The 55,313-nt window shown below is 64.0% G+C and carries 53 protein-coding genes and 1 tRNA gene (1 of these 54 only partly in view); 23 read left to right on the top strand and 31 right to left on the bottom strand.

From position 1 onward, the window contains the following. The first annotated feature begins 39 nt into the window (after window positions 1–39). Window positions 40–381: a hypothetical protein gene (locus tag AC1D0O_RS01365; RefSeq protein WP_477651757.1), complete on the top strand. Its 342-nt coding sequence runs from the start codon at window positions 40–42 to the stop codon at window positions 379–381. A 146-nt stretch (window positions 382–527) separates the two neighbouring features. Here AC1D0O_RS01365 and AC1D0O_RS01360 read toward each other — a convergent pair whose 3' ends face one another. After that, window positions 528–1,469, bottom strand: coding sequence for an LD-carboxypeptidase (locus tag AC1D0O_RS01360; protein ID WP_477651756.1), 942 nt, complete (start codon window positions 1,467–1,469; stop codon window positions 528–530). 68 nt (window positions 1,470–1,537) lie between these two features. Between AC1D0O_RS01360 and AC1D0O_RS01355 the strand changes: the two genes are divergently transcribed. Further along, complete coding sequence (locus AC1D0O_RS01355; protein ID WP_477651755.1) at window positions 1,538–2,146, top strand: trimeric intracellular cation channel family protein; 609 nt, start codon at window positions 1,538–1,540, stop codon at window positions 2,144–2,146. On the opposite strand, the gene tadA is transcribed toward AC1D0O_RS01355, so the two are convergent. Genes tadA through AC1D0O_RS01340 form a run of 3 tightly spaced genes read right to left on the bottom strand, consistent with a single transcriptional unit; the run spans window position 2,130 to window position 4,422 of the window. Further along, window positions 2,130–3,521, bottom strand: coding sequence for a tRNA adenosine(34) deaminase TadA (gene tadA, locus AC1D0O_RS01350; RefSeq protein WP_477651754.1), 1,392 nt, complete (start codon window positions 3,519–3,521; stop codon window positions 2,130–2,132). The two genes, AC1D0O_RS01355 and tadA, sit on opposite strands and share 17 nt — an antisense overlap. A 33-nt stretch (window positions 3,522–3,554) precedes the next feature. Further along, window positions 3,555–3,782 carry a hypothetical protein gene (locus AC1D0O_RS01345; RefSeq protein WP_477651753.1) on the bottom strand — a complete coding sequence of 76 codons (228 nt, stop codon included), beginning with the start codon at window positions 3,780–3,782 and terminating at the stop codon, window positions 3,555–3,557. A 1-nt stretch (window position 3,783) separates the two neighbouring features. Further along, a complete protein-coding gene (locus AC1D0O_RS01340; protein ID WP_477651752.1) occupies window positions 3,784–4,422 on the bottom strand; it encodes an FMN-binding negative transcriptional regulator in 639 nt (212 codons plus the stop codon). 156 nt (window positions 4,423–4,578) lie between these two features. Between AC1D0O_RS01340 and AC1D0O_RS01335 the strand changes: the two genes are divergently transcribed. Next, on the top strand, window positions 4,579–5,523 hold the full coding sequence (locus AC1D0O_RS01335) for a DUF72 domain-containing protein (protein ID WP_477651751.1): 945 nt from the start codon (window positions 4,579–4,581) through the stop codon (window positions 5,521–5,523). A 5-nt stretch (window positions 5,524–5,528) separates the two neighbouring features. Here AC1D0O_RS01335 and thpR read toward each other — a convergent pair whose 3' ends face one another. The 3 genes from thpR to guaB form a co-directional block, all read right to left on the bottom strand. Next, window positions 5,529–6,206, bottom strand: coding sequence for an RNA 2',3'-cyclic phosphodiesterase (gene thpR / locus AC1D0O_RS01330; RefSeq protein WP_477651750.1), 678 nt, complete (start codon window positions 6,204–6,206; stop codon window positions 5,529–5,531). Continuing rightward, the gene (gene guaA / locus AC1D0O_RS01325) at window positions 6,166–7,785 is read right to left on the bottom strand and encodes a glutamine-hydrolyzing GMP synthase (RefSeq protein WP_477651749.1); all 1,620 of its coding nucleotides are present in this window, start codon (window positions 7,783–7,785) and stop codon (window positions 6,166–6,168) included. Before guaA ends, thpR begins: the two co-directional genes overlap by 41 nt. A gap of 67 nt (window positions 7,786–7,852) precedes the next feature. Beyond that, on the bottom strand, window positions 7,853–9,322 hold the full coding sequence (gene guaB / locus AC1D0O_RS01320; protein WP_413330514.1) for an IMP dehydrogenase: 1,470 nt from the start codon (window positions 9,320–9,322) through the stop codon (window positions 7,853–7,855). A gap of 178 nt (window positions 9,323–9,500) precedes the next feature. Here guaB and AC1D0O_RS01315 point away from each other — a divergent pair, with 178 nt between their 5' ends. Beyond that, on the top strand, window positions 9,501–10,043 hold the full coding sequence (locus AC1D0O_RS01315; protein WP_477651748.1) for a DUF4124 domain-containing protein: 543 nt from the start codon (window positions 9,501–9,503) through the stop codon (window positions 10,041–10,043). Window positions 10,044–10,098: 55 nt separating this feature from the next. Here AC1D0O_RS01315 and AC1D0O_RS01310 read toward each other — a convergent pair whose 3' ends face one another. Further along, window positions 10,099–10,455, bottom strand: coding sequence for an RnfH family protein (locus AC1D0O_RS01310; protein ID WP_477651747.1), 357 nt, complete (start codon window positions 10,453–10,455; stop codon window positions 10,099–10,101). Then, window positions 10,442–10,888, bottom strand: a complete 447-nt coding sequence (locus tag AC1D0O_RS01305; RefSeq protein WP_477651746.1) for a type II toxin-antitoxin system RatA family toxin — start codon at window positions 10,886–10,888, stop codon at window positions 10,442–10,444. The genes AC1D0O_RS01310 and AC1D0O_RS01305 overlap by 14 nt, the downstream gene beginning before the upstream one ends. A gap of 67 nt (window positions 10,889–10,955) precedes the next feature. On the opposite strand from AC1D0O_RS01305, the gene smpB reads away from it, so the two are divergent. From smpB to AC1D0O_RS01285, 4 genes are all read left to right on the top strand, one after another. Further along, on the top strand, window positions 10,956–11,489 hold the full coding sequence (gene smpB / locus AC1D0O_RS01300) for an SsrA-binding protein SmpB (RefSeq protein WP_411880407.1): 534 nt from the start codon (window positions 10,956–10,958) through the stop codon (window positions 11,487–11,489). Between the two features lie 125 nt (window positions 11,490–11,614). Beyond that, entirely contained in the window at window positions 11,615–11,983 is a 369-nt protein-coding gene (locus AC1D0O_RS01295; RefSeq protein ID WP_477651745.1) for a COG4315 family predicted lipoprotein, read from the top strand. Window positions 11,984–12,037: 54 nt separating this feature from the next. After that, a complete protein-coding gene (locus tag AC1D0O_RS01290) occupies window positions 12,038–12,562 on the top strand; it encodes a sigma-70 family RNA polymerase sigma factor (protein ID WP_477651744.1) in 525 nt (174 codons plus the stop codon). Between the two features lie 13 nt (window positions 12,563–12,575). After that, window positions 12,576–13,430, top strand: coding sequence for an anti-sigma factor family protein (locus tag AC1D0O_RS01285; RefSeq protein ID WP_477651743.1), 855 nt, complete (start codon window positions 12,576–12,578; stop codon window positions 13,428–13,430). Window positions 13,431–13,442: 12 nt separating this feature from the next. On the opposite strand, the gene AC1D0O_RS01280 is transcribed toward AC1D0O_RS01285, so the two are convergent. The 12 genes from AC1D0O_RS01280 to AC1D0O_RS01225 form a co-directional block, all read right to left on the bottom strand. Further along, window positions 13,443–14,576 carry an enoyl-CoA hydratase/isomerase family protein gene (locus tag AC1D0O_RS01280; RefSeq protein ID WP_477651742.1) on the bottom strand — a complete coding sequence of 378 codons (1,134 nt, stop codon included), beginning with the start codon at window positions 14,574–14,576 and terminating at the stop codon, window positions 13,443–13,445. Continuing rightward, the gene (locus AC1D0O_RS01275; protein WP_477652238.1) at window positions 14,573–15,448 is read right to left on the bottom strand and encodes a DMT family transporter; all 876 of its coding nucleotides are present in this window, start codon (window positions 15,446–15,448) and stop codon (window positions 14,573–14,575) included. The genes AC1D0O_RS01280 and AC1D0O_RS01275 overlap by 4 nt, the downstream gene beginning before the upstream one ends. A 116-nt stretch (window positions 15,449–15,564) precedes the next feature. Further along, window positions 15,565–17,391 (bottom strand): translational GTPase TypA, encoded by a 1,827-nt coding sequence (gene typA / locus AC1D0O_RS01270; protein ID WP_477651741.1) that lies wholly within the window; start codon window positions 17,389–17,391, stop codon window positions 15,565–15,567. Between the two features lie 46 nt (window positions 17,392–17,437). Next, window positions 17,438–18,484, bottom strand: coding sequence for a tRNA pseudouridine(55) synthase TruB (gene truB, locus AC1D0O_RS01265; protein WP_477651740.1), 1,047 nt, complete (start codon window positions 18,482–18,484; stop codon window positions 17,438–17,440). Window positions 18,485–18,574: 90 nt separating this feature from the next. After that, window positions 18,575–18,943, bottom strand: coding sequence for a 30S ribosome-binding factor RbfA (gene rbfA / locus AC1D0O_RS01260; RefSeq protein ID WP_436154760.1), 369 nt, complete (start codon window positions 18,941–18,943; stop codon window positions 18,575–18,577). 69 nt (window positions 18,944–19,012) lie between these two features. Further along, a complete protein-coding gene (infB, locus tag AC1D0O_RS01255; protein WP_477651739.1) occupies window positions 19,013–21,916 on the bottom strand; it encodes a translation initiation factor IF-2 in 2,904 nt (967 codons plus the stop codon). 28 nt (window positions 21,917–21,944) lie between these two features. After that, entirely contained in the window at window positions 21,945–23,471 is a 1,527-nt protein-coding gene (gene nusA / locus AC1D0O_RS01250; RefSeq protein WP_436154762.1) for a transcription termination factor NusA, read from the bottom strand. A 33-nt stretch (window positions 23,472–23,504) separates the two neighbouring features. After that, entirely contained in the window at window positions 23,505–24,092 is a 588-nt protein-coding gene (gene rimP, locus AC1D0O_RS01245) for a ribosome maturation factor RimP (RefSeq protein ID WP_477651738.1), read from the bottom strand. 382 nt (window positions 24,093–24,474) lie between these two features. Beyond that, window positions 24,475–26,115 carry an ABC transporter ATP-binding protein gene (locus tag AC1D0O_RS01240; protein ID WP_477651737.1) on the bottom strand — a complete coding sequence of 547 codons (1,641 nt, stop codon included), beginning with the start codon at window positions 26,113–26,115 and terminating at the stop codon, window positions 24,475–24,477. Then, window positions 26,115–27,209, bottom strand: coding sequence for an ABC transporter permease (locus AC1D0O_RS01235; RefSeq protein ID WP_477651736.1), 1,095 nt, complete (start codon window positions 27,207–27,209; stop codon window positions 26,115–26,117). The genes AC1D0O_RS01240 and AC1D0O_RS01235 overlap by 1 nt, the downstream gene beginning before the upstream one ends. Next, entirely contained in the window at window positions 27,193–28,218 is a 1,026-nt protein-coding gene (locus AC1D0O_RS01230; RefSeq protein ID WP_477651735.1) for a microcin C ABC transporter permease YejB, read from the bottom strand. Before AC1D0O_RS01230 ends, AC1D0O_RS01235 begins: the two co-directional genes overlap by 17 nt. Before the next feature lie 5 nt (window positions 28,219–28,223). Further along, a complete protein-coding gene (locus AC1D0O_RS01225; protein WP_477651734.1) occupies window positions 28,224–30,041 on the bottom strand; it encodes an extracellular solute-binding protein in 1,818 nt (605 codons plus the stop codon). A 96-nt stretch (window positions 30,042–30,137) separates the two neighbouring features. Between AC1D0O_RS01225 and fabI the strand changes: the two genes are divergently transcribed. Continuing rightward, entirely contained in the window at window positions 30,138–30,947 is an 810-nt protein-coding gene (gene fabI / locus AC1D0O_RS01220; RefSeq protein WP_477651733.1) for an enoyl-ACP reductase FabI, read from the top strand. Between the two features lie 21 nt (window positions 30,948–30,968). Here fabI and AC1D0O_RS01215 read toward each other — a convergent pair whose 3' ends face one another. Both AC1D0O_RS01215 and AC1D0O_RS01210 read right to left on the bottom strand, forming a co-directional pair. Then, window positions 30,969–31,709, bottom strand: coding sequence for a GNAT family N-acetyltransferase (locus AC1D0O_RS01215; protein ID WP_477651732.1), 741 nt, complete (start codon window positions 31,707–31,709; stop codon window positions 30,969–30,971). Window positions 31,710–31,779: 70 nt separating this feature from the next. Further along, window positions 31,780–32,127, bottom strand: coding sequence for a GFA family protein (locus AC1D0O_RS01210; RefSeq protein ID WP_477651731.1), 348 nt, complete (start codon window positions 32,125–32,127; stop codon window positions 31,780–31,782). A 141-nt stretch (window positions 32,128–32,268) separates the two neighbouring features. On the opposite strand from AC1D0O_RS01210, the gene AC1D0O_RS01205 reads away from it, so the two are divergent. Next, on the top strand, window positions 32,269–33,213 hold the full coding sequence (locus AC1D0O_RS01205; protein WP_477651730.1) for a DNA ligase: 945 nt from the start codon (window positions 32,269–32,271) through the stop codon (window positions 33,211–33,213). A 41-nt stretch (window positions 33,214–33,254) separates the two neighbouring features. Here AC1D0O_RS01205 and AC1D0O_RS01200 read toward each other — a convergent pair whose 3' ends face one another. Then, on the bottom strand, window positions 33,255–35,543 hold the full coding sequence (locus AC1D0O_RS01200; RefSeq protein ID WP_477651729.1) for an Orn/Lys/Arg family decarboxylase: 2,289 nt from the start codon (window positions 35,541–35,543) through the stop codon (window positions 33,255–33,257). Window positions 35,544–35,742: 199 nt separating this feature from the next. Here AC1D0O_RS01200 and AC1D0O_RS01195 point away from each other — a divergent pair, with 199 nt between their 5' ends. The 4 genes from AC1D0O_RS01195 to AC1D0O_RS01180 all read left to right on the top strand — a co-directional run bounded on the left by AC1D0O_RS01195 (window position 35,743) and on the right by AC1D0O_RS01180 (window position 37,661). Continuing rightward, a complete protein-coding gene (locus AC1D0O_RS01195) occupies window positions 35,743–36,168 on the top strand; it encodes an NfeD family protein (RefSeq protein WP_477651728.1) in 426 nt (141 codons plus the stop codon). Between the two features lie 9 nt (window positions 36,169–36,177). After that, a complete protein-coding gene (locus AC1D0O_RS01190; RefSeq protein ID WP_477651727.1) occupies window positions 36,178–37,095 on the top strand; it encodes an SPFH domain-containing protein in 918 nt (305 codons plus the stop codon). A gap of 35 nt (window positions 37,096–37,130) precedes the next feature. Continuing rightward, window positions 37,131–37,505, top strand: a complete 375-nt coding sequence (locus AC1D0O_RS01185; RefSeq protein WP_477651726.1) for a DUF2237 family protein — start codon at window positions 37,131–37,133, stop codon at window positions 37,503–37,505. 66 nt (window positions 37,506–37,571) lie between these two features. Continuing rightward, window positions 37,572–37,661: transfer RNA gene (locus tag AC1D0O_RS01180), tRNA-Ser, on the top strand. Window positions 37,662–37,739: 78 nt separating this feature from the next. On the opposite strand, the gene AC1D0O_RS01175 is transcribed toward AC1D0O_RS01180, so the two are convergent. From AC1D0O_RS01175 to AC1D0O_RS01155, 5 genes are all read right to left on the bottom strand, one after another. Next, window positions 37,740–38,129 (bottom strand): hypothetical protein, encoded by a 390-nt coding sequence (locus tag AC1D0O_RS01175; RefSeq protein ID WP_477651725.1) that lies wholly within the window; start codon window positions 38,127–38,129, stop codon window positions 37,740–37,742. 332 nt (window positions 38,130–38,461) lie between these two features. Continuing rightward, the gene (locus tag AC1D0O_RS01170; protein WP_477651724.1) at window positions 38,462–39,592 is read right to left on the bottom strand and encodes a branched-chain amino acid ABC transporter substrate-binding protein; all 1,131 of its coding nucleotides are present in this window, start codon (window positions 39,590–39,592) and stop codon (window positions 38,462–38,464) included. A gap of 234 nt (window positions 39,593–39,826) precedes the next feature. Continuing rightward, complete coding sequence (locus AC1D0O_RS01165; RefSeq protein ID WP_477651723.1) at window positions 39,827–40,195, bottom strand: hypothetical protein; 369 nt, start codon at window positions 40,193–40,195, stop codon at window positions 39,827–39,829. Further along, a complete protein-coding gene (locus tag AC1D0O_RS01160) occupies window positions 40,192–40,629 on the bottom strand; it encodes a DNA polymerase III subunit chi (RefSeq protein WP_477651722.1) in 438 nt (145 codons plus the stop codon). The genes AC1D0O_RS01165 and AC1D0O_RS01160 overlap by 4 nt, the downstream gene beginning before the upstream one ends. Next, complete coding sequence (locus AC1D0O_RS01155) at window positions 40,626–42,152, bottom strand: leucyl aminopeptidase (protein WP_477651721.1); 1,527 nt, start codon at window positions 42,150–42,152, stop codon at window positions 40,626–40,628. The genes AC1D0O_RS01160 and AC1D0O_RS01155 overlap by 4 nt, the downstream gene beginning before the upstream one ends. A 69-nt stretch (window positions 42,153–42,221) precedes the next feature. Between AC1D0O_RS01155 and lptF the strand changes: the two genes are divergently transcribed. The 6 genes from lptF (at window position 42,222) to AC1D0O_RS01125 (ending at window position 47,394) form a co-directional block, all read left to right on the top strand. Beyond that, window positions 42,222–43,349, top strand: a complete 1,128-nt coding sequence (lptF, locus tag AC1D0O_RS01150; RefSeq protein WP_477651720.1) for an LPS export ABC transporter permease LptF — start codon at window positions 42,222–42,224, stop codon at window positions 43,347–43,349. After that, window positions 43,346–44,494 carry an LPS export ABC transporter permease LptG gene (gene lptG / locus AC1D0O_RS01145; RefSeq protein WP_477651719.1) on the top strand — a complete coding sequence of 383 codons (1,149 nt, stop codon included), beginning with the start codon at window positions 43,346–43,348 and terminating at the stop codon, window positions 44,492–44,494. Before lptF ends, lptG begins: the two co-directional genes overlap by 4 nt. A gap of 3 nt (window positions 44,495–44,497) precedes the next feature. Next, window positions 44,498–44,881: a sirohydrochlorin chelatase gene (locus AC1D0O_RS01140; RefSeq protein WP_477651718.1), complete on the top strand. Its 384-nt coding sequence runs from the start codon at window positions 44,498–44,500 to the stop codon at window positions 44,879–44,881. A 69-nt stretch (window positions 44,882–44,950) separates the two neighbouring features. Continuing rightward, the gene (locus AC1D0O_RS01135; RefSeq protein ID WP_477651717.1) at window positions 44,951–45,895 is read left to right on the top strand and encodes a CysB family HTH-type transcriptional regulator; all 945 of its coding nucleotides are present in this window, start codon (window positions 44,951–44,953) and stop codon (window positions 45,893–45,895) included. Between the two features lie 26 nt (window positions 45,896–45,921). Then, window positions 45,922–47,097 carry a pyridoxal phosphate-dependent aminotransferase gene (locus AC1D0O_RS01130; RefSeq protein ID WP_477651716.1) on the top strand — a complete coding sequence of 392 codons (1,176 nt, stop codon included), beginning with the start codon at window positions 45,922–45,924 and terminating at the stop codon, window positions 47,095–47,097. 138 nt (window positions 47,098–47,235) lie between these two features. Further along, a complete protein-coding gene (locus AC1D0O_RS01125) occupies window positions 47,236–47,394 on the top strand; it encodes a DUF3309 family protein (protein ID WP_411880438.1) in 159 nt (52 codons plus the stop codon). Window positions 47,395–47,484: 90 nt separating this feature from the next. Here AC1D0O_RS01125 and hrpA read toward each other — a convergent pair whose 3' ends face one another. Further along, window positions 47,485–51,363 (bottom strand): ATP-dependent RNA helicase HrpA, encoded by a 3,879-nt coding sequence (hrpA, locus tag AC1D0O_RS01120; protein ID WP_477651715.1) that lies wholly within the window; start codon window positions 51,361–51,363, stop codon window positions 47,485–47,487. 118 nt (window positions 51,364–51,481) lie between these two features. Then, window positions 51,482–52,702, bottom strand: coding sequence for a sensor domain-containing diguanylate cyclase (locus tag AC1D0O_RS01115; protein ID WP_477651714.1), 1,221 nt, complete (start codon window positions 52,700–52,702; stop codon window positions 51,482–51,484). Window positions 52,703–52,917: 215 nt separating this feature from the next. Here AC1D0O_RS01115 and argA point away from each other — a divergent pair, with 215 nt between their 5' ends. The 3 genes from argA to AC1D0O_RS01100 all read left to right on the top strand — a co-directional run. After that, window positions 52,918–54,267, top strand: coding sequence for an amino-acid N-acetyltransferase (argA, locus tag AC1D0O_RS01110; RefSeq protein ID WP_436154786.1), 1,350 nt, complete (start codon window positions 52,918–52,920; stop codon window positions 54,265–54,267). Window positions 54,268–54,462: 195 nt separating this feature from the next. Then, complete coding sequence (locus tag AC1D0O_RS01105; protein ID WP_477651713.1) at window positions 54,463–54,711, top strand: DUF1272 domain-containing protein; 249 nt, start codon at window positions 54,463–54,465, stop codon at window positions 54,709–54,711. Next, window positions 54,708–55,313: the 5' portion of a LysE family translocator gene (locus AC1D0O_RS01100; RefSeq protein WP_477651712.1), read on the top strand. It continues 27 nt past the right edge of the window; only the first 606 of its 633 coding nucleotides appear in the window; it begins with the start codon at window positions 54,708–54,710; its stop codon lies beyond the right edge, outside the window. Before AC1D0O_RS01105 ends, AC1D0O_RS01100 begins: the two co-directional genes overlap by 4 nt.

Below are 55,313 nucleotides of genomic sequence, written 5' to 3'. Positions count from 1 at the left end.
AATACCCACGGGATGCTCCGGTAGAAAGTTGTGAAACACATGCGCTGGTTAAAACCGAATATCAAAAGCAGCTTCATGGCGCTGCTGGGCTCCGGTGAGGTCACGCCTTCCATACTGGAAGACCGCACCGAGGACATCCGCCAGTTCATCCTCGACGAGCTCGGTGAATTCGGTGAAAAGCACTATCCCAAGATTACCCGCCGCGTGCGTTATGCCCAGGACATCCAGGGCCTGTGGTACACCCGCGGCGACGTCATGGCGGTGCTGGCGGCCATGCACGGTGAGACCATCGCCCGTGAAAAAGTCAGCCGCATCAGCGACAAATTCAAGGGCATGCTGCCCCGCGGCCTGAGTTCGCGGCCCAGCCCGCTCACCACCTAACTTTTTCCCTCGTTCTGCTCTTTTTCTTCTCCAGTTTCCTCTAGTTTCTTCCTGGCCTCCAAGGCAACTTTTTAAACCAGCTTCTAGCTGGTTTATTTTTGTCCGCTCGCAGCCCGCGCCGACGCCCGGCGCGCCAGCCTGTCCACTCAATGCGCCTCGTGCGCGCCGTGCAGGTGGCCCCAGAGCACGAAGGCATCGCGCCCCTCCACCGCCAGCGTGGTTTTCAGGCCCACGGGCAGCATCACCTTGGTCGGCACGTGGCCGAAAGGCAGGCCGGTCAGCACACGCGCCTTGACCTTGCTTTGCAGCCAGGCAATCACCGACGCCAGCTTGAAGCCCTTGTCGTGCGGCACCAGGGAATAGTTGGTGAACTGCCCGAAGATGATGGCTTTTTGCTGCGCCAGCACGCCGGCGTGCAGCAGCTGCGTGAGCATGCGTTCCACACGGTAGGGATGCTCGGCAACGTCCTCGATGAACAGGATCCCGCCTTTGACGACCGGCAGGTAGGGTGTGCCGACCAGCGAGGACAGCATGGCCAGGTTGCCGCCCCAGAGCACCGCGTCCTTGACCATGAAATCGGCCGCCGGCTTCGCATCCGCGGCCGGCTTGGGCAGTTGCCAGCCCGTGCCCTCGCCCTGGCCCGTGATCAGGTCGTCAAAACAGGCCTCGGTGATGTCGTCCGGCGCCTTGGCGCCGAAATCCTCGCCCAGCGCGGGGCCGGCCCAGGTCACGGCGCCGGTCTTGGCCATCACGGCCAGCTGGAAGGCCGTGAAGTCGCTCAGGCCGACAAAACGCGTACCGCCCGCGATGGCTTTGGCGACCGCTTTGTATTGAATACCCGGCAGGATGCGCGACAGGCCGTAGCCGCCGCGGGAAATCAGGGCCACGTCGGCGCCGCTGGCGGCCGCGCGGTGGATGCCGGCCAGCCGGGTGTCGTCGTCACCGGCAAAACGCTGGTGGCGCGCGAGTGCGTCGGGATCAATTTCAACTTCATGGCCCAGGGCGGTGAGGCGCTGCACGCCGCGCTTGAAAGCGGCCTTGTCGCGCACTGCGCTGGAGGGGGAGTAGATATAGATATGTTTTTTCACGGCTGCAAGTATCCCACTGTCGCCCCTCCTGCCCTGCCGCCTTTGGCTACAGGTATAAACGGGCCACCATGATGCTGTATGTGCTGGACCTCCTGGGCGTTGCCGTCTTTGCCGTGAGCGGCGCGCTGGCGGCCGGGCGCCTGCAGTTGGACCTGTTGGGCGTGCTGGTGCTGGCGGCTTTGACCGCCATAGGCGGCGGCACCCTGCGCGACCTGCTGATGAACCGGCACCCGGTGTTCTGGATGGCCAGGCCGGCCTACCTGCTGGTGATAGCCGCGGCGGCGCTGGGCACCATGCTCTATGTGCAGGTGCTGCCGATCCCATCGCAAGCGCTGCTGGTGGCCGATGCGCTCGGGCTGGCGCTGTTCGCGCTCTCAGGTGCGCAACTGGCCGAAGCCGCGCGGCTGTCACCGGTCATCGTGGTGGTGATGGGCACCATGACAGGCGTGGCGGGCGGCCTGATGCGCGACGTCTGCAGCAACCAGGTACCGCTGTTGCTGCGCCAGGACATCTACGCGAGCGCGGCGATCGCCGGGATCGCACTCTACCTGGCTTTGAAGGCGATGGGACTTAAGCCCTCATGGGCCTTTGGTATCGGGCTGGCGGCGGTGGTGGCGCTGCGGCTCAGCGCCATTTTCATGGGCTGGCATCTGCCGGTCTTCAAGCTGCCGGGCTGAAAAACGCCAAGGCTTGCCGCGCGACCGGCTCGCCGTGCTCCTGCACAAAATGCCCCGCTTGTTCAAGCATCACGGGCTCACCGCAACCGCGAATCACGGCCTTCAGCGCCTGCATGACAGGCGGGCCCAGCACCGGGTCCTGCGCGCCCACCACCATCAGTGTTTTGCCCGTCCAGCCGTTTTGCCAGAAGCTGCGCGCTTGCCGCGAGATGGCGGCGCCGTCGGCCCCGGGGCTGTCCGGCACTATGGGCGGGAAGGCGCGCAAGGCCGCGCGGTGGCCTTTGTCCGGGAAAGGGGCGCTGTAGGCCGCGCACTCGGCAGCGCTCATCTGCGGGTTGCCGCGCGCGAACAGCCGGGCCACGTCGAACTCCGGGTTTTTCGCGCACATCTCGCGCCAGGCCACAAAGCCTGTGGGCAGTGGCGCGTCACCGGTGCCCAGTGTCGTGTTCATGACCAGCAAACCCCGGTAGCGCTGCGGCGCCTCCATCGGCAGCGTGAGGCCCAGCAGGCCGCCCCAGTCCTGAACCACCAGCACCACGTTCTGCAGGTCCAGGCGTTCGACCAGTTCCAGCAGGATCTGCCGGTGGATGCTGAAGTTGTGAAAGCTCTCTTTTTTGGGTTTGTCGCTTTTGCCGAAGCCGACCAGGTCGGGCGCGACGACCCTGTGCCCGGCTTCCAGCAGCACCGGAATCATCTTGCGGTAGAGATAGCTCCAGGCGGGATTGCCGTGCAAGCACAGGTAGGTCTGGCCGCCCTCGCCTTCCTTGCCTTCATCCAGGTAATGCATGCGCAATCCGCCCAGCGCCGGCAGGTCGCTGACATAGCGGGGTTGCCAGGGATAGCCCGGTAAATCGTCGAAGGCGGCCTCGGGCGTACGCAGTGCATCGTCGCGCAATGGATGGGCAAGCCGCGACTCTTCGCGCTTGTCGGCCCGGCGCTGCCGGAAAAAGGCCTGCAGCAGCTCGCCGCATTCCCCCGCCAGCACACCGCCCTGCAAGGACGTTTGATGGTTCAGCCGGGATTCGGCAAACAGGTTGAGGACCGAGCCGGCCGCGCCGGTCTTGGGGTCGGCCGCGCCGAACACCACACGCTTGAGGCGGGCGTGCAGCATGGCGCCGCTGCACATGGCGCAGGGCTCCAGCGTGACGAAGAGTTCGCAGTCGTCGAGCCGGTAGTTGCCCAGCACCCGCGCCGCGGCGCGCAGGGCCACGATCTCGGCATGGGCCGTCGGGTCATGGCCGTCCACCGGCGCATTGCGGCCGCTGGCAATGACCTCGCCGCGCCGGACCACCACCGCGCCCACGGGTACTTCACCCGCGGCGGCCGCCTGGCGCGCCTCGGCCAGGGCCTGCTGCATGAAAATCTCGTCACTCATTCGGAATGGCAATGACAGTCGCTGCCGCCGGCCTTATTTCTCTTCGGGCATGGGACGCGCCTGCTGCAGGGCGCCCTCCACGGCCTGCTTGACCTGCTGCTGGGCTTGCTGGCTCTGCACCTGCGGCGGCGCGTCGGCGGAAACGGCGGGCATGCCGGGGGCCGCCGGGACGGTGACCTGGGTGCCCAGTTGTTTTTTGACCAGCAGGCCCACGATGGCCAACGCCACCAGCAGGCCCACGATGCTGAAAATACCGCGCATATCAAGCCTCCTTTGGGGTGTCGCTGCCCATCGCCATGCCCAGGCGGTCCATCCAGGCCGCCAGGGCCCGCTCGTCCTCATTGCCAGCGGCGTACATGGCGTGCATCGCGGTATGCGACTCGCGCCTGTGCTGGTTGATTTTGACCTTGCATTGGAAATCGGTCACCTGCAGCTCAAAGCCCACGATGCCGGCCAGCATCTTGTGGGCAAACTCCTCGCCCAGGTCGCGCCACTGCTGGGCATAAGGCGGCTCGTGGTCGCCTATGAGAGTTTTGAGCAGCTTGTCCTTGGCCACCGGGTCTTCGACCAGCGTGGACTGCACGGTGCAATGCACGGCCACGTAATTCCAGGTCGGCACCCGCGCCAGGTCGGGGTAGACCTTGGGCGACAGGTAGGCATGCGGCCCGAGGAAGGTCACGACGGCCTGGGGCCGTGCCTGCAGGTAGCGCCAGTGCGGATTGGGCTTGGCCACATGGCCCAGCAGCACCATCTGCTCGCCGCGTTCTTCCAGGTGCAGCGGCAGATGGGTCACATAAGGCAGGCCCGCGTCATCCACGCTGATCAGGCTGGCGAAGGGGTGTTCGGTGATCAGCGCGGCGGCCTGGGCGCTGTCGCCTTTGAATTGGGGTGGCAGGTACATGGCCTGAAGCATAGGCCAAAAACCGGAATTTCAGACCGTCCGCACCGCGCACCATGGTATTCGCGCGACAAGGAAAATCGGGTCCAGCCTACAGCGGAGCCGGCCCGACAGCGCACAAACTGGCCTCGCCGCAGGGCATTGAAGCGCAGCACAGGCATGAAACATCCCCGGATCCGCATCGGCATCTCAGGCTGGCAATACGCCGGCTGGCGCGGTGTGTTCTACCCGCCGGGGCTGGTGCAGGCGCATGAACTCGCGTTCGCCTCTCGCGCCATGCAGACCATCGAGATCAACGGCTCGCACTATTCGCTTCAGCGCCCCAGCAGCTACCAGCGGTGGCATGACGAAACGCCGGACGGTTTTGTCTTCAGCGTGAAGGCACCGCGCTACCTGACCCACATGCTGCGCCTCGAGGGCGACGGCGTGCCGGTCGCGCTGGCCAACTTCCTTGCCTCGGGGATTTTTAAGCTGCGCGGCAAGCTCGGCCCCCTGCTCTGGCAGTTTCCGCCCGGCATGCCCTTCAAGCCCGAGGTGTTCGAGGCCTTTTTGCGCTTGCTGCCGCGCGACACCGAGGCCGCCGCGCAGTTCGCGCGCCGCCACCACGACAGCCACGTTCACCACCCCTGCCTGGAAATCGACCGCAAGCGCCGGCTCAGGCATGCGATTGAAATCCGCCACCCGGGCTTTTGCGAAGAGTCCTTCGTCAAGATGCTGCGCCGCCACGGCGCCGCGCTGGTGGTGTCCGAGGCGGTGGCCGACTGGCCTTATGCCGAGGACCTGACGGCGGATTTTGTCTACCTGCGGCTGCACGGGCCTGACACGCTTTACGGCGGCCGCTACAGCGACAAGGCGTTGGACCGTTGGGCGGCGCGCATAGCCACCTGGGCTTCGGGCGGTGAACCGGAAGACGCACAACGCATCTCCGCCAGGCCTGCACGGGCGCGGGCCAGCCGCGAGGTGTTCTGTTATTTCGACAACGACCAGAAAGTGCGAGCGCCCTTCGACGCGCGCCGGCTTACCGAAAGGCTGATGCCCGAAGAAACGCTGTCGCTGGAGCCGCTGGAGCCGCTGGACCGGCAAGGCGGCATGTTCGACTCATGAGGGTGTTACGCCGGCCGCACTGGCAACGGCCAGCGCCCCAGGGTTTCATAGCGCGTTTCCTGCATGGCGCTGTGCAGCAACACAAATTCATGCGCTTCCCAGGTGACTGCGTTAACGGTGTGTTCGGACACTACTTGGGCGTCGTACAACAAAGTGACATGTGGGGTAAATGAACTGCGTGGGCCGCCCGGTACATCTTTTGCGGCGAGGGCGTCCCATAGGTTGATTCGAAACGCTTTCAACATCAGGTTGGCCTCACCGGAATCCCTGAGTACCAGCGGTCGTTTTTCAGCGTGGCGCCCGAAACTCACAACCCGATCCAGCTGCACTGAAAACCGGCTCGAGCGCGCTTGAAACCCGCTTGCGGCTTCGCATGCCGCCTTGACGGCGTCGTACGGCATGCTCTCGAAGTCACCCAGATGATCAAGAGTTAGGTGCAGGCGATTGGGCGCATGCAGTTTGCCGGTCAGCGCGAACTGGCCTTTCAAGCCAGTTCCGAGCTCAAGTATTTGCTCGATGGCTGCCTCGCTTGGGAAAAGCGCAAAAAATAGGCGACAGCGCCCCGTGCGGGGCGCCGCGGGTCTTTTTAACCTGGGAGGCGAAGGATCACCAAAAAGACTGGATTGCTCCACGAGGCTCGCCTCACTCCCACTCGATGGTCGCCGGCGGCTTGCTGCTGACATCGTAGGTGACGCGGTTGATGCCGCGCACTTCGTTGATGATGCGGCCTGAGACCTTTTTGAGCAGCGCGTAGGGCAGTTCGGCCCAGTCGGCCGTCATGAAGTCGCTGGTTTGCACGGCGCGCAGGGCCACCACGTAGTCGTAAGTGCGGCCGTCGCCCATCACGCCCACGCTTTTGACCGGCAGGAACACGGTGAAGGCCTGGCTGGTGAGTTCGTACCAGGTCTTGCCGGTGGCAGCGTCCTTGAAGTTGCGCAACTCCTCGATGAAGATCGCATCGGCGCGGCGCAACAGGTCGGCGTATTCCTTTTTGACTTCGCCGAGGATGCGCACGCCCAGGCCGGGGCCCGGGAAGGGATGGCGGTAGACCATGTCGTGCGGCAGGCCAAGCGCCACGCCCAGTTCGCGGACTTCGTCCTTGAACAGCTCGCGCAGGGGTTCGAGCAGCTTCAGGCCCAACTGTTCGGGCAAGCCGCCCACGTTGTGGTGGCTCTTGATGGTGACGGCTTTTTTGCTCTTGGCACCGCCGGACTCGATGACGTCGGGGTAAATCGTGCCCTGGGCCAGCCATTTGGCGCCCTTATGGCCGCCATCGCCGGCCTTGAGGCGGGCGGCTTCGGCCTTGAATACCTCGACGAACTCGCGGCCGATGATCTTGCGCTTGGCCTCGGGCTCGCTCACACCGGCCAGGTGGCCGAGGAACTGGTCGCTGGCATCGACGCGAATTACTTTGGCATGCAGCTTGCCGACAAACATGTCCATCACCATGTCGCCTTCGTTGAGGCGCAGCAGGCCGTGGTCGACGAAGACGCAGGTCAGCTGGTCGCCGATGGCGCGATGGATCAGGGCCGCGGCCACCGATGAATCGACGCCGCCCGACAGGCCCAGGATGACCTCTTCGTCGCCGACCTGCTGGCGGATCTTTTCGACGGCTTCGCTGATGTAGTCGCCCATGACCCAGTCCTGGCGCGTGCCGCAGATCTCGAGCACAAAGCGCTTGAGAATGGCATTGCCCTGTTTGGTGTGCGTGACCTCGGGGTGGAACTGCACCGCGTAGAAGCGGCGCTCCTCGTCGGCCATGCCGGCGATGGGGCAGGAATCGGTGGACGCCATGAGCTTGAAGCCGGGCGGCATTTCGGTGACCTTGTCGCCGTGGCTCATCCAGACGTCGAGCATGCCCTGGCCTTCGGGCGTGGTGTAGTCGGCGATGTCTTTCAGCAGCGCGGTGTGGCCGCGGGCGCGCACGTCGGCAGAGCCGAATTCGCGCTTGTGCCCGCCTTCGACCTTGCCGCCCAGCTGGTGCGCCATGGCCTGCATGCCGTAGCAGATGCCCAGCACGGGCAGGCCCAGCTCAAAGACGGCTTGCGGCGCCTTGTCGGTGGTTTCCTCGTAGATACTGGCATGGCTGCCGGAGAGGATCACGCCCTTGAGCGTGCCCTCCTTGGCGTATTCGCGGATCCATTCGTCGCTGACGTCGCAGGGATGGACTTCGCAGAAGACGTGGGCGTCGCGCACGCGGCGCGCGATCAGCTGAGTGACCTGTGAGCCGAAATCGAGGATGAGGATTTTCTGGTGTTGCATGAGGGGCTTCTTCAAGGCAAAAAAAGAAAGGGCGTCTATCAAGACGCCCTGGTCGGCCGGGTCACATTCAATCAGCGCGGTAGTTGGGTGCTTCTTTGGTGATCTGCACGTCGTGCACGTGGCTTTCGCGAATGCCGGCCGAGGTGATTTCGACGAACTCGGCCTTGTCGCGCATGTCCTCAATGGTGGGGCAACCGCAGTAGCCCATGCTGGCCCGCAGGCCGCCGGCCATCTGGAACACGATGGCGACCATGGAACCCTTGTAGGGCACCCGGCCCTCGATGCCTTCGGGCACCAGCTTGTCGGCGTTCGGGTTGCCGGTGCTCGATTCCTGGAAGTAGCGGTCGGCGCTACCCTGCTGCATGGCGCCTATGCTGCCCATGCCGCGGTAGCTCTTGTAGCTGCGGCCCTGAAACAGGATGACCTCGCCCGGGGCTTCTTCGGTGCCGGCGAACATGCCGCCCATCATCACGGTGTTGGCGCCCGCCGCGATGGCCTTGGCGATGTCGCCGCTGTAGCGGATGCCGCCGTCGCCGATCAGCGGAACGCCGGTGCCGCGCAGCGCGGTGGCGACGTTGTCGATGGCCATGATCTGCGGCACGCCGACGCCGGCGACGATGCGGGTGGTGCAGATGCTGCCGGGGCCTATGCCGACCTTGACGCCGTCGGCGCCGGCTTCCACCAGCGCCAGCGCGGCCGCGCCGGTGGCGATGTTGCCGCCGATGACGTCGACCTGCGGGTAGTTCTGCTTGACCCAGCGCACCCGGTCGAGCACGCCCTTGCTGTGGCCGTGGGCGGTGTCGACGACGATGGCATCGACGCCGGCTTTCACCAGGGCTTCGACGCGCTCTTCCGTACCCTCACCTACGCCGACGGCGGCGCCCACGCGCAGCTGGCCGTGCGAGTCGCGCGCGGCATTCGGGAAAGTGGTCTGCTTGGTGATGTCCTTGACGGTGATCAGGCCCTTGAGCTCGAAGTTGTCATTGACCAGCAGCACGCGCTCGAGGCGGTGCTTGTTCAGCAGCGCCTTGGCGTCGGACAGCGAGGCGGTTTCGGAAATGGTGATGAGGCGCTCGCGCGGCGTCATGATGGTGCTGACCGGCACGTCCATGCGCGATTCGAAGCGCATGTCGCGTCCCGTGACGATGCCGACAACACGGCCGCCGTCGATGACCGGGAAGCCGGAGATGCCGAGCTGCTCGCTCAGCGCCATGACCTGGCGCACGGTGTGGGTGGGGGTGATGACGACCGGGTCGCGCAACACGCCGCTTTCGTAGCGCTTGACCTTGGCGACTTCAGCGGCCTGCTGCTGGGCCGTGAGGTTTTTGTGAACGATGCCTATGCCGCCTTCCTGGGCGATGGCGATGGCCAGCCGGGCTTCGGTGACCGTGTCCATGGCCGCCGACACGAGCGGCAGGTTCAGGCGGATGTTTCGGGAGAATTGGGTGGAAAGTGAAGTGTCCTTGGGCAGGACCTGGGAGAACGCTGGCACCAACAATACGTCGTCGAAGGTGAGCGCTTTGCCGAGTAGGCGCATAGGGATGGCTCCAAAAACACGATTGTACCCTTGTCGCAAAGACCCGTCGGTACTAACCCCTAGCCACCTTCCGGTGCGGTTTGGCCGCCGTTGCGCCCAGGTTGTAAAAAGGCAGCTTTGCCGGCGCTTTGCTTCCGAATACGCCGAAAACCGCGCCACACAGCGCTACACTGGCGAAATGGACCTCAAACTCGTCTCAAGAACACTCATACTGGCCATCGCCGGCGGCGCTTTTTCAGTCACCGCCCTGGCGCAGTGGCAATGGATAGACAAAGACGGCCGCAAGGTCTACAGCGACCGCTCGCCGCCGGCCGACATCCCCGAAAAAAACATCCTGAAGATGCCGCGCGGAGCCAGGGGGAAATCCGTCGCGGTGACGCCCGTTGACGACCCGGCCGCCGCTCCCGCTGGGGCGGCCTCTGCAGCGGCGACCAAAACCGCCGCCAATGCCCCCAAGCTGACCGGCAAGGACGCGCAGCTCGAAGCCAAGAAAAAGCAGGCGGAAGACGAAGAAGCCGCCAAAAAGCAGGCCGACCAGGAAAAAGTCGCCAAGGCCAAGGCAGAAAATTGCGAACGGGCGAAAAAATCGCTGGCCGGCTTCCAGTCAGGCCAACGGGTCCCCTACACCAATGCCAAGGGTGAGCGCGATTACATGGATGACAAGGCCAGGGCGGCGGAAGTCAATCGCATCCAGGGTATTGTGGCCAGCGACTGCAGTTAAGAGTCCGCAGTAAAGAGGAAGGCGACGGGACAGCGGCCCGCCCTTCCCTCATCGTCTAGTATCCGGCCTTGGCGCCGGCCCGGGTTTTGGCAAACAGCCCGGCACTCTTGGCGCCCTGCCGGTTGAAGCGCTCGCGGCGCGCCACCTTGGGGTCCACACGCAGGCCGCGATAAATTTCAATCCGGTCCTGGTCCCGCAGCACGTGTCCCGGCGTGGTTTTGCGGCCCCAGATGCCCAGGACCAGGCGGCCGCCCCGCAACTCCGTGAATTCATCGAGCACCCCGCTGGCCGCCAGCGCCCGGGCCACCGTCGCGCCGGCCGGAAGTTCCAGTGACCATTCGCGCACCTGCCGCGGCGCGGGTGAATAAACCAGGCTGATTTTGAGCGGCGCGCCGCCCTCAGGGCTCGCCATAGACGTCCGACGCTCTTTTGACAAAAGCATCGACCAGGCTGCCCGCGATCTTGTCGAACACGGGGCCGACCAGCGCCGCCAGCGCGGCATTGTCGAAGTCATAACGCAGGCTGAACTCGACCTTGCACGCCCTTTCGCTGCCTTTACCGACCGGCGTGAAATCCCAGTGGCCATCCAGCTTTGAAAACGGCCCGTCGACCAGCTTCAGGCTGACCTTGCGGTCTTTTTCATGGACGTTGCGGGTGGTGAAACTTTGCGAAAGCCCTGCGATGGAGAGGCCCACTTTGGCCGTCATGCCGTGCGCGTTTTCTTCCAGCACCGAGGCCTGGTCGCACCACGGCAAAAACTCGGGATAGCGGGCGACGTCGGTGACCAGGGCGTACATCTCGGCGGCGCTGTACCAGATTAAAACGGACTTGTGAACGGTTTTCATACAATCGAGGGCTGGGCGCAATTGTATTGGCACTGTACTTTCCAGTTTTCGCCCCTATCTTTTATCCATGGCCACCAAAGAAGCATCCTCCTCCAAAAAAACGGCCGCAACGCCTTCCGCAAACCTTTCCCCCAAGGCCGCGGCGGCGGCCGTGCGCATCGCCGACAACAAAAAAGCCCTCTTCAACTACCACATCGAGGAGCGCTTTGAGGCGGGTATGGTGCTCGAAGGCTGGGAAGTGAAATCCCTGCGCGAAGGCAAGGTACAGCTCACCGACGGCTATGTGGTGGTGCGCGGCGGCGAGCTGTTCATCATCGGCTGCCAAATCAACCCGCTGGGCACGGCCTCCACCCACGTGCGGCCCGACTCGGTACGCACCAAAAAACTGCTGATGCACAAGGAAGAGATTCGCAGGCTGATCGGCAAGGTCGAGCAAAAAGGTTTCACCCTGGTGCCGCTGAACATGCACTGGAAGGCCGGCAAGGTCAAATGCGAGATCGGCCTGGCCAAGGGCAAGGGTGAGCACGACAAGCGCGACACCATCAAGGACCGCGAAGGCAAGCGCGAGGTCGAGCGCGCCATGAAGTCCCGCAACCGCTGACCGCCGGCCCTTCGGGGCCCGTCATAAAAGAATTTCCGGTGCCATGGAATAAACCGCCCACCACGGCTGTTTATTCCAGTGCAGGCTGCTTTTGCCTGATTTGCCTGAACACACCGGAGATTCCCATGAAACTGCTCCCCATTGCCCTGTTGACCGCCGGCCTGCTCGGCCTCTGCGCCTCCGCGAGCGCCCAAAGCCCGGCCAAGGCCGCCGAGGGCGTGCTGGTCGGCCCCAACGGCATGACCTTGTACGTGTTTGACAAGGACACGGCCGACAAATCGGTCTGCAACGGCGGCTGCGCCACCAACTGGCCTCCGCTGATGGCCGCCGACACCGACAAGGTCGCCGGCGACTACACCATCATCACCCGTGACGACGGGAAAAAGCAGTGGGCCCTGAAGGGCAAGCCGCTGTACTACTGGGCAAAGGACAGCAAGCCGGGCGACAAGACCGGCGACAACGTGGGCACCGTCTGGCACGTCGTCAAGCCCTGACGCCGCACGCCTGCCACACCTCCCGCTACGATGGCAGCAGGCTTTGCCTGACGCATGACCCACTTTCCGCTGACCGACCACATCCCCAGCTTGCGCCGCTATGCGCGCGCGCTGACGGGCGACGCCTGGGCGGCCGACGACCTGGTGCAGGACACGCTGGAGCGTGCCTGCTCCAGATGGCGGCTGTGGCTGGCGGGCAGCGACCTGCGTGCCTGGCTGTTCACGCTGATGCACAACATCTTCGTCAACCAGCTTCGCCGCTCCCTGCGGCAGGCGGCCGCGGGCGCCACGGTCAATGTCGAGGAGGTCGAGAACGAACTGGCGGCGCCGGAAGCCGGCACGGCCCAGTCGCTTGACCTGCAGCGCTGCCTGCTGCGCCTGCCGGAAGACCAGCGGGCCGTGCTGCTGCTGGTCAGCCTCGAAGACCTCAGCTACGAAGAGGTCGCCAAAATCACCGGCGTGCCGGTCGGGACGGTCATGTCCCGCCTGTCGCGCGCGCGCAGCCGCCTGCGCGAATTGATGGACGGCCCGGCCCCGGTGGCCGCCGGCGCACCGGCCCAGCTCAGGCGCCTGAAGTAAAGGCAGGACCTCCATGGAAAAAATCCACGACACAACGCACGCCCCCCACGGCGAACTCCTGCACGACCGCATCAACGCCCTGGTCGACGGCTGGCTGCCGCCCACCCGGCAGGCTGAACTCGAAGCGCAGCTGGGCAAAGACGCCGCGGCCCGCGAAACGCTGCAAGCCTGGAAGGCCCAACGCGAGGCCCTGCGCACCCTGCACCGCCCGCTGATGGATGAAGCCATCCCTGACGCCTTGCTGGCCGCCGCGCGCCGCGGCCAGGCCGGCAGGCAGCAAGTCGACCAATGGCGGCGCTGGGGCGGCATGGCGGCGGCGGTGATGCTGGCTTTTGGCGTGGGCTGGCTGTCGCATGGGCAGCTTGGTGGCCCCGCGCCGCAGCAACTCGCCTCGGTGCGTTCGGCGCAATCCTTTGTGCACCAGGCTTCGCTGGCACACGCCGTGTTTTCGCCCGAGGTGCGCCATCCTGTCGAAGTCACGGCCGCGCAACAGGAGCATCTGATCCAGTGGCTGTCCAAACGCGTGGGACGGCCGCTGAAAGTGCCGGTGCTGGTGGCCGAAGGTTATGAGCTGGTCGGCGGCAGGCTGCTGTCCGGTGACGGCGGGGCCCGCGCGCAGTTCATGTTCCAGAATGCGGCCGGCTTGCGCCTGACTTTGTACCTGGGTGCCGTGGATGCGGCTTCACCTGCCGCATCGATACCCAAGCCGCCGTCCGACGCAGCCCGGGAAACCGCCTTCCGCTACAGCGGCGACGGCCCGGTGCCCTCGTTCTACTGGGTGGATCAAGGCTTCGGCTACGCGCTGAGCGGCGCCGTCTCGCGTGACGAGTTGATGAAGCTGGCGCAACTGGTGTACCAGCAGCTCTAAACCTCGGTTTGCTTACTTGAGGCCACGCAGGGGATGCGTTTCAGGCGTCCAGGGGCTGGCGAAAAAAGCATCCGCCATGCCGGGCTTGACGTCTTCAATGCGGGCCGGGTTCCACTGCGGCTTGTAGTCCTTGTCGACCGCTAGCGCGCGTATGCCCTCGACGGTCTCGCTGGCAGCGCCCGGGCGCAGGTGAAAGCAGTGATGCACCATGTCGCGCTCCATGCGCAGGTCGTCGGCCAGGCTCATGCCGCGGGCACGGCGGATCTGTTCCAGCGTGACGTGCAACATCAGCGGCGAGCGCTTGCGCAAGGTAGCGGCGGTTTTGGCCGCCCATGGATCAGGCGAGGCTTCCAGCGCATCGACGATGTGTTTGACGCGCAACAGCGAAAAATAGCCGTCGATCTTGCTGTCGGCCTTCACTGGCTGGGTGTGGCCCGTGGTCCACTGCGCCGCGATCCATGCCTCGGCGGCGGCGGCTGAACCGAAGGCCTGGGCGCCCAGGGCCTCCCACAGCGCCGGCAGGCGGGCTGCGTCGACCTTGATGTCGGCCAGGCCGTAGGCCAGCGCTTCGTCCGCGCCGATCACCTCCCCCGTCAGCGCCAGGTATTCGCCGGCATGGCCGGGGCAGCGGCCCAGGAAATAACCGCCACCGACATCCGGAAACAGGCCGATGTTGGTTTCGGGCATGGCCATCTTGGTGTGCTCGGTGACGATGCGTACCCGGGCTCCCTGACTGATTCCCATGCCGCCGCCCATGACCACGCCGTCCATGAAGGCGATGTAAGGCTTGGGGTAGGTGTGGATCAGGTGATTGAGGGCGTATTCCTCGGTGAAGAAGTCCTCCAGCGCGGAATCGTCCGTGAGCGCAGCCTGGTGGAAAAAGCGGATGTCGCCGCCGGCGCAAAAACCACCGAACAGGCTCTCCGGCGTGCCGGGCTGGCCTTTTTTGTTGCTGCCGCGTATCGCCACCACATGGACCGCCGGGTCGTCGCGCCAGGCCAGCAAGGCGGCGGACAGCTCGCGGATCATGGGCAGCGACAGCGCGTTGAGGGCTTTGGGCCGGTTCAGCGTGATCAGCCCGGCATTGCCGCGCCGCTCCAGCAGCACCTCGGCCCTGGTTTCCGTATTCGTATTTATATCGCTCATGCCCGCTGCCTCCATCCAACCAGTTCATTGACCACCAGCGCGCCTATCACCAGCGCGCCGCCCGTCAGCACGCTCGCGCCGGGCACCTCGCCCGCGCCGAACCAGGCCAGCAGGATCCCGAAAATCACTTCCAGCAGCGCCAGCAAGGCGACTTCCGGCGCCTTGAGCACGCCGGCGCACATCACCGACAACACACAAGGGATGGCCAGTTGCACCAGGCCCAGCACCGCCAGCAAGCCGATGTCATGCGCCGTGGCGGAGAACGGCAGCGACAGCGGCAAGGTGGCCAGCGTCGAAATCACCGCGCCCAGCAGCACCGCAGGCACCAGGTCGACATTTTTGCCGTGGGCGCGGCTGTGTTGCACCACCGTCCAGTTGCTGGCGCTGGCCAGCGGCACCATCAGGGCCACCAGGGTCCCGCCGATGTGGCTGGAGAGGTCCATCTGCCCGCCGTACATCCAGGCGATGCCGGCGCCCGCCATGGCAATGGCCAGCCAGGTCCGCGCGGGAATGCGGTGGCCGATGAAGGCGCGGGCCAGCAAGGCCGTGATGAAGGGGCTGAGTGCCATGGTCACGAGCACGTTGGCCACGGTGGTCATCGTGAGCGCGACCATGAAGGCCGTGAACATCACGCTCCAGCAGACGCCCGACAGCCAGAAGGCCGAGCCGCCATTGCGTATCTTGGTGAACACCGCCCGGCCCTGGAAGAACGGCAGGATGACCAGCAGCGACACCACCGTGAAAAAGCTGCGCCAGAAGGTGATCTCAAAGCTGCGGGCCGACTCCAGGTGGCGCGTCACGACGCCCGCAATCGACCACATCATGGTCACAAGAATCATCAGGAAAACGGCGCGGGAATGCGTGAGTTTCATGGGATGGGCAATCAATTCAGGCTGTTGTGCAGACATAAAAGCAAAGGCCGCTGAAGCTTGCGCGCAGCGGCCTTTGACAATCTCCTGCCGCATCATGCGGCCGGAGTGGCCTTATCTCAAGAACGGCCAGCGCGTTTACGATCGCTTTCTTTCAGGTGGCGCTTGCGCAGGCGGATGGATTTTGGCGTGATTTCGACCAGTTCGTCGTCCTCAATGAATTCCACGCCGTATTCCAGCGTGCATTCAATCGGCGGCGTGATCTTGATCGCGTCTTCCTTGCCGCTGACGCGGAAGTTGGTCAGTTGCTTGGTGCGCGTGGCGTTGACCACCAGGTCGTTGTCGCGGCTGTGGATGCCGACGATCATGCCTTCATACACCGGGTCGTTGGCGCGCACGAACATGCGGCCGCGGTCGTCCAGCTTACCCAGGGCGTAGGTGAAGATTTCACCGTCGTCCATGGAGATCAGCACGCCGTTCTTGCGGCCGCCGATCTCGCCCTTGTGCGCTTCGTAGCTGTCGAAGATGTTGGAGATCAGGCCGGAACCGCGCGTCAGGTTCAGGAACTCGTTGGTGAAGCCGATCAGGCCGCGCGCCGGGATGCGGTACTCGAGGCGCACACGGCCGCGGCCGTCCGGCTCCATGTTCACCAGTTCGCCTTTGCGCTCGCCCAGTGCTTGCATGACGCCGCCCTGGTGCTGGTCTTCGATGTCGGCGGTGACCAGCTCGATAGGCTCGTGCTTTTCACCGTTGACCTCCTTGAACACCACGCGTGGCTTGGAGACGGCCAGTTCATAGCCTTCGCGGCGCATGTTTTCCAGCAGGATGGTCAGGTGCAGTTCGCCGCGGCCCATGACTTCAAAAATACCTTCTTCGTCGGTTTCCTTGACGCGCAGGGCCACGTTGTGCTGCAGCTCTTTCTGCAGGCGGTCCCAGATCTGGCGGCTGGTGACGAACTTGCCTTCACGGCCGGCCAGCGGGCTGGTGTTGACGCAGAAGTTCATGGTCAGCGTCGGCTCGTCCACTTTGAGCATGGGCAGCGGTGCCGGGTTGGTCGGGTCGGTGATGGTCACGCCGATGCCGATGTCGGTAATGCCGTTGATCAGCACGATCTCGCCGGGGCCGGCTTCGGTGGCCTGCACGCGCTCCAGGCCCTGGAAGGTCAGGACCTGGTTGACGCGGCCTTTGACGGCCTTGCCGTCCGGGCCTTCCATGACCACCACGTCCATCATGGGCTTGATGGTGCCCTGGCTGATGCGGCCCACGCCGATGCGGCCGACGAAGGTCGAGAAGTCGAGCGCGGAGATCTGCAGTTGGAGCGGTGCCGCCGGGTCGCCGTTCTGGGACGGGACGTGCTTGAGGATGGTGTTGAACAGGGCCGACATGTCGGGGCCCCACTGTTCGTTGGGAGGGCCTTCCTCGAGCGAGGACCAGCCGTTGATGCCGGAGGCATAGACCACCGGGAAGTCCAGTTGTTCGTCGGTTGCGCCCAGCTTGTCGAACAGGTCGAAGGCGGCGTTGACCACCTTGTCGGGATTGGCGCCGGGTTTGTCGACCTTGTTGACCACCACGATGGGCTTGAGGCCCAGGGCCAGCGCCTTCTTGGTCACGAAGCGCGTTTGGGGCATGGGGCCTTCCTGCGCGTCGATCAGCAGCACCACGCCGTCGACCATGGACAGCGCGCGCTCCACTTCACCGCCGAAGTCGGCGTGGCCCGGGGTGTCGACGATGTTGATGTGCGTGCCTTCCCAGGTCACGGCGCAGTTCTTGGCCAGGATGGTGATGCCGCGTTCTTTTTCGATGGCGTTGTTGTCCATCACGGTGTCGACCACTTTTTCGTGCTCGGCGAAGGTGCCGGACTGGCGCAGCAGCTGATCGACCATGGTGGTTTTGCCATGGTCAACGTGGGCGATGATGGCGATATTGCGGATCTGTTTGTGGCTCATGGTTGGCTTTCTGGGAACTTTAAAACGTCAAAACTGGCAAAAACTGTTAATGATGAACAAGGGCCGCCGCACCCACGGGCGCGGCATGACCGGAACTCTGTGCGGCCGCCAGGATGTCCTGGATCTCGACCGGGCTCAGCAGGCGCTGCGGAATCAATTCGTCGGCCGTGATATGGGCCGAGCCCAGGAAGGCCGGCGCCTCGCCGCCCTGCCCGGCATCCGCCGCGGGACCGTAGACCTGCACCAGCGGCGCATCGGCGCCCCACTGGCCGGGTTGGCCGCGGCGGCGCAGGCCGCTTAAAAACCGCCCTGCATTGTCGGCATCCAATGTGACAGACGGATACGCCGCCACCAGGGTCTGCGGCGGCAGCAGGCAGGCTTCGCGCTCGGGCTCGGTCATGGCTTCCAGGGCCGGCAGGCTCACGCACTGCTGCGTGGTGTAGCCGCCGGTCTCCAGCCGCCTGAGCGAACCCAGGTACGCGCCGCAGCCGATCGCCTCGCCGATGTCTTCGCCCAGCGTGCGGATGTAGGTGCCCTTGCTGCAGCTCACGGTGATCTTGATGGCGGCCGGTGCGCGCGCGTCATGGACCACGGCCATTTCCAGCTTGAAGATGGTGATGTGGCGGGCTTCGCGCTCGACTTCCTGGCCCTTGCGGGCGTATTCGTACAGCGCCTTGCCGTCTTTCTTGAGCGCCGAGTACATGGGCGGCACCTGCGCCAGCGGGCCGGTGAAGCGCGCCGTCAGGTCTTGCAACAGGGCCGGCGTGATCTCGGGCACGGGGCGGGTTTCGATCACGTCGCCTTCGGCGTCCGCGGTGCTGGTTTTGGCGCCCAGCAGCAGCACGGCCTCATAGGTCTTGTTGGCATCGAGCTGGATCTGGCTGAACTTGGTGGCGGCACCAAAGCACAGCGGCAGCACGCCGGTGGCCAATGGGTCCAGCGTGCCGGTGTGGCCGGCCTTGTCGGCGCGCAGCAGCCATTTGGCCTTCTGCAAGGCCTGATTGCTCGACAGGCCCAGCGGCTTGTCGAGCAGCAGCACGCCGTGCACGGGACGTCGCTGGATCTTTTGGCGATGAGAAGAAGTTTGCGTCATAAATTCCGACAGGCTCAGCGCACGGGACAAACCGGGCGCTTCGTTGGCGCCGTTGTCCCTGAACCTGTCATCAAGGGGAACGGCGCGAACTCAGTCGTCTTGGGCGCGGGAAGAGACCGCCTTGGCAATCAAGGCGTTCATGTCGGCCGCGCGTTCGGTCGTGCGGTCGAAATGGAAATGCAGAGTCGGCACAGTGTGCGTCATCAGGCGCTTGAACAGGCCGTTGCGCAGGAAGCCCGCGGCCTGGTTAAGCGCTTCCTCGCACTCCTTCGGGTCGCCGACGAGCACGCTGAAAAACACTTTGGCATGCGCGTAGTCGGCCGTCACCTCGACGGCCTGGACGGTCACCATCCCGACCCGCGGATCTTTCAGTTCGCGCGCGATCAGCTCCGTCAGATCGCGCTGGATCTGGTCGGCAACGCGAAAACCGCGGTTGGGGGTGGTGGATTTCTTGCGCATGTCAAAAAGTGTTGAGGCCTTTGGCGTGAGGCCCGGCAGCCTGGCGGGCTGCGGGCGGATTCACGTGGTTCAGGCTTCCAGCGTTCTGGCCACTTCCCTGATTTCAAAGAACTCCAGGATGTCGCCAACCTGGATGTCGTTGTAGTTCTTGATGTTCAAGCCGCATTCGAAGCCTTCCTTGACTTCCTTGGCGTCGTCCTTGAAGCGCTTGAGCGAGTCGAGTTCACCCGTGAAGATGACCACGTTTTCGCGCAAGAGGCGCAGGCGCGCCGTGCGGCGAACCACACCGGCGGTGACCATACAGCCGGCGATCGAGCCGATCTTGCTGACCTTGAACACCTGGCGAATCTCGGCATTGCCGATGACTTCTTCCTTTTTGTCCGGCGTCAGCATGCCCGACATCGCGGCGCGCAGTTCGTCCACAGCGTCATAAATGATGTTGTAGTAACGAATGTCCACGCCGTTGTTTTCGGCCTGCTTGCGGGCCTGGGCATCGGCGCGGGTGTTGAACCCGATCACCACGGCCTTGGAGGCGATGGCCAGGTTGACGTCCGACTCGGAAATGCCGCCGACGCCGGAGTACACCAGCTGGACCTTGACTTCGTCGGTCGAGAGCTTGAGCAGCGACTGGGCCAGCGCTTCCTGCGAGCCCTGCACGTCTGCCTTGATGATGATGGGCAGCATCTTGACTTCACCGGCGCCGATGTCGGAGAACATGTTCTCCAGTTTGGCGGCCTGTTGCTTGGCCAGCTTGGTGTTGCGGAACTTGCCGGCACGGTAGGTGGAGATTTCACGGGCACGGCGCTCGTCGAGCATGACCATGAATTCGTCACCGGCCTGCGGCACTTCCGTCAAGCCCTGGATTTCCACCGGGATCGACGGACCCGCCGTTTTGATCGGCTTGCCGTTTTCGTCCAGCATGGCGCGCACGCGGCCGTAGGTCGAACCGGCCAGCACCACGTCGCCGGCCTTCAGCGTGCCGGCCTGGATCAGCACGGTCGCGACCGGGCCGCGGCCCTTGTCGAGGCGGGCTTCGATCACCAGGCCCTTGGCCAGCGCATCGACAGGCGCCTTCAGTTCAAGCACTTCGGCCTGCAGCAGCACTTGCTCGAGCAAGGCGTCGACACCGGCGCCGGTATGGGCCGAGACGCCGACAAAAGGAACGTCGCCGCCGAACTCTTCGGGAATCACTTCTTCGGTGACCAGTTCGCCCTTGACGCGTTCCAGGTTGATGCCCGGCTTGTCGATCTTGTTGATCGCCACAACGATGGGAACGCCGGCCGCTTTGGCATGCTTGATGGCTTCCTTGGTCTGCGGCATCACGCCGTCGTCGGCCGCCACCACCAGGATCACGATGTCGGTGGCCTGGGCGCCGCGGGCACGCATGGCGGTGAACGCCTCGTGGCCCGGGGTATCCAGGAAGGACACCATGCCGCGCGGGGTTTCCACGTGGTAGGCGCCGATGTGCTGGGTAATGCCGCCGGCTTCACCGGAGGCCACCTTGGCGCGGCGGATGTAATCGAGCAGCGAGGTCTTGCCGTGGTCGACGTGGCCCATGACGGTCACGACAGGCGCACGCGGCAGCAACTCTGCCTGCTGGCCCTGCACATCTTCATCGGCAAAGGCTTCCGGATCGTCCAGCGACGCCGTGACCGCCTTGTGGCCCATTTCCTCCACCACGATCATGGCGGTGTCCTGGTCCAGCGGCTGGTTGATGGTGACCATCTGGCCAAGCTTCATCAGGTGCTTGATCACCTCGGACGACTTGACGCTCATCTTGTGGGCGAGTTCGGCCACGGTGATGGTTTCAGGCACATGCACTTCGATGACCTTGAACTCGGTCGGCGCCACAAAGGTGGACTCGGGACGTGCCTCGCGGTCGTTGCCGCGGCGGCCGCGCGGGCCACTGCGGAAATTGCCGCGTCCAGGCACGACAGGCGCGCCACGGCTCGGGATGCCCTTCTTCTTGGCGGCGTCGTCCTTCCAGGTCGAAGACAGGTTCTCCGACTTGACTTCCTTCTTGCCGGCGGCGCCCGGCGCGCCCGCGGCTGCGGGAGCGCCCGGCTTGGCGGCTGCGCCCGGCACGGCGGCCGGTTTGTGCAGCGTTCCTTTGATGGCGGCTTTGGGATCGACGTGCGGCACCAGCACGCGCTTGGGCGCGGACATCATGGCGCGAATGCCCGCAGCTTCGGCCTCGGCCTTGCGGCGGCGTTCCTGCAGTTCCTGCGCCTTGGCGGCGTCAGCCTGGAATTCAGCGGTGGCCTTGGCTTTGGCCGTGGCCGCAGCTGCAGCGGCGTCGGCCGCCTTGGTGGCCTGTTCGGCGGCGGCGGTTTCGGCGGCCTTGGTGGCAGCTGCCGTCGGTGCGGCAGCTTCCTTGGCGGCCTTGCCGGTGGCCGGCTTGGCCTTCTTCACGGCTTCGGCGGCAACGGCTTCCGCCTGGGCGGTCTGCTCGGCGGCCAGGCGCTCCTGTTCGCGCGCGGCGTCCTTCGCATCCTGCTCTTCGCGCAGGCGGCGTTTTTCGGCGAGTTCCTGCTCCTGGCGGCGCAGCAGCTCGGCATGGCGGCTGGCTTCTTCCTCGCGGCGGATCAGTTCGGCGTCATCGATGACGGGGGCCGGCGGCGGCGCGGCCACCTCAGGCTGGACTTCTTCGGCGGGCAGGTCCGAGCCGTCGTCGCGTTTGACGAAGGTGCGTTTTTTGCGGACTTCCACCTGGATGGTGCGCGCCTTGCCGGTGGCATCGGCCTGCTTGATTTCGCTGGTGGATTTCTTCACCAGCGTGATTTTTTTGCGCTCGGCCGTGACAGTGCCATGGCTGGCCTGCAAATAGCCCAGGAGCTTTTGCTTGTCCGCCTCGGACAGGGGGTCGCTGGCTTGCGCCTTGGCGACGCCCGCGCTGGTCAATTGCTCGATCAGCGTGGCGGGAGATTTATTGAGTTCAGCTGCGAATTCAGCGACGGTAGTGGTACTGGACATATGTTTTTTTCCTGCAGGCCTTTCATGATCATTGCTCTTGGGCCGCTGCGGGTGCAGGGGTGTCAGCGGCAGCGGGCTCATCGGTAAACCAATGCGCGCGAGCGGTCATGATCAGGGCTTTGGCCTCGTCCGAAGACTGGCCGGTGATATCGGTGAGTTCGTCCACAGCCAGGTCGGCCAGGTCGTCGCGGGTGGTGATGCCCGCTTCGGTCAATTTGGCGATCAGCTCTGGCGTGAGGCCTTCGACGTCGCGCAGGTTCTGCGAAACGCCCTCGGCATTTTCTTCCTTGGCGATTTCCATCGTCAGGAGCGCGTCTTTGGCGCGCGTGCGCAACTCATTGACGGTGTCTTCGTCGAAGGATTCGATCTCGAGCATTTCCTGCAGCGGCACATAGGCCACTTCTTCGAGGCTGGTGAAGCCTTCGGAGATCAGGATGTCGGCGATTTCCTCGTCCACATCGAGCTTTTCCATGAAAAGCTTGCGGCTGGTGTCGGTCTCGCTCGCCTGCTTCTGGGCCGACTCGTCGGCCGTCATGATGTTGATCTTCCAGCCGGTCAGCTCGGCGGCAAGGCGCACGTTCTGGCCGCCGCGGCCGATGGAGATGGCCAGGTTTTCCTCGTCGACGACGACGTCCATGGCATGGCGCTCTTCATCGACCACGATGGACGACACGTTGGCCGGGGCCAGCGCGCCGATGACGAACTGGGCCGGGTCTTCGCTCCACAGCACGATGTCGACGCGTTCGCCGGCGAGTTCGTTGGTCACGCCGTTGACGCGGGTGCCGCGCACGCCGACGCAGGTGCCGATGGGGTCGACACGCTTGTCGTGCGACAGCACGGCGATCTTGGCGCGCGAACCGGGGTCACGGGCGCAGGATTTGATCTCCAGCAGGCCTTGCTCGATTTCAGGCACTTCCTGGCGGAACAGCTCGATCATGTACTCGGGCGCGGTGCGCGAGAGGATGATGGGCGCGCCGCGCAGGGTGGTGTCGACTTCCATGATCATGGCGCGGACGCGGTCGCCGGAGCGCAGGTTTTCCTTGGGGATCATGTCGCCACGGCGCAGGCGCCCTTCGACGCGGCCGGATTCGACGATGATGTCGCCCTTGTCCATGCGCTTGACGGTGCCGACGAAAATCTTGTCGCCGCGCGACATGAAGTCGTTGAGCAGCATTTCGCGCTCGGCGTCGCGGATTTTCTGCAGGATGACCTGTTTGGCCGCTTGCGCGCCGATGCGGCCTATGGGCAGGCTTTCAACCGGCTTTTCGATGTAGTCGCCTTCTTCGATGTCGGCGATTTCGTCGCGTGCGTCGCTCACCAGCTCTTCGGCTTCGGGGTTCTGCAGGCCGGCTTCGTCGGGCACCACCAGCCAGCGGCGGAAGGTCTCGTAATTGCCGCTGTCACGGTCGACGGCCACGCGGATGTCCACTTCGCCCTCGTACACCTTTTTGGTGGCCGAGGCGAGCGCGAGCTCAACGGCGCCGAAAACGACGTCGCGTTCCACATTTTTTTCACGCGAGATGGCATCAACCAACATCAACAGTTCGCGATTCATTTCACAAGCCTGCCTTTCTTCATTTCTTGAAATTTAATTCTCTGTCGAGGAACCGGTACCGGGGGCTGATTTGGGTTTACGGCCCTTGAAGTCCACCACGGGCGCAAGGCGCGCCTGGTGAAGTTCGTCGAGCGTGAAACCCAGCGCCTGCAACGGTGCGGGAATCCTCTTCTTGCTGATCTTCTGGCCGGGTTTGGCGGCGGGCTCGTCACTCCAGACGATCTGCCAGCCGGTTTCGGCACGCTCCAGCGTGCCGCGGAATTTCTTGCGGCTGGCCGCCACCGTCGAACCGGCGCTGGCCGCCACGCCAATCGGCGCCTTCAGCGTGATGTCGACGAGTTCGCCGGCAAAACGCTCAAAATCCTTTTCGCTGCGCAGGGGCCTGTCGATGCCGGGGGAACTGACCTCCAGCCGGGCGTATTCGGCGCCCTCGACTTCCAGCACGAACTGCAGCTGGCGGGTGACTTTTTCGCAGTCTTCGGCATTGATGAACTGTTCGGCGCCCTGGACGTAAGGCATGTCGATCGTGACGCGCAGCAAACCGCCGCCGGTGCGCTCGATCTCGACCAGCTCGTAGCCCAGTCCCGTCACAGTCTGCTCAATCGTCTCTTGCAATGCCATTCAGTCTCTAAAACCCGCTTTAAAAATCGATATTCAAAAACAAACGCCCAAAAAAAATGGGCGGTGAAAACCCGCCCATTTGGTCGTGAAGCTCTTATTGTAACGTGCTGCGCCCTTCGATGCAAACAATTTCCGTGCCTGAAACGAGCGCCGCTGCCGGAAACCTGCTCAAGGCCTCCGGTTCATCTTTTGTTCATTGAGTTATGTATCGCGCTGGCAGGCCTGGACCGCCGGTCGCATGGATCAAAAACAGGGGGTGTTTAAAGGTAGGCGCCGCCCTCCCGATTTTCAATGCCTATTTAATTTTCTTTGAATTTTTCTTTTTAAATCATATAGATTTTTTATTTATCTAAAGTAACTTATCAAGTACTCAAATGCCTCTTTATGCTGCCGTCACAAGGACCCGTGTGTAAGGATGACGCGGTGAATCCAGCACCTCGCCGAGCGAACCGGATTCCAGCACGTCGCCGTCCTTCATCACCATGACCTCATGCGCCATGGCGCGGATAACGTCGACGTCGTGGGTGATCAGCAGATAACTGAGGCCGCGTTCGCGCTGCAGCCTTTGCAGCAGGCCTAGCACCTGCTTCTGGATGGTCACGTCCAGCGCACTGGTCGGCTCGTCCAGCACCAGCAGGCTGGGGTTGACGATGAGCGCCCGGGCAATCGCCAGGCGCTGGCGCTGTCCACCCGAAAACTCGTGTGGGTAGCGCTGCAACAGGCCCGGAAACTGGGCTTCCGTCATGCCGACGTCCGCCAGGGCCTGCAAGGCGCGCTCGCGCCGGCCGGCATCGGGCAGGCCGGGTTCATGCACGCGCAGGCCCTCCTCCACGATGGCTTCGACAGTCATGCGCGGCGACAGCGAGGAAAACGGGTCCTGGAACACCACCTGGACCGCGCGGCGCATGGCCTTGTTGCGCGCGGCCTCCTTGCCCCAGGCCTGGCCGGCCGCCTGCAACTGCCCCGAAAAAGGCAGCAGGCCCAGGCTGGCCAGCGCCAGGGTGGACTTGCCCGAGCCCGATTCGCCGATCACGCCCAGCGTCCTGCCGGCCTGGATCTGGAAACTTGCTTCTTTCACCGCCACAAATTCACCACGCCGGAACCAGCCCCGGATGCCGGGAATCGGCACTGGATAGGCCACACGCAGCCGCTGCGCCGTCATCGTGACGGCGGCATCCGCCGCGGCGCCGGCCGCCGCCAGCCCGTCGCGCTGCGGCTTGCTGTCGATCAGCTTGCGGGTGTAGGGGTGCTGCGGCCGGGCGAACACCTCGGCGACAGCGCCCTGCTCCACGATACGGCCGTTTTCCATCACCGCCACCCGGTCGGCGAACTTGCGCACCAGGTTGAGGTCGTGGGTGATCAGCAGCACGGCCATGCCATTGCGCTGCTGCAGCTCGCCCAGCAGGTCCAGGATCTGGCCGCGCAGGGTGACGTCCAGCGCCGTGGTGGGTTCATCGGCCAGCAGCAGCCGGGGCTGGCAGGCCAGCGCCATGGCGATCATGGCCCGCTGCCGCTGTCCGCCCGAGAGCTGGTGCGGCAAAGCATTGGCGCGGCGCTCGGGTTCCGGAATCCCGGTGTCGGCCAGCAAGGCGATCGCACCCCGCATCGCTTCGGCCCGAGTCTGGCTTTTGTGGACCTGGAGCACTTCGGCAATCTGGTCACCCACGCTGTAGAGCGGGTTGAGCGCCGTCATGGGCTCCTGGAAGATCATCGCGATGTCACGGCCTCGAATCCCGCGCAAGGATGCCTCCGACAGGGACAGCAAATCGACGGGCGCCTTGGGCGGCGCCCCGCTGGCCGTGCGATCGGCCGCATCCACGCCAGTGAAGACGGCTTTCCCCGCCACGGCGGCGTTTTGCGCCAGCCGTAGCAGGCTCAGCGCGGTCACCGTCTTGCCCGAGCCGGACTCGCCCACCAGCGCCAGCTTTTCGCCGGGCGCGATGGAGAAGTCGATGCCGTGGACCACGGACTTGCCCGCAAACGAGATCCGCAGGTTCTGGACGTCGAGCAGCGGTGTTGCCATCAGTCGGCCTTCCGGGGATCCATGGCGTCGCGCAGGGCGTCACCCATGAAGGTGAGCAACAGCAGCGTTATGACCAGCACCGCAAAAGTCGAAAGAGAAATCCACCAGGCGTCAATATTGTTCTTGCCCTGGGACAGCAGTTCGCCGAGTGAAGGCGTGCCTGGCGGCACACCCAGGCCGAGGAAATCGAGAGAGGTCAGCGCCAGGATTGCGCCGCTCATGCGAAACGGCAGGAAGGTCACGACCGGGGTCATGCTATTGGGCAGGATGTGGCGCCACATGATCTGCCAATTACCCACGCCAAGAGCCCTGGCCGCCCGCACGTAGTCCATCTGCCGGTTTCGCAGGAACTCCGCGCGCACGTAGTCGGCCAGATCCATCCAGCCGAACACCGACAACAGGATCAGCAGCAGCGCGATGCTGGGCGCGAAGATGGCACTGAAGATGATGAGCAAATAGAGTGCGGGCATCGCGCTCCAGATCTCGATCAGGCGCTGCATCACCAGGTCGGTCTTACCCGCGAAATACCCCTGTACCGCACCCGCCAGGATGCCCAGCGCCGTGCCGGTCACGGTCAGCGCCAGTCCGAAGAGAACGCTGACGCGAAATCCGTAGATCAGTTGTGCCAGCAGGTCACGCCCCCGGTCATCGGTGCCGAACCAGTTATCGCGCGTGGGCGCGGCCGGACTGGGGGACTTGGCGAAGTAGTTCAGGGTCTTGGGGCCGTAAGGGTTGGGCGCATAGATCGCCCAGTTGCCGCCGCTCGTGATACGGTCGCGGATGAAGGGGTCCAGGTAATCGGCGGGCGCGGGGAAATCACCGCCGAAGGTCTGCTCCGAGTAGTCCTTGACGATGGGGAAATAGATGGCCCCCTCGTAGCGCACGATCAGCGGCCGGTCGTTGGAGATGACTTCGGCGAACAGGCTGAGCACCACCATCGCACTGAAGATCACCAGACTCCAGAAACCCAGCGGGTTGCGGCGAAATCGCCGCCAGGCGCGACGGGCGGGGCTGACGTGGAGCGCCGCCGGACCGCCCCCAGAGGCAACACCCCCCGCAAGCGTGGAGGCGCCAGTGCTAGTCGAATTTGACACGAGGGTCCACCAGTACGTAAGAGAGGTCGCTGATCAGCTTGGTTAAAAGCCCTATCAACGTGAACAGATAAAGGGTTCCAAGCACCACGGGATAGTCGCGCCGGATCACACTCTCGTAGCTGAGCAAGCCCAGGCCATCCAGCGAAAACAGCGTTTCGATCAACAGTGACCCCGTGAAGAACGCCCCGATGAACGCACCGGGAAATCCCGTGATGATGGGAATCAGCGCATTACGAAACACATGCTTCCAAAGCACGCGGTTTTCGGCCAGGCCCTTGGCGCGCGCGGTCAACACATATTGCTTGCGAATCTCCTCCAGGAACGAGTTCTTGGTCAGCATGGCGGTCACCGCGAAACTGCCGAAAACCATGGCCGTCACCGGCAACGTGATGTGCCAGAGGTAGTCCACGATCTTCGCGCCCCAGTTGAGCTCGTCCCAGTTGGGCGACGTAAGCCCGCGCAACGGAAACCACTGCAACTGGCCGCCAAAGATCACCAGCAACACAACGCCCAGCACAAAGCCCGGAATGGCATAACCTACCAGGATCAGCAAGGTGGTGATCAGATCGAACTTGCTCCCCGCCCTCACCGCCTTGGCCACGCCCAAGGGCACGGCCACGCCGTAACTGATGAAAAAAGTCCACAATCCCAAGCTGATGGACACCGGCAGCTTCTCGAGGATCAGCGTCCACACATCCTTGTTCTGGAAAAAGCTCTTGCCTAGATCGAAGCGCGCGAACTGGCCCAGCATCTGCACCAGCCGCTCGTGGGCCGGTTTGTCGAAACCATACAGGGCCTTGATTGCCTCCAGCCGCTTGGGATCCACACCCTGGTTACCACGGTAGCTGGAGCCACCCGACTCCACGCCGCCGAAGCCGCCTTTGGCATCCGACAGATACTGCTCCACCGGTCCGCCAGGCACGAACTGGACGACGGCAAAGGTAATCAGCAGAACGCCCAGCAAAGTGGGGATCATCAGCAGCAGGCGTTTGACGACGTAGGCGAGCATGTTGCTTATTTTCCTTGGGGTGCAGGTTTGGCCCACCAGGCCATCATCACCCAGTCTTCCGCCCCGGCATAGGGCGGCATCGGCGGCTTGAAGCCCAGCCGCCAGCCGTTGTAGGCGACGCGGTGAGACGTCAGCGTCCACTGGGGGATCAGGTAGTGGCTATGCATGATCACACGGTCCAGCGCTCGGCAGGCCGGGATCAGTTCGGCCTTGGTCCTGGCGCTGACCACCGCGGTGACCAGTGCATCCACGGCCGGGCTCTTGACGCCGAAGTAATTGCCCGAACTCTCAGTGTCGGCCGCCTTGCTGCCGAAGATGTCGCTCAGTTGCTGGCCCGGGTCGTGCGTGCCCGGGAAGTTAATGGTCGTGATGTCGAACTCGAATTTGTCCAGCCGCTGCTGGTAGAGCGCGAAGTCAACCGGCGAGAAGCGCAGCGTGATGCCCAGCTTTTCCAGGTTGCGCATCCAGGGCCCAACGGTGCGCATGCCCGTGTCACGGCTGTCCAGGTAGTCGAGCACCATGGCCTCGTCCTTGGCATTGCGCAGCGCGCCGTCGCGGTAGGTCCAACCGGCATCCTTGAGTAGGGCCTGTGCCTTGCGCAGGTTGTTGCGCAACGACTGGCCTTCGCCGGTCGTTTCGGGCGGCTGGTACATGGGCCCGAACACCGCGGCAGGCACTTTGGCGCGCAAGGGTTCCAGCAGAGCCAGCTCGTCCGGTGATGGCTGGCCGGTGGCGGCGCAGTCCGTGTTGCCGAACAGGTCTTTCACGCGCGGATAGCCGTTGTAGAACAACTGCCGGTTCATCCATTCGTAGTCCAGAGCCAGGTCCAGGGCCTCGCGCACACGCGGGTCGGAGAGCATGGGCTTGCGGCTGTTGAGCACATAGCTCTGGAACCCGGACGGCTGGCGGTGCTGGAATTCCTGCTTGACCAATTCGCCCGAATCGAAGCGCTTGCCCGTTACACGGCGTGCCCAGTCGCCGGCCGAGTAAAAGCTCATCATGTCGAACTCGGCCGCCTTCAGGGCCTCCAGCCGCGCGGTGCTGTCCTTGTAGATCTTCACGGTGATGCGATCGAAGTTGTAGCCGCCGCGCCGCACGTTCAAATCGCGGGCCCAGTAGTTGGGATCGCGAACATAGGTGATGTCCTTGCCGAAACGCACCGGGCCTATTTTGTAAGGCCCGCTGCCGATGGGCACGTCCATCACGACGTCGTCGAAGCGCTTGGGCTTGCCGTTCACCACGCCCCATGCGCGGCTGAACACCGGCAGGCCGCCAACCGTCAGGGGCAGTTCGCGGTAGGGCTTCTTGAACCGGTAACGCACCGTGCGCGCGTCGATCACGTCGCAACCCGCCACGTCCTCCAGCGCTGTCTTGTAACCGGGCGAAGTGTAAGGGCCTATCAGCGTATCGTAGCTGTGCTTGACGTCCGCGGCCTCCACCGGCGTCCCGTTATGGAACTTTGCCTGCGGCCGCAGGCGGAACACCACGCTCAGCCTATCGGGCGCGACCTCCACATCCTCGGCCAGCAGGCCATAGCCCGCGGCGGTCTCGTCCATGGAGCCGGCCAGGAGTGAATCGAACATCAACGTCGACAGGTAGGCCGGCGCCGAGCCCTTGATGGTGAAGGGGTTGTATTTGTCGAAGGTCGAATAGCGCAGGTTGCTGACCAGGCGCAGGTCCCCGCCTTTGGGCGCCGCGGGATTGACGTAATCGAAATGGGCAAAGCCGACGGGGTATTTGAGGTCGCCCCAGAGCGCGTAGCCGTGCGCGGCCCACGATGGCAATGAAACTCCCAGCAGGACCCAGACCAGCAAACTTCGCATGCGACAATTCTGCACTACTTGGGTCGGCAAATTTCCGGCGCGCATATCTGGCGCCCCCTGCCCGCCCGCCCTCAGCATATTTACTGGAGCACCTGCATGGCGACACACACCGGATTCCTCACTGGCAAAAAACTGTTGATCACGGGCGTGCTGTCCAACCGCTCCATCGCCTACGGCATCGCCAAGGCCTGCCACGCGCAGGGCGCCGAACTGGCCTTCAGCTACGTGGGCGAGCGCTTCAAGGACCGCATCACGGAATTCGCCGCCGACTTCGACTCGAAGCTGATTTTTGACTGCGACGTCGGCGACGACGCGCAGATCGCCAAGCTGTTCACCGACCTGTCCCAGACCTGGCCGACGTTTGACGGCTTTGTGCACAGCATCGGTTATGCGCCGCGCGAGGCGATCGCCGGTGACTTCCTGGACGGCCTGTCGCGCGAGGGCTTCAAGATCGCCCACGACATCAGCGCCTACAGCTTTCCGGCCATGGCCAAGGCCGCCCTGCCCTACCTGAACAAAAAATCCGCGCTGCTCACGCTGACCTACCTGGGTGCCGTGCGCACCGTTCCCAACTACAACACCATGGGCCTGGCCAAGGCCAGCCTGGAAGCCTCGGTGCGCTACCTGGCCGAGTCGCTGGGCCCCAAGGGCATGCGCGTCAACGGCATCAGCGCCGGCCCCATCAAAACCCTGGCGGCCAGCGGCATCAAGGGCTTCGGCAAGATTTTGAGCGTGGTCGCCGAGGCCTCGCCGATACGCCGCAACGTGACGATTGAGGACGTGGGCAATGTGGCGGCCTTCCTGCTGAGCGACCTGGCCGGCGGCGTGAGCGCTGAGATCACCTATGTCGACGGCGGTTTCAGCCACGTCGTGGGCGGCATCGCCGAGCCCGCCGAAGCGGCCTGAAGCCTTGACGGCCCCGGCTGCTTAGGGCTGCCGCCAGTAGTCGTAACTCCAGACGGATGCAAAACCCGCGCGCCGGTACAGCGCCAGCGCCGCGGCATTGACGTCTTCGACCTGCAAAAACGCCCGTGTGATGCCGCGCTGCTCCGCCACGCCGGCGATCCCCGCCAGCACGCGCCCGGCCAGTCCCCTGCCCCTGCAAGCCTGGTCGGTGCGCATGCCGTGCACGCTGGACCAGCCATGGCTGAACGCGCCGGCGCCTGCCGCCACGGTTTTGCCGTTCTCGCGGACGCTGGCATAGACCGAGCCGCGGGCGCGGCTCAAGGCCTTGACGCGGCTGGCGCCGTCCACCGGATCAAAACCTTCGGCCAGGAACAGCGCCGCCCACGCGGCATCGGGCGCATCGGCGGTCTCGGCGGGCTCGGCCGCACTGGCCGCGCGCATGGCCTGGACAGTCGCCACCTGGACCAGCACCGGTTTCCCGGCCTGGTAGCCGCGCCGCGCCAGTTCCTGCCGCAGGCCGTCGAAGCAGGCCTCATTTGCCAGGCGGAACACCGTGCGCAGGCCGCGCGCCCGATAACGCGCTTCGACCTGGTCGACCAGGCCCTCGTCGGCCGGTAGGTGGCGCAGCGGCACGGCGCTGTGGGCCCGGCTGACGGTGCCGCTGTCAAAAGGCAAAAGCCAGCCCTGGAATTCCTCCACGGCTTCGGGAGACACCGCGGCCAGGGTGGCTCGCTCTATGGATTCAATATCGCTGGAGGTCATGGTTCCTCGGGGTGAAAAGTCCACGGGATAAAGCCCGCGCGCAGGCGGCTTCGGGTCTGATGATTATTGGCTAGGAATCCCGCCCGTTGAAGTGCTGGATGGGAATCGCGGCGAGATCCAGATCCTGCACGCAACGCAGGTTGATGGCCGCCATGCGCTTGCCATCCGGGCCTGTGCCCTCGCCATAAGGGTGGATGCCGCAGGTGGGGCAAAACCGGTGGCGGATGAGGTGCTTGTTGAACAAATAGGTGCTGGCGTTCTCGTCGGGAGTCAGCAGGCGCAACTGCTCGCGCGGAACAAACCAGAGCAGCGATCCCTTGCGCGAGCACATGGAGCAATTGCAGGCCAGCGCGCTGGTGGGTTGGCCTTCAACCTCGAAGGCAATCCTTCCGCAGTGGCAGCTTCCTTGGTGAGTCATGTTTTGCATCCTTTTTTCTCAATAATCTGGAAGGAGCCACGCGCATGTGGCGCGCCCTCAACAGTTTGCTGAAGAGACGCTTGCGGCGTCCGGCACGGGACTATAGACTGTACATTCATACAGCTTAAAGTCAACAACACCATGGCGACCCAGCATCCATCCCAACCCCCTTCCTCCAGCGCTTTGGCGCCAGCGACTTTTTTTCGCCTCAAGGCGCTACACCTGCTGCTGGTCCTCGCAGGCCTGTTGACGCCCGCCCTGCCCACCTCGGCCCTGGCTTTGGCGGCTGCCCCGCAGGCGCCGGAGTTGATGCTCGCCAAGGTCTATCGCCCAGGCACCTCCGTGCCCGACTACTGGGTCAGCGAAAAATACGACGGCGTGCGTGGCTACTGGGATGGTGAAAAGCTGCTGACCCGTGGCGGAGAACGCATCGCCGCGCCGGCCTGGTTCACGGCCGGTTGGCCCAAGGTGCCGCTGGACGGCGAGCTGTGGGCAGGCCACGGCCAGTTTTCCCGGGCGGTGTCCACCGTGCGCCAGCAAAGCCCGGACGCGGCGGCCTGGCGGGCCATGCGTTTCATGGTGTTCGACCTGCCGGCGCAAGGCGGCCCGTTCAGCGAACGCATTCCCGCGCTGAATGGGGTGGTGAGCCGTATCGACCAGCCCTGGGTGCACGCCGTGGCGCAGTCCAAGGTGGTCAACCATGCGGCCCTGCAGGCGCTGTTGGCCACCACCGTCAAGCATGGCGGCGAAGGCCTGATGCTGCACCGGGGGGCGTCGTTTTACAAAGGCCAGCGCAGCGACGACCTGCTCAAGGCCAAGCCGCATGAAGACAACGAGGCCCGCGTGGTGGCGCACCTCCCCGGCCAGGGAAAATACGCGGGCATGGTGGGGGCGCTGCTGGTGGAAATTCCGGGCGCAGACGGCAAGACCGGCCAGCGTTTCAAGCTGGGCAGCGGCCTCAGCGACGAGTTGCGCCAGAACCCGCCGCCCGTGGGCAGCACCGTCACCTACCGTTTTCGCGGCCTGAACGACAGCGGCATTCCGCGCTTCGCGAGCTTCATGCGGGTGCGGGACGACGCCCTTTAAGCCGGGCGAGTGCGTACCCGGCTCCGGGCCTACCACCGGGTCTATTTCTTGACGCAGTCGGCGTAGTAGCGGGTCTTGCCTTTGGCATCGACCTCTTCGACGAGTCCATGGATGTCGGTCTCGAAACCCGGGCACTGGGCGTTGAATTCGCGCGAGAACTTCAGGTAGTCGACGATGCGTTTATTGAAGACCTCGCCCGGAATCAGCAGGGGGATGCCCGGTGGGTACGGCGTGACCAGGCCCACAGTGATGCGGCCTTCCAGGTGGTCGATCTCGACCCGCTCCGTCGTGCGGTGGGCGATGTGGGAATAGGCGTCGCTGGGCTTCATGGCTGGCGCCAGGTCGCTCAGGTAGACCTCGGTCGTCAGCCGCGCAATGTCGTACTTCGCGTACAGCGTATGGATGTGCTGGCACAGGTCGGCCAGGCCCATGCGCTCGTACTTTGGGTACTTCTGGCAGAACTCCGGCAGGATGCGCCACATCGGCTGGTTCTTGTCGTAGTCGTCCTTGAACTGCTGCAGCGCCGTCAGCAGCGTGTTCCAGCGGCCCTTGGTGATGCCGATGGTGAACATGATGAAGAAGCTGTAGAGGCCGGTTTTTTCAACGATCACGCCGTGCTCGGCCAGGAACTTGGTCACGATGCTGGCCGGGATGCCGGTCTTCGCGAACTTGCCGTTCAGGTCCAGGCCCGGCGTGACGATGGTGCACTTGATCGGGTCCAGCATATTGAAGCCAGTCGCCATCTGGCCGAAGCCGTGCCAGTTGTTGGCGCCATTGCGGGCCGTTTTGGCGCTGCGGGATTCGCCTTTGATGATCCAGTCCTGGGCTTCGCCGATGCCCTCTTCGACCAGCTTGTCCGGCCCCCACACCTTGAACCACCAGTCGTCACCGTATTCCTCGTCGATCTTGCGCATCGCACGGCGGAAATCCAGCGACTCGGCGATGCTTTCCTCGACCAGCGCGGTGCCGCCGGGCGGCTCCATCATGGCCGCGGCCACGTCGCAGCTGGCGATGATGCTGTATTGCGGTGAGGTCGAGGTGTGCATCAGGTAGGCCTCGTTGAAGAGGTGCCTGTCCAGCTTCACATTCTGCGAGTCCTGCACCAGCACGTGGCTGGCCTGGCTGATGCCGGCCAGCAGCTTGTGGATGGACTGGGTGGCATAGACCACGGCGGTTTTCGGCCGGATGCGGTTTTTGCCCATGGCATGGTAGGCGCCATAGAAGGGATGGAAGGCCGCATGCGGCAACCAGGCCTCGTCGAAGTGCAGGTTGTCGATGTAGCCGTCCAGCATGCCCTTGATGGTCTCGGTGTTGTAGAGCACGCCGTCATAGGTCGACTGCGTCAGCGTCAGTACACGCGGCTTGACCTTGCTGCTGTCCACGCCCTTGAGCAGCGGGTTGGCATCGATCTTGGCGCGGATCGCTTCCGGCTCGAACTCGCTCTGTGGAATCGGCCCGATGATGCCGAAGTGGTTGCGCGTGGGCTTCAAAAACACCGGAATCGCACCCGTCATGATGATGGAGTGGAGGATGGATTTGTGGCAGTTGCGGTCGACCACCACGACATCGCCCGGCGCCACCGTGTGGTGCCAGACCATCTTGTTGCTGGTGGACGTGCCGTTGGTCACGAAGAAGCAATGGTCGGCGTTGAAGATGCGCGCGGCGTTGCGCTCGCTGGCGCCGATGGCGCCGTCGTGGTCCAGCAGTTGGCCGAGCTCTTCCACCGCGTTGCAGACGTCGGCGCGCAGCATGTTCTCGCCGAAGAACTGGTGGAACATCTGCCCGACGGGGCTTTTGAGGAAAGCCACGCCGCCCGAATGGCCGGGGCAGTGCCAGGAATAGGAGCCGTCCTCGGCGTAGTCGAGCAAGGCCTTGAAAAACGGTGGCTGCACGCCTTCCAGGTAGCTCTTGGCCTCGCGCAGGATGTGGCGCGCCACGAACTCGGGCGTGTCCTCGAACATGTGGATGAAGCCGTGCAGTTCACGCAGGATGTCGTTGGGGATGTGGCGCGAGGTCTTGGTCTCGCCATAGACATAGATCGGCACGTCCAGGTTCTTGCGGCGCACCTCTTCGATGAAGGTACGCAGGTTCAGCACGGCGGGGTCGAGATCGGGCCCGGGCGAGAACTCTTCGTCGTCGATCGACAAAATAAAGGCGCTGGCCCGGCTTTGCTGCTGGGCAAACTGCGAGAGGTCGCCGTAGCTGGTGACGCCCAGTACCTCGAAGCCCTCGCTTTCAATGGCCTGCGCCAGTGCGCGGATACCCAGGCCGGAGGTATTTTCGGAACGAAAATCTTCGTCAATGATGACGATGGGAAAGCGGAATTTCATGACGGGGAGAGCAGTTCAAGGGCGCCCTGAACCTGTCGGAGGGCATGGGGAACGCTCAAAAGGCATAGACAGGTTGAGCCCGAGCGGTGATAGGAAGCTTTTTCCAAGCAGCGAAGTGTAAGGACATATTGTTGCGCTACGCTTGTCTTGGGGTCTAATTGCCCCAAAATGTAGCGGATGACCTACAAAAGGAGGATGCATGAGTGAATCGACGATCTGGTGGCTGCTGGCCGGCGTGGCCGTCGCGGTGGAACTGGCGACGGGAACGTTTTACCTGCTGATGGTGGCCGTAGGGCTGGCGGCCGCTGCCGTCGCCGCCCACCTGGGCGCATCGACGTCCGTGCAGCTGATCACCGCGGCCGTGGTGGGCTCGGCCACCGTTGGCATTGCCCATTTTGTCCGGGGCCGGGGCCCCGAAGCCCTGCCGCCCGGGACCAACCCGGACGTCAACATGGATGTCGGCGAGACCGTGCAGGTCGACGACTGGCAGGCCGACGGTACGGCGCTGGTGCGCTACCGCGGCGCGCAATGGGCGGTCGTGCAGGCGGCCGGTGCAACGCCCTCCGCGGGTCCGCACCGTATCCGGGAAGTCATTGGCAGCAAACTGGTCGTAGAAAAAATCTGAGGGAATCACATGTCATCTTATGTAGCACTTATCGTTTTCATCGTCGGGATGATCTTCGTCATCCGCGCCATCAAGGTCGTGCCCCAGCAAAATGCCTGGGTCAAGGAACGGCTGGGGAAATACGCCGGAACGCTGACGCCCGGCCTGAACTGGCTGATTCCCTTCGTGGACCGCGTCGCCTACAAGCACAGCCTCAAGGAAATCCCGCTCGACGTGCCCAGCCAGGTTTGCATCACGCGCGACAACACGCAACTGCAGGTCGACGGCATCCTGTATTTCCAGGTCACCGACCCGATGCGCGCCAGCTACGGCTCGTCCAACTACATCGTGGCCGTCACCCAGTTGGCCCAGACCTCGCTGCGTTCCGTCATCGGCAAGCTGGAACTCGACAAGACCTTTGAGGAGCGCGACATCATCAACGCGCAGGTTGTGGCCGCCATTGACGAAGCAGCGCTGAACTGGGGCGTGAAGGTCCTGCGCTACGAAATCAAGGATTTGACGCCGCCCAAGGAAATCCTGCATGCCATGCAGTCGCAGATCACCGCCGAGCGCGAAAAACGCGCGCTGATCGCCGCCTCGGAAGGCCGGCGCCAGGAACAGATCAATATCGCTACCGGTGAACGCGAGGCCTTCATCGCCCGCTCCGAAGGCGAAAAACTGGCCGCCATCAACAACGCCCAGGGTGAAGCGGCCGCCATCATGGCCGTCGCCGACGCCAACGCCAAGGCCATCGAAATGGTGGCCGCCGCCATCCGTCAGCCCGGCGGCGAACAGGCTGTGCAGCTCAAGGTCGCCCAGCAGGCGGTGGACGCCTACTCCAAGGTGGCCAAGGACGCCAAGACCACCTTGATCGTGCCCAGCAACATGACGGAAGTCGGTTCCCTCATCAGCTCCGCCATGAAGATGGTGCAAGCCAACAAGGTGTAATACGGGTCTGCCGGGAAAACAGCTATGAGAAAGCCATGACAGCAAAAAACGTCCTGGGCACGGACCTCGTGCCCTGTTCCTACGACCCGCTCACCGGCTACTTTCGCGACGGCTGCTGCAACACGGACGCCTCGGACCTCGGCTCCCACCTGGTCTGCGTGCGGGTCACCGCCGGATTCCTGGCGTTTTCCGCCCTGCACGGCAACGACCTGAGCACACCACGGCCTGCCCACCGCTTCGCCGGGCTCAAACCGGGCGACCGCTGGTGCCTGTGCGCCAACCGCTGGCGGGAAGCGCTGGAAGCCGGCTTTGCGCCGCCCGTCATCCTTGAGTCCACTCACGGCAAGGCGCTGGAATTCGTCACCCTGGCCCAGCTGGAGAAACACCGCTTCCAGGGCGCCGTTCATTAGCGTGTGCATTTATGGCGCATTTCCCCGGTCGACGGGCCTGGGCGCTGCTATAATCAAAGGCTTCGCGGAAGGGTGGATGAGCGGTTTAAGTCACACGCCTGGAAAGCGTGCGTAGGGTTAAACCTACCGCGGGTTCGAATCCCGCCTCTTCCGCCAGTGAGTCAATGAAAACGGGGCCTTGCGCCCCGTTTTTCATTTTGGTCTCACATCGAACCCTGACGTTCGCCAGTCCGGCTACTCCGGCTTTGTTTCCACGTCGGCTTCCACCATCTGCTTGATCTTCTCCACTTCGGATTGCATGTGCTGCAGAAATGCGGCAAAACCTTCGCGGCCCAGGCGCTCAATGGCGTCGTCGACTTCCTGCTGGCTGGCGGGACGCGAATACGGCACGCCGTCTATTTCGCAGACCGAGGCAGCGGGATAGACAAAGCCCATCATGTAGGGGAGATTGGCCGCTGCTTCAGTGCCGAACATCCGCGTGAGCTGGCTTTCGTAGAGGATGTCGATGGGCTTGATCTTCAATTTACGCCCCAGAACATCGGTGAGAACCACGAGCTGTTCGGCAGCGGTTTCCGTGCTGCTGAGACCTGAAGGAATTCCCGGGGTTGCTTGCGTTTTAGCCATTTGACGTCTCCAGAAAAAGGTTGATCCGCCGGGCCTCATCAATCGAAAGGGCCGCGTGTGGCCCTGATCCACGGGTACCTCGCCGGATTGGTTTTGTGCATTCCAGGCAGGTCACTGTCATCCTTTATTCCTATCGGAAGCACAAAAACCCCGCCTGAATCCATTCTGGTTCGGTAAAAAGAGTTCGTTTGCCCGCATTGTCTTTTTGCGGGCAATGTTTCCACGATTCCTTGTTTCAGCCTCAGCCGGCAAGGCTTTCCGCTTTCTGGCTTCAGCAAAAGACGGGCAAAAAAAAGCCACCTTGCGGTGGCTTTTTTATCTGCGGTGAACGATCAGTTCAGGGCGGATTTCTTGCCGTCCTTGTAGACGTACAGGGTGATGGCGGGGTTCTTCAGTTCGCCGTTGGGTTCAAAAGCGATGGTGGTGGTTACGCCCTTGAAGTTGGTCTTGATCAGCTCAGGGGTGTAGACCTTTGGATCCCAGGAACCGGCGCGCTTCATGGCGTCAACCAGGACGAAGGTCGCGTCATAGGTGTACGGGCTGTAAACCTGGAACTGCTTCGGATACTTGGCTTCGTAGCGCTTCATCCAGGCTTCGCCGCCTGGCATTTTTGCCAGGGAAGCGCCGCCTTCAGCGCAGACCACATTGCTGATGGTCTTGGCGCCGGCTGCCAGCTTGGCCAGTTCGGCCGTGCAGATGCCGTCACCGCCGAAGTACTTGACGTTGCTCATGCCGAGCTGCTCCATCTGGCGCAGCATCGGGCCGCCTTGTGGGTCCATGCCGCCGAAGAAGATGGCGTCGGGAGCCTTGGCCTTGACCGCGGTCAGGATGGCCATGAAGTCGGTGGCTTTGTCGGTCGTGAACTGTTCGTCAACGACGGTCATGCCTTTTGCCAGGGCCGTCTTCTTGAACACTTCAGCAACGCCTTGGCCGTAAGCGGTACGGTCGTCGATGATGGCGACCTTCTTCAGCTTCAGTGCGTCAGCAGCATAGAAAGCCAGGCCGGCGCCCAGGGCGTTGTCGTTGGCGATGATGCGGTAGGTGGTCTTGTAGCCTGGCTTGGTCAGGTTGGGGTTGGTTGCAGCGCCCGTGACGTGGGGAATGCCGCAATCGTTGTAAACCTTGGAAGCAGGAATCGTCGTGCCGGAATTCAGGTGGCCGACCACGCCGGCGACTTTGGAGTCGCACAGTTTTTGTGCGGCTGCGGTGCCCTGTTTTGGATCAGCAGCGTCATCTTCAGCAACAATTTCAAACTTGACCTTCTTGCCGCCGATGACCACGTTTTGCGCGTTCAGGTCTTCGATGGCCATGCGCACGCCGTTTTCATTGTCTTTGCCGTAATGGGCCTGCGAGCCGGACAGCGGTGCCACATGGCCGATTTTGACGACTGCGTCTTGGGCAGAAGCAAAACCCGCCACCGCAGCAAGGGCAGCCACTACTGTCAGTTTTAATTTCATTTGCATAAAAACACTCCGATTAGGAAATTACCGTTAAAGGTTGAGAACGAATTTTTTTACTCAACGGGGCCGAACATAACGCAATTTCCGGGCCCGCACCATAGCAACGTCCCTAGGTTAATTTCTGATAAGGGGGTTTACCCGGGGAGCAGATCGGCTTATGTGAGCGCGTGTTTCAGCAGCGCCCGCGATGCTGCCGCAAGGGAAAAATTCGCGAATCCAAACAGTCACCTGCGAGACCTATCCGCCGGCCGCCGGCGGCGTGCGTTCATTCGCGAAAGCCTGGCTGACGGACTGGCGGACGACGCCCTCGATTTCTTCGCGAAGGCGCGGCGCCAGACTTTGCGTGTGTTCAAGAATGAGCTGGCCCACCACCTCGCGCAAACGCCTGTCCAGCATCAGGTCCACCCGCTGCAGCACGCGCTGCACCATCTGCTCCTGCAAGTCCGGCGAAGCCGCCAGGGCGGCCATGGGTGCGACGGCGGATGCTACCGGAGGCGCTGCCGTTGCACCGGCCGGGCTCGGGCCCGGCATGGGGGCCGCGACGGGCCGTACGACCTCCGTCAGCGTGGGCACAAAGCGCGGCGGCGCAGGCGGCGGGCGGTTCATGCACCCTCCCCGGCCGTGGCCAGGTCATGCCGTTTCATCGCATAACCCCTGTCGGTGTAATGCTTCCAGCGGCTGCGCGCGGCGAGGCGGTCTTCGTCGCCCTGCGCAACCACTTCGATGAAACGTTCAAAGCGCTCGAACTCGGGCGGGATGCCCTGTCCCAGGTTGACCAGCACGCCATAGTGGGGGCAGGCCTGGAGTGACTCAGCCAGCACCACAGGCGATACCGCCAGGGTGCTTTCAGCCGCCCCGGCCCGGCAGTGCGGAACAAACTCGGCGGGCGAAAAGCTCCACATCAGCTGGTCCAGCTCGGCCAGCATCGCCGGTTCACCCGTCACCACCACGCTGGCCCCGCTCAGGTAGGCCTTGCGCAGCAGCCGGCAGCTGTAGGCCAGCTTGTCCGGCACGTTGAAATGAAAGGCGATTTCGGTCATGCCCGTGTTCTGGCGGCGGCCTTGGGTTTTGCCGAAGCCTTGGGTTTAGCGGCTGCTTTGGGCCGGCTTGATGTGACTTGGCCCAGCAGGTAATCGAGCAGCAGCGGCACGGGACGGCCGGTGGCGCCCTTGGCGGCGCCGCCTTTCCAGGCGGTGCCGGCGATGTCCAGGTGCGCCCAGGGGAAGCTGGCCGCAAAGCGCTGCAGGAACTTGGCCGCGGTGATCGCACCGCCGGCCCGGCCGGCCACATTGGCGACGTCGGCAAAATTGGTCTTCAGGCCTTCGGCGTAATCGTCATCCAGCGGCATCCTCCAGCACAGGTCCATGGAGGATTCACCAGCCTGGGCCAGCGCCCCGGCCAGGGCATCGTCGGTCGAAAACATCCCGCTGCGCACGCCGCCCAGCGCGATCACGCAGGCGCCCGTGAGCGTGGCGATGTCGACCACGGCCCTGGGCTTGAAGCGCTCGGCGTAAGTCAAAGCGTCGCACAGCACCAGGCGTCCCTCGGCATCGGTGTTCAGGATCTCGATGGTCTGCCCGCTCATGCTGGTGACCACGTCGCCCGGCTTGATGGCGCGGCCGCCCGGCATGTTTTCGCAGGCGGGGATCAGGCCCACCACATTGAGGGCAGGCTGCAGTTCGGCCAGGGCCCTGAAGGTGCCCAGGACGCTGGCGGCGCCGCACATGTCGAACTTCATCTCGTCCATCTCGGCGGCAGGCTTGATGGAAATGCCGCCCGTGTCGAAGGTAATGCCTTTGCCGACCAGCACCACAGGCGCCACGGTCTTGGCCGCACCGTCGTAGCGCAGCACGATGAAGCGCAGCGGCTCGGCCGTGCCTTGGGCCACGGCCATAAAGGAGCCCATGCCCAGTTTGGCGACCTCTTTAGGGCCCAGTACTTCGACCTTGATATTGCGCAACCTGCCCAGTTCCCTGGCGGCGCCGGCCAGCAAGGTCGGCGTGGCATGGTTGGCCGGCCGGTTGGCCCATTCCTTGGCGAACTCCAGGCCCTTGAGCAGGGCCATGCCTTTATCCAGGCCTGCTTTGGCCGCTTTGGCGCTCGCGGCATCGCCCACGGCGATCAGCACGCGCTGCAGCCTAGAGGGACTGGCCTTGGACTTGGTGGTGGTGTAAACGTAGGTCGCATCGCCGCAGGCCGTCACGGCGGCGCGCACGGCCTCGGCCTGCAGCGCGTCCAGCAGGTCCAGGCACAGCACCACGCGCTGCGTGTTGCCGTTTTTCACGGCGCCCAGGGCCGCGGCGACGGCGGTGCGGATGTTTTTAGGGCTGGCGTCCCCCACCCCGGCCAGCACCAGGCGCGTGGCGGCGATGCCGGGCGCGCGGTAGGCGGCCAGCAGCTTGCCCGGCTTGGCTTCGAAGTCCCCGGACTTGATGGCCAGCGCCGTCAGTGCCGACAGCGGATCGCTGCCGGCCCCCGTGTCCTGGGGCACGAGCACTATCAGTGCGTCGGTTTTTTCGCTGCAAATACGGGCGCGGGTCAGAGTTTTGAGTTCAAAGTCCATAATTCAGGGTCTGGTGGGTAAACCGAAGTGAAACAAAAATAAAACAAAGCAAAAGCAGATATTCAGTCAATGTTATTCCAATCTTCGATTCGCAAAGAGCTGGCACGCAGTTTCGGCGCCACGCTGGTGGTGCTGGTCACCATCGTGATGACCATCGTGCTGATCCGCACACTGGGCCAGGCCTCGCGTGGTTTCATCAATCCGCAGGACGTCATGCTCTTCATGGCCTACTCCGCGCTGGGCCGCCTGCCGACCATCCTCACGCTCTCGCTCTTCATCGCCATGGTCAGCACCTTGTCGCGCATGTACCGCGACAGCGAAATGGTGGTGTGGTTCACCAGCGGCCAGGGGCTGGCCGGCTTTTTGCGGCCGCTGTTCCGCTTTGCCTGGCCGGTGCTGCTGGTGATCACGCTGATGGCGCTGTTCGTCTGGCCCTGGACCAACCAGCAAACCAAGGACATGCAAAGCCGCTACGAACAGCGCGGCGACATTGACCGCATCGCCCCCGGCCAGTTCCAGGAGTCGTCTAGCGGCAACCGCGTGTTCTTCATCGACCGCGACCTGGCGGGCGCACGGTCCAGCAACAACGTGTTCATCGCCGCCACCGAAAAAGGCAAAAGCTCCATCACCACCGCGCGGTCCGGCCGCATCGAGACCCTGAACGATGCCCAGTTCCTCATGCTGGAAAACGGGCAGCGCCTGGAAAACGTGATCGGCCAGCCGGCGCTCAAGATCAGCGACTTCGAGGAGTACGGCACCAAGACCGGCGACGCCAATCCGCTCAGCGAAAACGCGCCGGAAGCCAAGCTGCTGTCCACCCGCGATCTCGTCAAGGCGCCCAGCCGCGGCAACCTCAGTGAGCTGGCCTGGCGCCTCGGGCTGGCGCTGGCCTCCATCAACTTCGTCGTGCTGGCCGTGGCCCTGGCCAGCGTGAACCCGCGCGGCGGGCGCAGCGGCAACATGATTTTTGTGCTGCTGACCTTCGTGGTCTACAACAACCTGGTCAACCTCGGGCAAAGCTGGATTTTTGTCGGCCTCATCAGCTTCAGCAACTTCCTGCTGGCCCTGCACGGAGGCGTGCTGCTGCTGGGCCTGGCCTGGCTTTCCAAGCGGCAGTTCAACTGGGTGCTCAGGCCCGCCCGGCCCCTCAGGCGCGCGCCCATGGCCGTGCGCAATACCGACAGCGAGTTGCCATGAAAACCATACGCCGCCTGATTTACGGAGAAGTGCTGGCCGCCATCGCCCTGGTGGCGCTCGGCTTCCTTGCTTTGTTCTTCTTTTTCGACCTGGTTGACGAGCTCCAGTACCTCGGCAAAAGCAACGGCATCAATGCCGGCGAGATCTACCAGATCCGCCATGCGCTGCTGTATGTGGGCCTGCTGGTGCCCAACCACCTTTACGAACTGCTGCCCATTTCGGTGCTGATCGGCACGATCTTCGTCATGGCGCGGCTAGCCCAAAGCTCCGAATACACCATTTTGCGGACCAGCGGCCTGGGCCCCTGGCGCGCACTGAAGCTGCTGCTGGCCCTGGGCGCGTTGTTTGTGGTGTTCAGCTTCGTGGTGGGCGACTACGTGGCGCCCGCCAGCGAGCGGGCCGCCCAATTGCTCAAGGCGCGCTACCAGAGCAAGATCACCATAGGCCAGACCGGCGCCTGGCTCAAGGAAAAGCAGGCCTACAACACCTACGTGGTCAACGTGAAGGCCCTCACCCCCGACAACGAAATGCAGGGCGTGCAGGTGTTCGAGTTCAACAACAAGGGACTGATCGTCTCGACCACCCAGGCGCCGCTGGCGAGCTTTGCCGCCGGCGATGCCTGGCAGCTGCAGCAGGCCACGCGCGCGGAATTCGAGGTCGGCACCGTGCCCGGCGCGACCAGTGCGGCCAGGCCGCAGGAGAGCGCCAAGGTCCACCGCGCGGTGCTTGAAAGCTTCCGCTGGCCCACCGAAATCAGCGCCGAAATGGTGTCCGTGGCGCTGCTCAAACCCGAGCGCATGGGCACCATAGACCTCTTCAACTATGTGCGCCACCTGGACGCCAACGGCCAGACGGCCCAGCGCTATGAAATCGAATTCTGGAAAAAGGTGTTCTACCCGCTGAGCTGCCTGGTGATGGTCATCCTGGCCCTGCCCTTTGCCTACCTGCACTTTCGCTCCGGCGGCATCGCGGGTTATGTATTTGCCGGGGTCATGATAGGCATCAGCTTCTTCCTGCTCAACAACGTGTTCGGCTACATCGGCAACCTGCGCAACTGGATGCCCTGGCTGGCGGCCGCCACGCCCGGCCTGCTGTACATGGCCGTTTCGCTGGGCGCTTTCGGCTGGCTGGTGCTGCGGCGCTAGCGCATGCCCATGACGACGACCGCCACGCCATTGCGCGGCATCATCCTGCTGGCCCACGGCTCGCGCGACCCGCTCTGGCGCGCGCCTATCGAGGCCGTGGCCGCCCGGATACGCACCAGCGCGCCCGGCACGCCCGTGCTCTGCGCCTACCTCGAGCTTTGCGCGCCCACGTTGCCTGAAGCCGCGGCCGGACTGGCCGCAGCCGGCGTGCGTGCCATCCGGGTGTTTCCGATGTTCTTCGGCGTGGGCAAGCATGCCCGCGAGGACTTGCCGCTGCTGGTAGGGCAGGTTCAGGCCAGTCATCCGGGCATCGCCGTGGAGCTGCTGCCGAGCGCCGGGGAGCACCCCGAACTGACGGCCTTGATGGCGGCGATCGCCTTGGCCTGAAGCCCGCCGGCCCTGCCGCTTTAGCGCAATACAGGCATAATAAAGTGAATAATTAGCCTGAATTCGCATATGAACCTTCACCAATTCCGATTCGTCCAGGAGGCCATCCGGCGCAACCTGAACCTCACCGAGACCGCCAAAGCGCTGCATACGTCGCAGCCTGGCGTGTCCAAGGCCATCATCGAACTGGAAGAAGAACTCGGCGTGGAAATCTTCGCGCGGCATGGCAAGCGTCTCAAGCGTGTCACCGAGCCCGGCGAGCACGTCCTCAAAAGCATAGAACTCATCATGCGCGAGGTCGGCAACCTGCGCCGCATCGGCGAGCAGTTCTCGGCCCAGGACAGCGGGACGCTGTCCATCGCCACCACCCACACCCAGGCCCGCTACGTGTTGCCGCAGCCGGTCGCCAAGCTGCGCGAGGCCTTCCCCAAGGTCAACGTCAGCCTGCATCAGGGCTCACCCGACCAGGTGGCGCGCATGGTGCTCGACGAAGTCGCCGAAATCGGCATTGCCACCGAGTCGCTGACGCAGTACGACGACCTCGTCACCTTGCCCTGCTACGAATGGCAGCACATGCTGGTGATCCCGGTGGACCATCCACTGGCCAAAAAAGAAAACATCACGTTGGAAGACCTGGCCGAAGAGCCGCTGATCACCTACCACCCGTCCTTCACCGGCCGCACCAAGATAGACCTGGCCTTCGCCGCCAAGCGCCTGCAGCCGCGCATCGCGCTGGAGGCCATAGATTCCGATGTCATCAAAACCTATGTGCGCCTGGGCCTGGGTGTAGGCATCGTGGCCGAAATGGCCATCAAGGAAGACGGCACCAACAGCGACCTGGTCGCCATCCCGGCCGGCCCGCTGTTCGGCATCAACGTGGCCCGCGTGGCCTTCAAGCGCAGCGCCTACCTGCGCAATTTCGTCTACAAATTCGCCGAGCTGCTCAGCGACAAGCTGGACCGCGTCCTGATCACCAAGGCCATGGCCGGCCGCGTCAACGACTACGAGATTTGATCCACCCCGAAGCGCATCCTGAAGCCATGACCACCACCCTCGAACGCACCCCCAAACTCGAAACCAAGCTGCCCGCCGTCGGCACCACGATTTTCACGGTCATGTCCACACTGGCGGCCGAAAAAGGTGCCGTCAACCTGGGCCAGGGCTTTCCTGATTTTGAATGCGACCCGCAACTGGTCAACGCCGTCACCGGCGCCATGACCCAGGGCCTGAACCAGTACCCACCCATGACGGGCGTGCCGGTGCTGCGCGAGGCCATCTCGGCCAAGGTGGCCAAACTTTACGGCCATCGCTACGACGCCAACAGCGAGATCACCATCACCGCGGGCGCGACACAGGCCATCATCACTGTCATCCTGGCCGTGGTCCATCCCGGCGACGAAGTCATCGTGCTGGAGCCCTGCTACGACAGCTATGTGCCCAACATCGAACTGGCCGGCGGCAAGGTGGTTCGCGTGCCTTTGACGCCCGGCACCTTCCGCCCCGACTTCGGCAAGATCGCCGCGGCCATCACGCCGCGCACGCGCGCCATCATCGTCAATTCGCCGCACAACCCCAGCGCCACGGTGTGGAGCGAGGCCGACATGCTCGCGCTGCAGGACCTGCTGGCGCCCACCGAGGTGCTGCTGATCAGCGACGAGGTTTATGAACACATGGTGTTCGACGCGGCCCAGAGCCGCATCCACCAGAGCGCAGCGCGCTTTCCGGGCCTGGCCGCGCGCGCCTTCATCGTGAGCAGCTTCGGCAAGACTTACCACGTTACGGGCTGGAAGGTCGGCTATGTGGCCGCGCCCGCGCCCCTCACCGCCGAATTCCGCAAGGTGCACCAGTTCAACGTCTTCACCGTCAACACGCCGGTGCAGTACGGCCTGGCCGCCTACATGGCCGACGAGCAGCCCTACCTGGACCTGCCGGCCTTCTACCAGCGCAAGCGCGACCTGTTCCGGGACGGCCTGGCCAAAACTCGTTTCAAACTGCTGCCCAGCGAAGGCAGCTACTTCCAGTGCGTAGACATCTCTGAAGTCAGCGACCTCGACGAAGCCGAATTCTGCAAATGGCTGACCACCGAGATCGGTGTCGCGGCCATTCCCTTGTCGGCTTTTTACGGCAACGGCTTCGACCAGCGCGTAGTGCGGTTTTGTTTCGCCAAAAAAGACGAGACCCTGAACACCGCGTTGCAGCGCCTGGCAAAGCTATAACCAGCGTATAGATCAGCGGTAGGCCTGTAGGCGCAGGCTGTCAGTGCTTGCCGACGGCTGGACACGCCCTCCTCCTGCTTGTCCGCCCCCGGTACCGGATAAGAATGAATGCACATCAATAACTAGGAGTGCTTCCAAATGTCCATTTCGCTCATCCTGCTGATTGTCTTGATCCTTATCCTGGTCGGCGCCCTGCCCACCTGGGGCCACAGTCGCAGCTGGGGCTACGGGCCCAGCGGCGGTATCGGCCTCGTGGTGCTGATTCTTGTTATCCTGCTGCTGATGGGACGCATCTAGTACTTAGTCCGCATCGTTCGCTGGTGACTCACCAGGAAAAATGGCCTTGCATTGCAAGGCCATTTTTTTGTGCGTTCTGAAAAAGGCTGATCAACTATTGAGTTGAGCCCAGGCCTTCTCCAATCTCTTGATACTGACCGGCTGAGGCGTACGCAGCTCCTGTGCAAAAAAGCTCACACGCAGTTCTTCCAGCAGCCAGCGGAACTCCTGCATGCGCGCATCGACCGCGCCCTTGCGTTCGGCCACCAGGCGCCAGTAGCGCTGCTCCTGCGGCCGCAGTTCGGCCAGGCGCGTGGTATCGCGTGCCGGGTCGGCGCGCCATTTCTCCAGCCGCAAGGTGATGGCCTTCAGGTAGCGCGCGAAATGCTGCAATTGCGTGTAAGGCGTGGCCGTCAGGAAACGCTTGGGCACCAGGCGCTGCAGCTGCTGGGCGGCGTCCGCAGCGGCTTCAGCGGCGTTTTTGCTGTCCTTGATCTTGCGCTGGGCCACGGCGAATTCGGTGAGAATGCCCGCCGCCAGCCGCGCCACTTCGCTGGCGATCAGGGTCAGGCGGCCGCGCCCGTCGTCAATGCGTTTCTTGAACTCGCCTTCGTTCGTGGGCAGTGGATCGAGCAGAAAGGCGCGGTCCAGTGCGACCTCGATGATCTGCTCGCGCAGCTCTTCCAGCGTGCCGCCGCCGGAGTTGTCGGCAGCGCGGCCCACCAGCATGTAGGCCGTGGCCATCTTTTGCAGCTCGGGCAGGTTTTTCTCAAGGTACTTCAGCGCGTCCTTGATCTGCAGCGCGAACAGCCGGCGCAAACCTGCGCGGTGCTTGGCGGCCGCCGCATCGGGTTCATCGAACACCTCGATGGTGACCGCATCGCCCAAATCGATCAGTGCCGGGAAACCGATCAGCGTCTGGGAACCCTTGCGGATTTCCATGAGTTCCGGCAGTTCGCCAAAACTCCAGCCCGTGTAACGCTCCGCGACCTTGACCGTGGTTTTTTCCGGAGCGGTTTGTGTACGTCCGGCCTGTGTAGCCGGCCGGCTTGTGTCCGGGCCGGCAACCGGCTCAGGCGCTTTCGCGAGGTTCTTCAGCCCGGCCAACGCCTGGAAGGCACCGCGCGCCTGCGAACCCAGCTCGCCCTTGAGCGCGCCCAGGTTGCGGCCCGCGCCCAGTTGCCGGCCGTGCTCGTCGACCACGCGAAAATTCATGAACAGGTGCGGCGGCAACATGTCCAGCTTCATGTCGTTGCGCTTGACGTCCAGCGAGGTCGCGTCGCGCACCAGCTTGAGCACCGCATCCGTCAGCGAGCCGCTGCCGAACACTTCGGGTTGCAGCAGTTGCTCCGTCATGCGGGCGGCGGTGTCGGGCAGCGGCACCAGGCGTGAGCGCGGGCGCTGGTGCAGGGTCTTGATCAGCGCCTGGACCTTGTCCTTGAGCATGCCGGGCACCAGCCACTCGCAGCGCTCTTCGTTGACCTGGTTGAGCGCGAACAGCGGCACGTCGACGGTCAAGCCGTCGCGCGCATCGCCGGGCTCGTGCAGGTAGGTCACCACACAGTCCACACCACCCATGCGCAGGGTTTTGGGGAAAGACTGCGTGGTGATGCCGGCCGCCTCGTGGCGCATCAACTCCTCGCGGGTCAGCAACAAAAGCTTGGGCTGCTTTTTGGACTCCGCCTTGTACCAGTGCTCGCAACTCGCGCCGCTGTGCACCTCGGCCGGCAGTTGCTGGTCGTAGAAGGCGTAGATCAGTTCTTCATCGACCAGCACGTCCTGCCGCCTGGCCTTGTGCTCCAGGTCCTGCACCTGCTGGATCAGCTTCAGGTTGGCGGCCAGGAAAGGCAGCTTGGTGTCCCAGTTGCCGGCGACCAGCGCCTCGCGGATGAAAATCTCGCGCGCCGTCACCGGATCGACACGGCCGAAATTCACGCGCCGGCCGTTGTAGACCACCAGACCGTAGAGAGTGGCACGCTCAAGCGCCGTCACCTGCGCGGCTTTTTTCTCCCAGTGCGGGTCCAGCAGCTGCTTGCTGAGCAAATGGCCGGCCACCTGCTCTATCCAGGCCGGGTCGATATTGGCGATGCCACGGCCGAACAGGCGCGTGGTTTCCACCAGTTCGGCCACCACGATCCAGCGGCCCGGCTTTTTGCTCAGGCGCGCGCCGGGGTGGCGGTAGAACTTGATGCCGCGCGCACCCAGGTACCAGTCTTCCTCGTCGCTCTTGCAGCCGATGTTGCCCAGCAGGCCGCAGAGCATGGACAAGTGCAACTGCTCATAGCTGGCGGGCTTGTCGTTCAGCACCCATTTCTGTTCGCCCACCACCGTATGCAGCTGCGAATGGATGTCGCGCCACTCGCGCACGCGGCGGATGTTGACGTAGTTCTCGCGCAGCAGGTTCTCGTACTGGCGGTTCGAGAGCTTGTGATCGGTCCCGTGGCCGCCGCGCGCGTCGCCCAGCCATTTCCAGAGCTTCAGGTAGCCGCTGAACTCGCTTTTTTCGTCGTCGAACTTGGCGTGCTGCTGGTCGGCCTGGGCCTGTCTGTCCATGGGCCGGTCGCGCACGTCCTGCACGCTGAGCGCACTCGCGATCACCAGCACCTCGTCCAGCGCGCCGCGATCTTTGGCTTCCAGAATCATACGGCCCACGCGCGGATCCAGCGGCAGTTTGGCCAGCGTACGGCCGACGCCGGTGAGTTCGTTGTCCTCGTCCACCGCGCCCAGTTCGGCCAGCAGCTGGTAGCCGTCGGCAATCGCGCGGCGCTGCGGCGGCTCGATGAAGGCGAACTCCTCGACATTGCCCAGGTGCAGCGCCTTCATGCGCAGAATCACCGAGGCCAGCGAGCTGCGCAGGATTTCCGGGTCGGTAAAAGGCTGCCGGCCCTGGAAGTCCTTCTCGTCGTACAGGCGTATGCAGATGCCGTCGGCCACGCGGCCGCAACGGCCGGCACGCTGGTTGGCCGCGGCCTGCGACACCGGCTCCACCATGAGCTGCTCGACCTTGTTGCGGAAACTGTAACGCTTGACGCGCGCGGTGCCGGCATCGATGACATAGCGGATGCCGGGCACGGTCAGCGAGGTTTCGGCCACGTTGGTCGCCAGCACGATGCGCCGGCCGCTGTGGCCGTCGAAGATGCGGTCCTGCTCGGCCTGGCTCAGGCGCGCGAACAGCGGCAGCACCTCGGCGTTGCGCGTCAGCGGCTGGTGCGCCAGGTGCTTGCGCAAATGGTCGGCCGCCTCGCGGATTTCGCGCTCGCCCGGCAAAAACACCAGAATGTCGCCCGCGCTGTGCGGGCTCAGCCAGAGCTCGTCGACCGCGTCGGCGATGGCGTCGTTCAGGTCATGCTCGCGCGACTCTTCAAACGGCCGGTAGCGCTGCTCGACCGGAAACATGCGGCCCGACACCATGATCACGGGTGCCGGCCCTTTGGAGGAAGCAAAGTAGTCCGCAAAACGCTGCGCATCGATGGTCGCCGAGGTGATGACCACCTTGAGGTCGGGCCGGCGCGGCAGCAGCTGGCGCAGGTAGCCCAGCAGGAAGTCGATGTTCAGGCTGCGCTCGTGGGCCTCGTCGATGATGATGGTGTCATAAGCCTTGAGCAGCGGGTCGGTCTGCGTCTCGGCCAGCAGGATGCCGTCGGTCATGAGCTTGACGGATGCGTCGCGCGAGAGCCGGTCCTGGAAGCGCACCTTGTAGCCCACCACATCGCCCAGCGGGGTTTTCAGTTCCTCGGCAATGCGCTTGGCCACACTGGAGGCGGCGATGCGGCGCGGCTGGGTGTGGCCTATGAGCCGGCCCTGCCCCGGCGGGTAGTTGAGCTTGCCGCGCCCCATGGCCAGCGCGATCTTGGGCAGCTGGGTGGTCTTGCCCGAGCCGGTCTCGCCGCAGACGATGACAACCTGGTGGGCCGCCATCGCGGCGGTGATCTCATCGCGCTTGCCGGAGACCGGCAGCGATTCGGGAAAGGTAATGGTCAGGGGGGTCAAAGCGGGAGACGACAAGGGGAGAAGCAGGAAATAAGGACGCAGACCGGGACGGCCAAAGCCGCCAATTATCGGCTGTTCCGGAAGGCGCCGCGCCCGCGGGGTTGACGCGCCGGCCCGTTCAGGCCGCCAGCACCGGCATGTCGACGATTTCGCCGCTGGTTTCGTCAAACCAGGCGATGCGGCTCGGGTAGCCCAGCGCCGCGCGCGACATGCCGCGCCCCAGGCCCACCGCCGTGGAGGCTCTCGCGTCGCTTTTGGACACCCGCAGCACGCCGATCCCGGCTTCAGCTTCCCAGCGTGTCTGCTGGGCAACGGACGTGCCGGCCTCCGCGCCGGTGTTGAGCGTCACGCTGCGCGCCAGGGCAGCCTGGACACGGCGCGCCAGGTGGATCAGGTCGCCGCTGTGGTGGCAGTTGCGCATCAGCAGCAAAAACCCGTCCTCGCCCAGGCGCCCCATCTCGACATGCGCCGGCACGGTGCGGCGCAGCCGCCCCGCGCAGACAAACAGCGCATGGTTGACGGCCGCCAGCCCGTAGAGTTTTTCAAGCACGTAGAGGTTGGCGACGGACACCACGATCACGCCCATAGGCACCGGCTGGTCGCGGTAGTGCCTGAACACCGTGTTCAGCATGTTGTTGGTTTCACTGTTGGAGCGCATGCGGGTGACGGGGTCGTAGCTGGGGCCGTAGGCCAGGGCCTGGTTCAGCTCGATCAGGTAGGAGTAGCGGATCCACAGCACGGAGGCCATGGTGGCCAGGTAGGCGGTACCCGCCAGCGCGCTGACGGCATGCGCCTGCCAGGGCACGTGGGCGCGGTCCAGCGCCGCCCAGCTCAGGCCGGCGATGGCAACCAGCATGAAAACCACGCCGGCCACCGCCACCCAGGCCAGGCGGTCGCCGCGCAATGCGCTGCGCAGGCTGAGGACCAGCGCCGCAAAGCCCATCAGCGCGGCCCCGGCCAGGCTGAGCATCAGGGACTGCTGCGGGCTGAGCGCCCAGCCCAGCGCAATCACCCCGCCGGCGACGCCTGCCAGCAGCAGCAAGGCGCGCCGCTGGGACGAGGGGCCGCGCAAGATGCCCAGGATCGAAAACAGCAGGTAAGCCAGCAGCACCGACACCAGACTGGCCACATGAGCCAGGAAGCGGTCCAGGATGGCGGTGTCGGCGATAGGCAGGCCGCCCAGGAAAGCCACCACAAAAAAGGTCGAGGCCAGGGCCGAGGCGGCGGCATTGACGGCAATGCGCCGCAGGGACCGCAGATAAGCAAATACGGACCCGGCCAGCATCAGGCCGGCCGACCCGAAATAGCAACCCCAGAACCCGATCGCATATTTATCCATAACACCCTGACCTTAACCTGCCGGACCCGGTTTCACCAGCCCCAAAAGGGGGTACGCCGCTCGCCGCCCGTACCTTCAGACGGCAGGCTGTCTCCCTTACACTCACTGGACTTTTCCGTTTGCCGGGGAAAGCAGCGCCAGGAAGCCGGGTTTCGCCTCCGACCGCCTCGCCCCGGCTGCTCCCGCCCCGCCCTTTAGAACCCGAAAGCGCGCCCATGTCCGCCGTCTTCAATTTCACCTTTGTGCCCTGGTTCCGCTCGGTCGCACCCTATATCCACACGCACCGCGGCAAAACCTTTGTCGTGGGCCTCGCAGGCGAAGCGATCGCCGCCGGCAAGCTGCAGCACATCGCCCAGGACCTGGCGCTGATCCAGAGCATGGGCGTGAAGATCGTGCTGGTGCACGGCTTTCGCCCGCAGGTCAACGAGCAGCTCAAGGCCAAGGGCCATGCGGCCAAATATTCGCACGGCATGCGCATCACCGACGAAGTGGCCCTCGACAGCGCCCAGGAAGCCGCCGGCCAACTGCGTTATGAAATCGAGGCGGCCTTCAGCCAGGGCCTGCCCAACACCCCCATGGCCGGTTCCACGGTGCGGGTAATTTCGGGCAATTTCATCACCGCGCGGCCGGTCGGCATCCTGGACGGCGTGGACTTCAAGCACTCCGGACTGGTGCGCAAGGTCGACACCGCCGCCATAGGCCGGGTGCTGGACTTCGGCGCCATGGTGCTGCTCTCGCCCTTCGGTTTCTCGCCCACCGGCGAAGCCTTCAACCTGACCATGGAAGAGGTCGCCACCTCGGTGGCCATCGCCATGCAGGCCGACAAGCTGATCTTCCTGACCGAAATCCCGGGCATCCGCATACACCACGACCAGCCCGAGAGCGAAGACAACCCCATAGACACCGAGCTGCCGCTGGCCGCCGCCGAAAAGCTGCTGGCCACCCTGCCCAACGGCGAGCGCCCCACCGACACCGCGTTTTACCTGCAGCACTGCGTCAAGGCCTGCAAGGCCGGCGTGGAGCGCAGCCATATCCTGCCCTTCGCGGTGGACGGCTCGCTGCTGCTGGAAATCTACGTGCACGACGGCATAGGCACCATGGTGATCGACGAGAAGCTCGAGGAACTGCGCGAAGCCACCGAAGACGACGTGGGCGGCATCCTGCAACTGATCGAACCCTTTGAAAACGATGGCACGCTGGTCAAGCGCAGCCGTACCGAGATCGAGCGCGACGCCGCCAACTACAGCATCATCGAACACGACGGTGTCATCTTCGCCTGCGCGGCGCTCTACCCCTATCCTGAAGCCAAAACCGCTGAAATGGCCGCATTGACGGTCTCGCCGCAAAGCCAGGGCCAGGGCGACGGCGAGAAAATCCTCAAACGCATAGAGCAGCGCGCCCGCGCAGCCGGCCTGCAAAGCATCTTCGTGCTCACCACCCGCACCATGCACTGGTTCATCAAGCGCGGCTTTGTGCAGGTGGACCCGGACTGGCTGCCAGAAGGCCGCAAGCGCAAATACAACTGGGACCGCAAGAGCCAGGTGCTGGTCAAGAAGCTGAGCTGAGCCTAAAGCTCCCTCTCCCCCTGGGAGAGGGTTGGGTGAGGGTTTGCGGCCTTTGAATACGTGCAGCGCAACATCCTGCGCCGTGGGCCCCCATCCCTGCCTTCCCCCAGCGGGGGAAGGAGTAATACCGGACTTTCCCTGGCACGAGTTTTTCTTTAGCATCGAGTCAACTCTCATCGAAACAGGACATCCCCCATGCTCCAACTCCGCCCCAACTGCGAATGCTGCAACCGCGACCTGCCCAACGAATCGCCCGACGCGCGCATCTGCACTTTCGAATGCACCTTCTGCGCCGATTGCGTCGACACCAAACTCAAGGGCGTCTGCCCCAATTGCGGCGGTGAATTCGCCGTCCGGCCGCGCCGCCCGGCCGGCAAGCTGGCCAAGTACCCACCCTCGACCGAGCGTGTCTACAAGCCCGAAGGCTGTGAGGCAGCCGCATGAACACCACCACCCTGCTGCTTTTTTCCGTCGTCGCGCTGGTGGCCATCGCCACGCCCGGCCCCACGGTCCTGCTGGCGCTGGCCAACGGCTCGCGCTACGGCGTGCGCCGTTCCGTGCCCGGCATGCTGGGCGCGGTGGTGTCCGATTTTGTGCTGGTGGGCGCGGTGGCCCTGGGCCTGGGGGCGCTTCTGGCGGCCTCCGAGTTCTGGTTTTCAGTGCTCAAGTGGGCCGGTGCGGCCTACCTAGCCTGGCTGGGCCTGCGCCTGCTGCGTTCACGCGGCGGGTTTGAAATCCCCGCCGAGGGCGCCCCCGGCACGCAGCACGGCGGCCGCGCGATCTTCATGAAATCCTTCCTGGTGGCGGTGACCAACCCCAAAGGCTACCTTTTCTGCTCGGCCCTGCTGCCGCAGTTCATAGACCCGGCGGCCGCCCAGGCGCCGCAGTACCTTGCGATTTCACTGGTATTCGCGGGCATCGATTTTTCCGTCATGTTCGCCTACGCCTTTATCGGCGCGAAGGCGATTCGCCTGCTCAAGGCTTCGGCCACGCGCTGGATAGACCGTGCCTGCGGCGGCGCACTGCTGGCGCTGGCCGGTTCACTG

This window comes from Polaromonas sp. P1_F2 (assembly GCF_056405735.1).
Note: the sequence above shows the minus strand (reverse complement) of the source record. Positions and strands in the feature narration are given on the sequence as shown.

What these genes read in the sequence shown, in the direction of transcription:
- AC1D0O_RS01365 (WP_477651757.1), top strand. Translation starts at nt 40, where the DNA reads ATGCGCTGGTTAAAACCGAATATCAAAAGCAGCTTCATGGCGCTGCTG.
- AC1D0O_RS01355 (WP_477651755.1), top strand. Translation starts at nt 1,538, where the DNA reads ATGATGCTGTATGTGCTGGACCTCCTGGGCGTTGCCGTCTTTGCCGTG.
- tadA (WP_477651754.1), bottom strand. Translation starts at nt 3,521, where the DNA reads ATGAGTGACGAGATTTTCATGCAGCAGGCCCTGGCCGAGGCGCGCCAG.
- AC1D0O_RS01345 (WP_477651753.1), bottom strand. Translation starts at nt 3,782, where the DNA reads ATGCGCGGTATTTTCAGCATCGTGGGCCTGCTGGTGGCGTTGGCCATC.
- AC1D0O_RS01340 (WP_477651752.1), bottom strand. Translation starts at nt 4,422, where the DNA reads ATGTACCTGCCACCCCAATTCAAAGGCGACAGCGCCCAGGCCGCCGCG.
- AC1D0O_RS01335 (WP_477651751.1), top strand. Translation starts at nt 4,579, where the DNA reads ATGAAACATCCCCGGATCCGCATCGGCATCTCAGGCTGGCAATACGCC.
- thpR (WP_477651750.1), bottom strand. Translation starts at nt 6,206, where the DNA reads ATGTCAGCAGCAAGCCGCCGGCGACCATCGAGTGGGAGTGAGGCGAGC.
- guaA (WP_477651749.1), bottom strand. Translation starts at nt 7,785, where the DNA reads ATGCAACACCAGAAAATCCTCATCCTCGATTTCGGCTCACAGGTCACT.
- guaB (WP_413330514.1), bottom strand. Translation starts at nt 9,322, where the DNA reads ATGCGCCTACTCGGCAAAGCGCTCACCTTCGACGACGTATTGTTGGTG.
- AC1D0O_RS01315 (WP_477651748.1), top strand. Translation starts at nt 9,501, where the DNA reads ATGGACCTCAAACTCGTCTCAAGAACACTCATACTGGCCATCGCCGGC.
- AC1D0O_RS01310 (WP_477651747.1), bottom strand. Translation starts at nt 10,455, where the DNA reads ATGGCGAGCCCTGAGGGCGGCGCGCCGCTCAAAATCAGCCTGGTTTAT.
- AC1D0O_RS01305 (WP_477651746.1), bottom strand. Translation starts at nt 10,888, where the DNA reads ATGAAAACCGTTCACAAGTCCGTTTTAATCTGGTACAGCGCCGCCGAG.
- smpB (WP_411880407.1), top strand. Translation starts at nt 10,956, where the DNA reads ATGGCCACCAAAGAAGCATCCTCCTCCAAAAAAACGGCCGCAACGCCT.
- AC1D0O_RS01295 (WP_477651745.1), top strand. Translation starts at nt 11,615, where the DNA reads ATGAAACTGCTCCCCATTGCCCTGTTGACCGCCGGCCTGCTCGGCCTC.
- AC1D0O_RS01290 (WP_477651744.1), top strand. Translation starts at nt 12,038, where the DNA reads ATGACCCACTTTCCGCTGACCGACCACATCCCCAGCTTGCGCCGCTAT.
- AC1D0O_RS01285 (WP_477651743.1), top strand. Translation starts at nt 12,576, where the DNA reads ATGGAAAAAATCCACGACACAACGCACGCCCCCCACGGCGAACTCCTG.
- AC1D0O_RS01280 (WP_477651742.1), bottom strand. Translation starts at nt 14,576, where the DNA reads ATGAGCGATATAAATACGAATACGGAAACCAGGGCCGAGGTGCTGCTG.
- AC1D0O_RS01275 (WP_477652238.1), bottom strand. Translation starts at nt 15,448, where the DNA reads ATGAAACTCACGCATTCCCGCGCCGTTTTCCTGATGATTCTTGTGACC.
- typA (WP_477651741.1), bottom strand. Translation starts at nt 17,391, where the DNA reads ATGAGCCACAAACAGATCCGCAATATCGCCATCATCGCCCACGTTGAC.
- truB (WP_477651740.1), bottom strand. Translation starts at nt 18,484, where the DNA reads ATGACGCAAACTTCTTCTCATCGCCAAAAGATCCAGCGACGTCCCGTG.
- rbfA (WP_436154760.1), bottom strand. Translation starts at nt 18,943, where the DNA reads ATGCGCAAGAAATCCACCACCCCCAACCGCGGTTTTCGCGTTGCCGAC.
- infB (WP_477651739.1), bottom strand. Translation starts at nt 21,916, where the DNA reads ATGTCCAGTACCACTACCGTCGCTGAATTCGCAGCTGAACTCAATAAA.
- nusA (WP_436154762.1), bottom strand. Translation starts at nt 23,471, where the DNA reads ATGAATCGCGAACTGTTGATGTTGGTTGATGCCATCTCGCGTGAAAAA.
- rimP (WP_477651738.1), bottom strand. Translation starts at nt 24,092, where the DNA reads ATGGCATTGCAAGAGACGATTGAGCAGACTGTGACGGGACTGGGCTAC.
- AC1D0O_RS01240 (WP_477651737.1), bottom strand. Translation starts at nt 26,115, where the DNA reads ATGGCAACACCGCTGCTCGACGTCCAGAACCTGCGGATCTCGTTTGCG.
- AC1D0O_RS01230 (WP_477651735.1), bottom strand. Translation starts at nt 28,218, where the DNA reads ATGCTCGCCTACGTCGTCAAACGCCTGCTGCTGATGATCCCCACTTTG.
- AC1D0O_RS01225 (WP_477651734.1), bottom strand. Translation starts at nt 30,041, where the DNA reads ATGCGAAGTTTGCTGGTCTGGGTCCTGCTGGGAGTTTCATTGCCATCG.
- fabI (WP_477651733.1), top strand. Translation starts at nt 30,138, where the DNA reads ATGGCGACACACACCGGATTCCTCACTGGCAAAAAACTGTTGATCACG.
- AC1D0O_RS01215 (WP_477651732.1), bottom strand. Translation starts at nt 31,709, where the DNA reads ATGACCTCCAGCGATATTGAATCCATAGAGCGAGCCACCCTGGCCGCG.
- AC1D0O_RS01210 (WP_477651731.1), bottom strand. Translation starts at nt 32,127, where the DNA reads ATGACTCACCAAGGAAGCTGCCACTGCGGAAGGATTGCCTTCGAGGTT.
- AC1D0O_RS01205 (WP_477651730.1), top strand. Translation starts at nt 32,269, where the DNA reads ATGGCGACCCAGCATCCATCCCAACCCCCTTCCTCCAGCGCTTTGGCG.
- AC1D0O_RS01200 (WP_477651729.1), bottom strand. Translation starts at nt 35,543, where the DNA reads ATGAAATTCCGCTTTCCCATCGTCATCATTGACGAAGATTTTCGTTCC.
- AC1D0O_RS01195 (WP_477651728.1), top strand. Translation starts at nt 35,743, where the DNA reads ATGAGTGAATCGACGATCTGGTGGCTGCTGGCCGGCGTGGCCGTCGCG.
- AC1D0O_RS01190 (WP_477651727.1), top strand. Translation starts at nt 36,178, where the DNA reads ATGTCATCTTATGTAGCACTTATCGTTTTCATCGTCGGGATGATCTTC.
- AC1D0O_RS01185 (WP_477651726.1), top strand. Translation starts at nt 37,131, where the DNA reads ATGACAGCAAAAAACGTCCTGGGCACGGACCTCGTGCCCTGTTCCTAC.
- AC1D0O_RS01175 (WP_477651725.1), bottom strand. Translation starts at nt 38,129, where the DNA reads ATGGCTAAAACGCAAGCAACCCCGGGAATTCCTTCAGGTCTCAGCAGC.
- AC1D0O_RS01170 (WP_477651724.1), bottom strand. Translation starts at nt 39,592, where the DNA reads ATGCAAATGAAATTAAAACTGACAGTAGTGGCTGCCCTTGCTGCGGTG.
- AC1D0O_RS01165 (WP_477651723.1), bottom strand. Translation starts at nt 40,195, where the DNA reads ATGAACCGCCCGCCGCCTGCGCCGCCGCGCTTTGTGCCCACGCTGACG.
- AC1D0O_RS01160 (WP_477651722.1), bottom strand. Translation starts at nt 40,629, where the DNA reads ATGACCGAAATCGCCTTTCATTTCAACGTGCCGGACAAGCTGGCCTAC.
- AC1D0O_RS01155 (WP_477651721.1), bottom strand. Translation starts at nt 42,152, where the DNA reads ATGGACTTTGAACTCAAAACTCTGACCCGCGCCCGTATTTGCAGCGAA.
- lptF (WP_477651720.1), top strand. Translation starts at nt 42,222, where the DNA reads ATGTTATTCCAATCTTCGATTCGCAAAGAGCTGGCACGCAGTTTCGGC.
- lptG (WP_477651719.1), top strand. Translation starts at nt 43,346, where the DNA reads ATGAAAACCATACGCCGCCTGATTTACGGAGAAGTGCTGGCCGCCATC.
- AC1D0O_RS01140 (WP_477651718.1), top strand. Translation starts at nt 44,498, where the DNA reads ATGCCCATGACGACGACCGCCACGCCATTGCGCGGCATCATCCTGCTG.
- AC1D0O_RS01135 (WP_477651717.1), top strand. Translation starts at nt 44,951, where the DNA reads ATGAACCTTCACCAATTCCGATTCGTCCAGGAGGCCATCCGGCGCAAC.
- AC1D0O_RS01130 (WP_477651716.1), top strand. Translation starts at nt 45,922, where the DNA reads ATGACCACCACCCTCGAACGCACCCCCAAACTCGAAACCAAGCTGCCC.
- AC1D0O_RS01125 (WP_411880438.1), top strand. Translation starts at nt 47,236, where the DNA reads ATGTCCATTTCGCTCATCCTGCTGATTGTCTTGATCCTTATCCTGGTC.
- AC1D0O_RS01115 (WP_477651714.1), bottom strand. Translation starts at nt 52,702, where the DNA reads ATGGATAAATATGCGATCGGGTTCTGGGGTTGCTATTTCGGGTCGGCC.
- argA (WP_436154786.1), top strand. Translation starts at nt 52,918, where the DNA reads ATGTCCGCCGTCTTCAATTTCACCTTTGTGCCCTGGTTCCGCTCGGTC.
- AC1D0O_RS01105 (WP_477651713.1), top strand. Translation starts at nt 54,463, where the DNA reads ATGCTCCAACTCCGCCCCAACTGCGAATGCTGCAACCGCGACCTGCCC.